Raw genomic sequence first — 57,671 nt, forward strand, 5'->3', positions numbered from 1 at the left:
TAATCGCCGATATTCACTTCGATCACCGTTTAGCCTTGAAAGCGGCAGAGGTCGTGGATTGCGTCCGAATCAATCCAGGAAATATCGGGCCATGGTGGAAAACGGAAGAAGTCATCAAGGCGGTGAATGACAATGGTATTCCACTCCGTATCGGTGTAAATGGAGGGTCGCTTGAAAAGCCGCTACTGGAGAAGTACGGCTATCCTACGGCCGAAGCCTTAGCTGAATCGGCTCTGAATGCTGTCCATGCACTGGAAGATGTGGGCTTCACGAACATGAAAGTTTCACTAAAAGCTTCAGACGTCCACATGGCGATTGATGCCTACTGGCTGTTCGCACAACAATCCAACTATCCTCTGCATATCGGCATCACCGAAGCGGGCACGGCCATGACGGGAGCCGTCAAGTCGGCCTTGGGTTTAGGGTGGCTGTTGTCACAAGGCATCGGCGATACCTTGCGTGTTTCGCTGGCCGCCGATCCTGTCGAAGAAGTCAAAGTTGGGTTTGAAATCTTAAAGTCTCTTGAGCTAAGGCATCGTGGGGTGAATGTGATTGCCTGTCCCACCTGTGGTCGGGTAGAAATCGATGTCGTCAAAATGGCGAATGAACTTGAGAGGCGATTAGCTCACATTAAAACTCCCATGACGGTTTCGGTCTTGGGGTGCGTGGTGAATGGGATAGGTGAAGGGAAAGAAGCCGATATTGGCATTGCCGGAGGTCAAGGGGCAGGGATCCTGTTTAAACAAGGTAAGCTGATGCATAAGGTGCCATCGGAAGAGTTGGTGGATACATTGGTCGAAGAAGTCGAATTGATGGCGAAAGAAAAAGAAGCTGAATTGGGTCGTGAGTCTATGAATGCTGTGTCATCTCATCAGACTCTTTCCTCTTTCGATCACTCGCAGTCACACTCGTTACGAACCGAGCCTCGAGAGAATTCACGAGAACTTCCAGTCCTTCCAGTCCGTTCCTGAGTCTTCTATTACGGGATCCTCTCAAATCGTCTTGTCTTCGTTGATTGCGTGCCTCTATAATGAACTCCTTGGCGCCGTACCCAAGTGGCTAAGGGAGCAGTCTGCAAAACTGCGATTCAGCGGTTCGAACCCGCTCGGCGCCTCCACTTCTCGATACCCATTTCTTCATTCGTGAAGCCTGGTTCATAACGAATTTAATAGCGAAGGCTTTCTGTGAGAGGACTACACCTAAATAGACTTTCATTCCCGCAGCTAAGATAGAAGGAGAGCACGATGGCCGTACCTGTCTCTCAGATGTTCACTGTCGCGAAGTATGTCATTACTCAAAAGCTCAAAAAAACCAAGCGATATCCGCTCGTTCTCATGCTTGAGCCCCTCTTTCGCTGTAACCTTGAATGTGCGGGGTGCGGAAAAATTCAATATCCCGAGCATGTTCTTGATCGTCGGCTGACTCCCGAGCAATGCTGGGCGGCGGCTGACGACTGTGGTGCGCCGATTGTCAGTATCCCTGGTGGAGAGCCGCTGATTCATCCGGAAATGCCGAAGATCATCCAAGGATTGGTCGCCAGAAAGAAGTATGTGTATCTGTGCACGAATGCGATCTTATTAGAGCGGAAGTTGGCCGATTATACCCCGTCTAAATATTTAACCTTTAGTATTCATATGGACGGGTTGAGGGATGAACATGATTTGGCCGTGTGTCGTGATGGGGTCTACGATGTGGCGGTCAAGGCCATCCGGGCGGCGTTGAAGCGCGGGTTTCGCGTCACGACCAATACCACATTGTTTGATGATGCGAATCCGTCTCGCGTCCGAAAATTTTTCGACGAAATGATGGGGCTGGGTGTCGAAGGCATGATGATCTCACCGGGCTATAGTTATGACAAGGCTCCTGACCAAAACAGTTTTCTTAAGCGCGATCGCACGCGTGCGCTCTTTACTCAGCTGCTCAGTGAGCGAAAGAGGGCCTGGCAGTTCAATCAATCTCCGCTCTTCTTGGAATTTTTGATGGGGAAGCGAGACTATCAATGTACCCCCTGGGGGAATCCTACGTATAATGTTTTTGGCTGGCAGAAGCCGTGCTATTTAATTCAGGATGGCTACGTGTCTTCATTTCGTGAGCTCCTCGAAGAGACCGACTGGGATCAGTACGGAACTGGGCGCAATGACAAGTGTCGCGATTGCATGGTGCATTGTGGGTATGAAGCCTCAGCGGTTGAAGATACCTTTAGCACGTGGTCCGGGTTTTTGGGGACAGTCCGGGCGACACTCTTTCCAAAGGCGACTTAGAGCTCCCTCGATTATTTTGATTTCTGAGTGTGATGGCTTGCCGTGATGACGAATGACCAAGATCATCCCCCTTCTACAGGACAGAGTCTCGAAGGGCATGTCTTTACGTTGACGGATCCTCAAGAGCGATTACGTGTGATTGAGCTTGCATTTGATTATCGCGGCGATGTCACGATCGAGTTAGGTTCAGGAGAGATGATAGAAGGGTATCTCTTCGATAGAGATGGGGCGTCTTCCAGTCCGACGATTAAAATGTTTCTTAAGGGACAGTCTGAAGCGCGAACGCTCGACATTCAACAGATCATTTCCCTGACCTTTTCAGGGGAAGACACGGCGTTCGGGAAATCTTGGGATGATTGGGTCAATAAGAAGGAAAAGGTTTCTCAAAAGGTTCATGCCTCTGGCGAGTGATCCCTCCTGCCTCTCCATGATTCGGTAGCCTGTTTTTTCTGCAGGGTTTCTACCTGCTTTGTATTTCCTCTCTCCGGCCTTTCTTTTGAATATATTTCGGGAAAACAAAAACCTGCACATACCGTAAGCCCTAGGTGCTGAAATGCATGATGATAGTTCACTGTAATTCTGCAAATCTAGCGGACTGAAGGCATTCGAAGCGGAGTTGTTCAATGAGTAAAAGAAAACGTATTGTTGAGTTTCATGGCACTGAGAAAGGAAGATTTTCGATATGTGAAAAATTTTCGTACGTAGATGCTTGCTTCGATCGAGTTCAACGTGCTGAATATCAAGAAACGTAATAAGCCGTTGATCGTGGGAATATGCAGGAAGAATGATTGACGGTAGCCCGTTGTCTGTGATAGAAACCACGGACATTTTGCGGAAGGGTTTTCGTGATTGGATGAGTTGAGCCTTAAGCGGAAGAAGCTGGATCCCGTGGATCAAAGCGTGAGAGATCATAGAGCGTGATCCACAATTTATAGAGGCTGAATATCATACATCGCATTTGTCGATATCATAAACCAGGCATAATAAAAGACAGCATTGCTTGAATTGTGTGAGGGCTTAATTTGAATGGCGCTTTTGTTCCTGGCTGGCGAGCGGGGAAAAGCGCTTTTTTGTGAGAGAGACGGTAGAGGATCCACACAAACTTCGAGTAAGCGATTTCGAGGAGCTGAATACATCACAATGTTTAATCAGGGGGTTGGGTATATGAAGCAACGCTACAGTGTTAAGGCCGTATTCTTGATCGGGCTATCCGTTATAAGTTTAACCATCACGGCATGTGGTGGAGGAGGTTCTGAGGGTCCGCCAAAACCGCCGCCACCGGCTCCACCAGAGTATGCGGATAAGCATATGCCTGCTGATTACTGGAATAATCCAGCGATTATCGAGCAAGGGCAAGCCATCTACACAGGGCAACAGAATATTGACGTGAATTGCGCAAGTTGCCATGGGAAAAATGGGAAACCTGTAAAGGCTGGGGCAAGAGATTTTCGAAATACCGAACACATGAAGCTCTTTTCTGACTCACAGTGGTTTTGGCGTGTGTCGGAGGGTGTGAAGGGGACAAAGATGAAAGCTTGGAAGAGCAAGCTATCGGAAGATGAAATTTGGAAAGTCATTGCCTTTGAAGCTACGTTTGGGTTGAAGGGGCAAAAATATGATGTAGAGAAGAAGGCATGGGTGCCAAACTGAGAATCCGAGAGTGTCTCGTTCAATTCGGTGAGGTATGTGAAGCCATGAATATGAAGGAGGGCGAAAACCCTTGAAAACACTGAGTCGAAGCTTATTGATGCTAACTGGCCTTGTGGCCGTGGGGGCAGCTTCTGCGTATGGGCAAATCCCAGACGCGCCAGTTGTTGATTTTCCGTATGCGGGGAATCGCACCGGTGTTTGGGTTGTCGCGCAGTTGCATATCTTGTTCGCTGCCTTCATTCTCGGCGCACCGATTTTTGCGGTTGTTTCTGAGTGGCTAGGGTATAAGAATAATGACCCCAAGTATGATCGACTCGCAAAGGAGGTCACCAAGGTCACGGTCATCCTGTATAGCATGACCGCGTTGACAGGTGGTCTCTTTATCTTTGTGTTGTTGGGGACTTACCCGGATTTTACGACCTGGTTGATCAAGAACTTTTTCCTGGTCTTTGCCATTATCTATCCCCTGCTCTTCATCGCAGAAACGATCATTCTCTATACTTATTTCTATTCATGGGATTCGATGAAAGGAAGTAAGAAGGCTCGCCATATCGCGTTAGGCGTGTTGTTGAACCTTGTTGGGACGATTACGCTGTTCGTGATCGATGGGCCTACGGCATTTATGAATACCCCGGCCAAGGCGGCTGAGGGAATGTCGCTCGTGGAGTTTGTGCAGACCGCGGGCCTGTGGGATAAGGTGGCCAACTATAGTTGGATGCCGCTGAACCTTCACCGTCTGGTCGGAAATGTGACGTTTGGAGGGTTCATTGCTGGATTAATCGCAGCTTATATGTACATGCGTTCCCGGTCTGATGAGGAGCGAGCTTACTACGATTGGATGGGATTTATCGGAAATCTTATCGGGGTAGGAGCGCTGCTATTGCTCCCGTTCATGGGCTATTTGTTGGCGTATGAGCTTTGTGACTACGATGCTTCAATTTGCCCGTATATGATGGCGGATCAGTTGTCGATGTTCTTTGAGATGCAGGGGGCCATGATTGGCCTGATTTTTCTCGCCAGTAATTATTATATCTGGCTTAGTATGAAGCGGATTCAGGGTGTCGAGCAGGTAAGGATATCAGGACTGGTGATGATCGCGGTTATCATTATGCCAGCCGTGATGGGACTGGCCTGGAAGATGTTTCCGCCTCCGGAATGGCAGTCATTGATATTCCTGGCTGCCCTTGTTGTTCTGCCTCCTGTTCTTAGTAAGCTTCCCGGGTTGAGGTTTACCGTGTCAGCCTTCACGATGATCAAGGTTGGGTTCTTGATGATCGTCGTCGCTGATGCGATTTGGATGACCCCGCATGGTTTTGTGGCGACTCAGGGATTGGCCACGCATGACCTAGAACTTCCAGAGTGGGCGCAAGAACTGGCTTTGATGCCAGCGAAAAATGCCGCTGCGTTTACCTTGGTGTTCCTGACCGTCGTGAATTATATTCTGTACAATCGAGCGATTCGAATGGGGAGCATCTCTTGGGGGAAAATCGATTTTGCCTCGCAATTTGTTCTCATTTTCCTGGCCTTCAGTGCGATATGGACTATGGGCTTGATGGGGACGGTTCGCTCGTTGACCCGCAAGTATTTCCATGTTTACAACCTGGTTCCGGACTTCACTTCTGAGGCCTTTACCCCCACGTTGGCGTATTCCGCCTGGTGGATCACCGGTTGTACGATTGTCTTCTTTGTTGTGGTCAGTTTTGCCATTATGGTCACACTTCGAATTACGAAAGATAAAGCTCCTGAAGCACAGGGAGTTCCACTTCCTGAAGGGGCGAAATAATCCTCAGGGAGTAAAAGGGGGAAGCGAATGGCTCAGCAAAGTTTGATGGGTAACATCATGAAAAAGGGCATCATTGGCGTGATCGTCGGGGGCATTCTCGTCGTCATTGCCAAGCTGACCCATTTTCCGTTTGTGTTTCAAGTGATGTTCTTTATGTATGCGATGTTGGGTGCATTGGTCTTTATTCTTCTTGATGCGCCTTCGATGAAACGGTTGGAGGGCGGAAAAGCCGCGGTCGGGCTTGTTGTGTTTTATGTCATCTTATCTTTGGTGTACATCGGAGGAGCCAGCGGGCTACCTCAGTACGATCCAGAAGATGAAAAGGGAAAGATTGATAAAATCCTCAAAGCAAGGAAAGCTCGAACGGAACAAGGAAAGGCGGAGGAACTCCTTGCTCGGACTAAGGCTCTCGATGAACGAGCGATAGCTATCGACAAAAAGTTAAATACCCTCGGAGCAGGGAAGATAGAAGTTGTTGAAGAGGTAGTGTCTGTGACCTCTGCTGCCGGTGGAGATATTATTGCACTGGGAAAAGAGCAATGGGAGCTGCAGGAATGCTATAACTGCCACAAACTCTTTGGAGAGGGTGGGAAAAAGCGGGGCCCTGTTCTGGATAACATCGGAAGTCTCATGACGCCAGCGCAGCTTAAAGAGAAAATTATCGACCCAAAGAGTTGGATGGCTGAAGGCTTTGATAAACAATACAAAAAAGGCAAGATGCCGGACAAGTATAAAGATCTCATGTTTGATAATGAAATCGACGCGCTTGTGGCCTTTCTGGCCTCACTGAAGGATACGTCTGTCGAAACGCCGAAACCCATTAAGATGAACTAATTTATTTAACGACTCTGTTGTCTTATGCAACCTAAATTATCCGCAAAAGCAAGCTGTAGTGATGGGGAGGTTGGAAGGGTCTCAAAGGTCATTGTGGACCCCATTTCTCATGAGGTGAGCCATATTGTTGTGCAGGAAACCTCAGGTCAGCGACAGGAGCGTAAGGTTCCTATTGGGGAAGTCCAGGAAATCGTGAATGAGGAGGAAATCACTCTTCGGTGTTCTAGGGGTGAGTTTGCGCAATTTCCAGTCCTGGATCGGGATCACTATGTGACGACCCATGAGGTCGAGATTGCGCATCTTGAAGACAACCTGCATGTTGAGCCTGGAGAGGTATTAGTCCCTTTTCCATGCTTGGAACGCGATGTTCCGCGCCGAACGTTTTTCACGAATATGACTCATGCGATCGGAGCCCTCATCGCTCTGCCTTTGGCGTTTCCTGTCTTGAAATACCTTATGAAGCCGATGTACAAGCCATTCGATAATGAATGGTTTAACGTCGGTAATATTAAAAAAATCACGAAAGAAAATATCGGGTATCAGTTCAAGTTTGATCGCGGGTTTAAAGAAGCTTTCATGCCAGAGCAACAAATTGAAAAAAATATCTGGGTCGTCAAGGCCACACCTGAGGTCAAGAAAGCCGTCTACGACGGGAAAGACCGAAAGTATTACGATAACAATGGTAACGTCATCTGGGTGAATAAAGCCAACTCTCCCTACATCGGCTATTCGGGCAAATGTCCTCATCTTGGCTGCGGGTATAAATGGAGAAAGACAAAGAATTTTCCCGATGGTGTATTTTTGTGTCCTTGTCATTTGAGCATCTATGATGAAGCGGGTAAGGTGCTTGATGGCCCTGCGCCGAGGGCCCTAGATGTACTTCCGCTTGATGTGAATGCTGGTGGAGAAATAAAAATCATTGACGTGGAATACAAGGCTGGCGTGAAGAATCAAATTCGACTTTTATAATTGCCTCATTTTTACCATGAATGAACAACCGCGTACCGTAAATGAGCCGAATGCGTTTGAAAAAGTTGTCGACTTCGTAGATGAGCGAGTCGGGCTAAAAACGATACAAGCGAAGATGCTCAATGAGCCAGTTCCTGGTGGCTCGCGCTGGGCATACGCGTTCGGTTCGGTTCTCCTCTTCATTTTCATCCTCCAAGTGGTTACTGGGATCCTGCTGATGTTCTACTACGTCCCCAGTACCGATCATGCCTACGCCAGTACTCAATATATTATCCATGAAGTCGAGTATGGCTGGTTTTTGTTGAGCTACCATTTCTGGGGATCCTCAGCCATGGTCGTCATGGTTTTTGCGCATATGTCTCAGGTATTTCTCTGGGGGGCGTATAAAAAGCCACGAGAATTGATATGGCTAGTTGGATTGGCGTTGTTCGGGATTGTCATGGCATTCGGGTTTACTGGATATTTGCTTCCTTGGGATCAGCGAGCCTATTGGGCAACAGTCGTTGGAGTTGAGATCATGGACAAGACGCCGCTTGTCGGTGATTTTATGGCTCGTTTCTTAAAGGGAGGGCCAACCCCTGGGCAGATGACTCTCAGCCGATTCTTCGTGATTCACGTGATGGTTCTGCCAGCAGGATTAATGGGACTGGCAGGCTTGCATCTATTCCTTTTCCGTAAGGCTGGCCCTGCCGGACCATTCCGAGGTACTCCAGAAGAGCTGAAAGCCAAAACTGATTACTTTTTCCCTCGTCAAATTTGGAAAGATATCGTGGCGATGGCCACAGTGTTCTTGATCGTCTGCAGCCTGGCATTTATCGAACCAGTTGTGTTGTTAGAGAAAGCAACCCCAGACCCAGGGGATTATCATCCTGAGCCAGAGTGGTACTTCTTATTCTTATTCCAGCTCTTGCGTTTGAAAATGTTTGGCGGGGAATTTGGGCAATTTCTTGGGGCCATTGCCATTCCTGGTGCATTTATGGCTCTCTTGGCAGCTTTGCCATTTCTTGATACCAATCCTGAGCGTAATATTTTTAAGAGACCGGTTGCTCTGGTAAGTTGGATTGTCATTATGGTCGGTATTCTCATTTTTACCGTTTCGGCCATTTTAAATCGAGAATTTCTTCACTAAAACTAATATGTCAAATACGAAACTCGGTCTTCTCGTTTTCTGGCCGACCTTTTGGACGGGCTTTCCGATCAAAATGGTCGTTTGTCTATTACTGTTGGCCGGAGGGCTTCATCCCTGGAAAGGTCTAGGGCTTGAGTTTTTACTCGCCCTGTCCATCCCTATCGATATTTGGGCTTTAGGCGTTTGCGCGCGAACGGTGTTTTTGGAACGTTTGGATGTCGATCCTCAACCTGGCCTGGGACTAAGACTGTGGTGGAAGTGGGCGTTGTTTAGTGCTATCTACCTGCCAATAACGACCATCATCGTAAAAGCTGTGACATCCGGCTCAAAGGCGATGAGTCACAGCATTGTTGAAACCATTAAGGAATATATTTGGGCAGTGCCAGTCGCGGAGCAAATATCGATTGATTTGGTCTTATGGGGGACAGTCGCCTCTGTAGTCCTTATTCTCTTAGTCATGGGATGGTTGTGGGGGCTTGGAGCTTTTGCGCAACGTGAAGTCTCAGCGGGAGTAAAGAAAGACGGAACGTTCCAGGATATTGTGCGTTTCTGGGATCTACTACGGGTTCCACGGGATCAGGCATTACTCCTTACTGCCTTTACAGGAACAGGGGTTGTTCTTGTCTTTCTTTTTTGGGGACTACTGCCGGAAACCACGCCTCATCCTCATGATGAATATGAGTACACGAATGTGGTAAAGGTAGAGCCGCCAGTTAAGCCGCTTGAGGTTCTTAAGTTTACAGAAAAAGTATTGAAAAAAGCAGAGCTGGCGATTCAGGGATTAGAAAACGAAAAAGATGTAGAAGACGACGCAAGCAAGGAAAATGGATCGCAGCAAGAAAAGGTCAAGGCTGAATCCCAGAAAGCAACGTCTCCTCCAAAGTAAAGATGGGATGTAACATTATCTGAGTCCCCGTGACGGTCAAAACAGGCCAGCGGGTCAGGAGAAGGGTCACATGAACAGGAAACCTCTTCAAATCCTCAGGAATTCTAGTTTTCCGATTTCGGGGAGCGCTCTTCTTAAATGGGGTGGTCTGTTCATTCTTGTATTGTTCCCGGTTTTGGCATGGGCTCAAGATGCGGCTACCCAGGCCATGTCGGTGGAGTATCGTGATATTCCAGGAATTGGGAGCCGGAATATTATTTGGATCGTAGCTCAACAGCATCTTTTGCTGGCAGGCTTCGTTCTGGGAGTTCCTATTTTTGCCTGGGTTTGTGAAATAGTCGGTTGGAAGACCAAAGAGCCTCGCTATGACAAGCTGGCTAAGGAATTTACCAAGCTTCTCACTTCAGCCTATGCGACGACGGCTCTGTTTGGAGGGATTCTACTTTTCCTTCTTATTGGTCTGTACCCGAAATTAATGGCTTACCTGACCGACATCTTCTTTCCATCGTTTATCGCCTACTGTCTCCTTTTTATCGCAGAAACTGCCACGCTTTATATGTATTGGTATGGATGGGATGCGATGCAGGGTAACAAAAAGGCTTTGCATATCTTCCTTGGCTTCCTGCTCAATTTATTCGCGATTGGCATTATGATCGTTCCTAATGCGTGGGCGACTTTCCAGGCCAGCCCTGTTGTGGTGGCAGACGGAACCGCGATTGAAAAAGCCTGGGCCGCCATGCAGAACCCGACGTGGTGGCCGGTGAATATTCACAGGCTGATCGCAAACGTCGTACTGGGTGGGTTCATCTGCGGCGCGTACGCCGGAGTGCGTTATCTGCTCGCCGTCACCCGTGAAGAGAAAGAGCATTATGACTGGATGGGATATGTTGGAAATTTTATCGGTGTCTTTGGGATGTTGCCCTTGCCCTTCGCCGGATATTGGTTGATGCGAGAAATCTATCAGTATAATCAGCAGATGGGGATCACCCTGATGGGTGGATTTTTAGCGTGGTTGTTTATCCTTCAGGCGATGCTGATTGGCGTGTTATTCCTTGGAGCCAATTATTACTTCTGGCTAGGTATTGCTCACAGGATACCTGGGTCTGAGGGTCAGTATAAAAAACCCATTATGGCGATGCTGATCGTCTTGCTCGTTTGTCTGGGGGTGTGGATGACACCACATTCTCTCGTTGCCAGTTTGGAAGAAGCCAGAAAAATGGGAGGAACCCATCACCCACTTCTCGGGGTGTTTGGGGTGATGTCCGCCAAGATGACCGTATCGAATTTGATGATTCTCGTGACATTTATGAGTTTTATTATGTATTGGCGGGCGGGAAAGGTTGAAACAGCTGGTTGGGCGAAAGCCGCAAAAGCGCTCATGGGAGCTTTGCTGGTGATCGCTGGAATCGCCGTGATCGTACTTGGAGTCTGGGGATATTTCGTGCCGGCCATCATCAGGATTAACTATTTTTCAGTGGCGCAGGTGTTGATCGTGCTCTTTATCATGATAACCTTCACACCATTAACGGCGCTTTTGATGAAAAGCGCTAAAACCACGACCGAGATGGTGTGGGGAAAAATGCCTATTCGTGCTGGATATAGTCTGGTGTTGAATGCCGTGATGGTCATCCTGTTGATGTCACTCATGGGCTATGCGCGATCATCCTCTCGCGTGCATTGGCATATTTATGGTGTGATGCGAGATACGTCAGAATACGCCTACTCACCGGCGCTCGGCTATGCCGCTGCATTTATGTCATTGAATACCTTTGTGTTTTGTTTGTTGGCGGCATTCATATTCTGGGTCGCAACTTTAGGAGATAAAGCGAAAAAACAGCCACCAGAAGGAGGGGAGGCTGAGAAGGTTCCCCCAATGGGAAGCGTGGCTCCAGCGATGGCTGGAGGAGCTCCTAGGCAGGGCGAAAAGCTAAGCTGAGTTCTGGGCTATCCTTGGGGATTTGCTGATAACCAGGAAATAAGAGGCATCATGAGTGAAGTTGCATTATTGCAATTGATAGGGCTGATCGTTGTCGGACTTGGCGTAGCTATTCTTCTGTTCATCAAATCCAAGTTCCTTAGGGTTATCGGGTTTGTCATAATTGTTCTAGGATCATTCAGCCTGATTGCCTTGGGTGTTCCACAAATGGCATCTCTCCCTCCAGCTATCGAGACTTTTGATATTGCCAGCGTCAAGACGCCAGACGATCTGGCGTCTATCGGCCAGAAAATATTTTTTAGTAAAGGTCAATGTGCTTTGTGTCATTCCATTGGTCCGAGTGAATCAGCGAGGTGTCCTGATCTTGCTGGTATCGGGGCAAAACTAACTCCTGAGTTTATCTATGAGAGTTTAACGGATCCACAAGCTTACATCTATTTGGACTTCCGCCACGATCAGCTTCCCGAGGAGTATCCGGCGCGTATGCCGTATATCAACAAAAATCCCATTGCGCTGAGTAAACCCGAGATCTATTCGGTCATCGCATTTTTGCAAAAGATGAGCGGTGAACCTATCAGTATTCAGATAGAAGATGTGATGGTCGTTGAGGTAGCCGAAGAACGAATACCAGTCCCCATTCATGCCGCTCCAAATGTGAGTGAAGAAGAAGTGGTCGTCGTTGGGACCACCAGTATTGAAAGTGATTAAACGCTAGGAGTGAGTGTTATGAAAGGTCCTCTCGTATCAGCAGCGATTTTGCTTAGTGGCGTCTTTGTCTTTTTAAAGTTTATTCTCCCTTTGTTTACGGCGCCTTTGCCGGCAAGCCTCATATATCTCTACTTGGCAATTACGCTGAGTGGAATCATGATTTTTGACACCATGAGTGAGAGAGGACTTGAGACATTCATGGGACCCATAAATCGGTTTTTGTCGGGAGAAGTTCAGGGCACGGCCAAAACGGCCAGGCTCTTGGTCTTTATTGTCTTCCCTCTACTGGTAGGCTGGCAAACGTATACTAAACTAGCTCCGAGTGATTTACCTCCAGCAGAGAACCGAACGATCCACCCGGCGCCTCCTGGTGAATTCGTTGGATTAGCGAATCCTTACCCCACGAATAATTCTAATATTCAGCAGGGGAAGGGAATCTATGCAGCGAACTGCTCACCCTGTCATGGTCCAAACTTTGATGGAAAGGGCGTGGCTGCGCCAGGATTCAATCCTCCTCCTGCCAATTTTGCGGATCCTGGAACCATTGCTCAGCTTCAGGAATCGTACTTATTTTGGCGTATAAAAAAAGGTGGGGTCGGCTTACCGATTGAAGGGATGCCATGGAAGTCCGCCATGCCTCGCTGGGAGGAGGAATTAACGGATGAGCAGATTTGGAAAGTGATTATCGGTGAATACGATGGGGCCGGACAATCACCAAGAACCTGGGAAGAAGAAGAATAGAGAGTGATTTTATTCTTTGTAACCAGATGGTTTATGGATATGAGGTCATGAGGGGTATGATCGGAAAAAAAGGAATTGGTCTGGCGTCTGCCATGATCTTTGGAGTGATGGGCCTATGGGCTATCCCGGTGTTTGCAAGTGACCCTCCACCTGATGATGCGCCGGCAAGCGTTTCAGTTCGAGTATACTTGACGGAAGGAACCGTGCCAGTGAGCGATCCAAACGCTGCTGAGTGGGATTCTGTCGCGTCATCGGAGTTTAACTTGGCCCCCCAAGTGCATTGGCCTGACCGTATTCAGGATGCCACGGTTAAGTCCGTTAAGGTACGCGGTCTTCATGACGAACAAACCATCGCCATCCTGGTTGAATACCAAGACCCCACTCAAGATCCAGCAGACGCCGCTGCATTGGAGTTTATGGTTGGTGATCAAATGGCCCATTTTGCTCATGGTCAAGAAATGCTTCAAGTCGAGGGTGGCCCTGTCAACATCTGGTATTGGAAGAATGAAGAGGGAAAAGCCACAGACATGAGTGCGAAAGGATTCAAGACACTACGACTGCAAGAGCAACAGGATGTCTCGGCGACAGGGATCTGGCAAGACGGTGTCTGGAAGGTCGTGTTTTCAAGACCGCTTCAAACCGGAGATGAAAACGACATCCAGATAGATCCAGGAAAATGGACGAGTGTGGCCTTTGCGTTCTGGGATGGAAAAATCATTGAGGGTGCCGTGAAAGAAAAGGGAAGTCAAAAGGCTGTTTCCTCGTGGTGGTATATTCGCGCAGAGCCAGCGCCAGACAATTCTATCTTTGGCTATGTCGCCTTAGGTCTCCTAATAGCGGCGGCATTTGAATATTTTCTCGTAAGAAAGCTTCGAAAAGGACAGCCGGCATGAGGGGCGTACCGACAATTCGGCAAGCGTGGGTTTGGTCAGTTTTGCTCGTTATCGGCATGTTTTTCTTCGTGAATGGGTGCGCGATATTTGAAGATGAGCACACAGCGAAGGGAAAAAAGTTATACCGCCATTATTGTATGCATTGTCATGGGGAGTCCGGGAGACAAGGTGAAGGGTTTAATTGGGACAGTCTTTCGAATATGGAATTTCCACCCCCGAAAGATTTGTCCGATTCATCGATGGGAAGTTCAATATCCGATAAGGACATTTTTAACGCCATTTCAAGAGATATGAAAGATACATCGGATCCAAAAGTAATCGAGGATGTTGAGTACTTCGGCGTCGCGACCATGCCGACTTTCAAATATACACTATCCGAGATGGAAATTTGGTCTTTAGTTCGTTACGTTCGATCTCTTCATGGGGGTGATTTTACGTTTGATGTCGAAGGCAGGCGTCAACTATTGGAGTCTGAGCTAGAGACGACTAAGCAGGAAATGGAGGTCGCAACACAAGCACTAGAAGCTGCGGAAGCCAAACGGGACGCGGAACTGGAGGCTGCTGAAGCGGCGGCTGAGGCTGCAGGTGATGAAGATTTTGAAGCGGAAGAAATAGAACTTCCCGAGGAAGAAGTAGCTGCCAAAGCATCCATGAGGTATACGGAAGCCAAGAATGCCTTTGAACGTTTCGCAAAACGCCCGAAGGTGACGGTGGCTCGTCCAGATTTGAAGACCACAGATGAAGAGCGTGCGGTTCTTGAGAAAGAAGGTAAGCATCTGTATATCAATAAATACGGATGCAATAGTTGCCATCGTATCCAAGGACAAGGGGGGTTGGTTGGTCCGGAACTCGATCGTGCAGGATTTCGATTAAATGACACATGGATTTACGAATGGATTCTGTACCCGCAAGGTATTAAAAAGCACACCAGAATGCCAAACCTTGGGTTGAACGACCATGATGCTCGAGCAGTGACCGCCTACTTGGAAACGCTTCGCGCTCCGAAGCCTGATGAACCTGTTCTTTCCCAAGAGTAGCTGACTTAAATTTTTCCTGCCCAGAGTAGCACTAACATCGCTATACCCACCCAAACATGTTGCTTAAACATCGTGAAGTAAGTGTGTCGTTGTTGTGGTTGAGTGAGTCGCCAGACCTGCCAGCTTAAAAACAGGCTGATTCCTAGAAGCCCAACGAAAAAAAAATTGTTTAACGAAGCAAGCCATCCCGCCATTCCGATAAAGATCAGCGTGAGGCTTGATGCGCCAGCCACACCGGCCCACACATATTCTCCGAAGAAAATGGCGGAAGACTTCACGCCAATTTTCACATCGTCTTCGCGATCCTGAAGAGCATAAATCGTATCATACGCTACGGCCCAGAAGACTGTTCCTAAAAACAACAGCCAGGTCTCTAATTCCAAGCGATTTTGAACGGCTGCCCAAGCCATCACGGTTCCCCACCCAAAGGCAATACCGAGAATGAGTTGCGGAATATGAATATACCGTTTTGCAAAGGGATATAACGCGGCCAGGGCCAATGCAATAGGGCTTAGAGCGATACTCAGTGGGTTGAGTGATAAAACAAGCCCGAACGATAGGACGACGAATATTAAAGCGAGACTCAGTGCCTGAAGCGGGGAAAGTGCTCCTCGCGCGAGCGGGCGATGTTGTGTACGCTGAACTTGCTTGTCGATTGACCGGTCGGCAAGATCATTAAAAATGACCCCAGCGCTTCGCATGAGAAAGGCCCCAATCGTAAAAATAAGAACCAGGGCCGGGTCAAGCTGGTTCTTCTCTGAAGCCAATACGAGTGCCCATAAAGAAGGAAGCAGGAGCAGCCATGTTCCGCTTTGACTCGGGAGTCGGATAAGCTGCAGTGCCGTTATCCAAAAGTGTTCACGTTGTTGAGGAACGTTGGGTGAGGATTCAGTAGTTGAAGAGGGGGGAGTCGTCATGACATGAACTTACAACAATCTTCGGTTTGAAAAGTCTTTGCTATGAGAAGAAGGAAAAGAGGTTGATCCAATGCCTAGCTCACAAAACCGTTGGGATAGCGATTATTTCACGCTGAATCGTGTGATGCAAAGTATTTGGTCTGGATCAGCCGAGGAGGCGACAACGATCATCCAATCGCCGATAGGGTCTCCACGTCGGAAATCTTTTGAACTCCACATGCGGTACCCGGAAGACGGTCGGATCGAAAGATTGACTTGCGAGATCTGAACCCACGTGTTGTCGACATGTTGAAGCCAGGTATGTCGGATAGTGCCGGCTGAGGATGATGCAATACGCATCCAGAAAAAAATTTTAGGATGAACTGCAGTGTCAATCACGGGAAGTTCGCCTTTGCCGTTTTTGTCTTTTTCACAGAATGCGGGTGGTGAAACTGGGTCTATCGGTTGTCGGTCTTGAATCACTCCTGCTAAGGAAATGTCGAGGACCTCGAAGTCAGCCCAGCACTCGATGGTTGGTATCAGGAGACAACTGATGATCAATAATGCCAGCCGGACACGCACTGAAAAAATCTCCTTTATCTCAAGGAAGTATGTGAGGTCTCCAGACGCAGATATGTGACCAACTTAGGGCATAACATGCCCCTTGTCAACGGGTTTGACGATAGAACGTCTATCTTTGTGCACAGTTGACGCCTCTCCTCGAAGAAGGGTATAAACGAGCTGATTGTTCAAGAAACAGTCTGTGATTCCGATAAAACTCAATGGCGGTGTTGTCCCGCCAACCCACCAGGGCCGGCGTAGCTCAGTGGTAGAGCAACGGTTTCGTAAACCGTAGGTCGGTGGTTCAATCCCACTCGCCGGCTCCATTAATCCCTTCCTGATCACGAGATGTTACGGCCAAATAGACCTGTGTGATCCCCTGTCTCATACGTGCGGAAATGAATTGAATTAGTAAGACAGTTCAGATTGGGTACCACTGTCTTCGAGCAAATCGAGAGGCCATCGGCAACTTCGGAGGACATGTGCTGATGAACGGATATTCGGTCTTTCCCGTATTTACGGAACCGAAGTGTCCGAGATGGATGGGGCGTTCCATGACGCGATCGGGATGTGTATGGGAACGAGGGTGTTTTACATAATTCTCAAAAAGGAGTAAGCTAAAGTTAGCTGAAAAGTTAGCAAACTGGAAGGTGTTTTATTTTGTGATGCGTGCCCAAGCCGGTTGATACGCTGTTATCGAAATGGCAGTACTCAGTAGCGAAACGAACGATCCTATTATAGGCCTACAAGTAAAGCGGTCCGAACATATGACTTCTTCTCCCATTGAATGCGGAATCGGTTATCTTCACGTATTGCTCATTGATGACCATATCATCTTTCGGCGAGGGCTTCGCCAGGTGCTGTTGGCAAAGTTCCCCGACTTAGCGATTGTCGAGGTGGGGACCGCACAAGAAGGGCTGGACGCACTCGGTCAACAAAAATTCGATCTTGTCTTTTTAGACCTGAATCTGCCCGATAAACCTGGCATTCAATTCCTGAAAGAGGTCAATGGCCTCGGTTATACAGTGCCTATCATCGTTCTGAGCGTTTTTTCAGAGAAAGAGTTCGGCATACGAGTCTTGCAAGCGCATGGTGCGTCCTACTTACGAAAAGATTGCTCGAATGAAGAACTCTATCGGTGCGTCCAAGTCGTTTGCGGCGGCCAGAAACACGTTTCAGATACGTTAGGCGAACAACTGGCTGAATCGGTCGCCGGTGGATTGGATGCATTAGGTCCCTATCATTCTTTAAGCAATCGAGAAATTGAAATCTTGCATCTGTTTGCCATGGGGAATAAGCCGATGGAAATTGCGAATCTCTTGTCCCTGAGCGTGAAGACCGTAAGTTCCCATCGGACTAGACTGTTAGAGAAATTAAACTTACGAACCACTGCTGAATTAATTCGTTACGCGATCAAGAGTGAGTTATACGATAATTCTCAATAGTTTCGTCTAGCTCTCACTCTCACGGGACCAATCACCAACCGACGCCAACCCAACCGTCTCGTTCATCCCTTCTTAAAAGCTTGTCTGTGGTGTCTATCGGATAGCCCGGATCTATCGACCTACGTTATTCTGTGCTCGGCCGTTCGGGTCGTAGACTTAATGAGCTGACTCCATGATCGTTTGGTGAAGCATTGCGATCCCATTTGTTTTGGAAATTAGGTCAAAAGCACCTGCTTCTTGAAATTTTTCCCTGGTTTCCTGTGTCATTGTCTCAATCAGTCCGATAATCAGTATCTCAGGATAGCATGTCTTAATAAGACGAGTGATCTGGATTTCGTTCTGTTCTGGAGCGGTGACGTCAAGGATGACGACATCGGGATTAAACTCTGAAATAGCATCCAGGAGGCTGTCCTCGTCGTCAAACTGGCCGACGACTTGGATGTCTCCAAATGTTTCGAGTATATTGCATATCCCTTGGCGCACCATAATGTGAGGACTGACTGCCAGCACACGTTTTCTCGATAGAACGGAGAATCTTTCTTTCCACCTTTCTTCGAGTTCCTGAGGGGTGTGGCGTAGTGGAGCCGATATGATCTCCTCCTTGGCCGTATGAGTCGTTTCGAATTCCTGGTTCTTGTGGTCCTTAATAGGAAGATTTAGGATAACCGCTGTACCTTTCCCGGGTTCGCTAAAGATTTTCACCCATCCTCCGACTTTTTTGATTCGCTCCACAACACCCAGTAGCCCCAGTTTCGTGGCAAATTTTTGCGAAGATGAATCCGACCCCGCTTCCCTCGTGTCAAACCCAATCCCCCTGTCCGTCACACTGATTTGTAAATGGTTCCTGACAATCTCAACCCTCGCGACTGCGTCTGAAACTTGAGCATGTTGTATGATGTTTATGTACAGTTCTCTCACGGCATGAAAGATCGTGAGCCCCTCAGTATCGCTAATGGCTGGAATATCCTTTTCATAGAAGAGTTTCACGGCCAGCCCATATTTCTTCATGTTCTCTCCCAACCATTCCAAGGCGGGTATCAACCCGTTTTGTTGCAAGATCGCGGGGCTTAGTTCGAGAATCATAGTCATCGTGGCTTCCAGTCCTTCAGCAAACAAGGTCTCGATCTCATCGAAGAAATCATGCAATCGCAATTCTGCCCTCGGCAGAGTACGCCACTTGGCGACCCGCCATTTTCCTAAAATCATAATGTGTTGAACCGTGTCATGTAAGTACTGGGCCACCCGTATTCGCTCACGATACTCTGTCAAATTCAAGCCATACGTCAGTACCTGCAGATGGTGGGGCGATGTTCCAAGGGCTTGCGTGCATTCAGAGATGCTTTTTTCGAGTCGGAGTGCGAGTTCGTGAAATTTCTCTCCGCCTTCATGTTGCGCTGATTCAAATAATCTCAAGTCTGTGATGTCGACGATGGCAGCCACAACTCCAGAAACGTCTTCAGTAATCTCAAGAGGCATGTAGGAAGCGATAAAATGTGATTTGAGCTCGCGTGTGAGAGAAGGCCAAGAGACGACATCAAACGCGACACGTTCACCTTGTAATGCTTGATCCAGCTTAGGTTGAATCTGCAGCCAGCCGCTGCCAAGGACGTCAGATACAGAACGTCCGATCACCGACTCATCCGGAGGTTTCTTGAGAACGTCCTGGAGATAGGCCCGGTTGGCATAGCGATAGATATATTGTTCGTCGACGACGAACAGTCCGACCGGCGCATCATTGGCCGCGAGGTTCGCGAATATCATATCGTCACGCGGCTTTGAAGATCCGACGTGCGGGACTAATCGCAGCCCCCCCATGACTCGGAGTCGATCTTCCGGGGTGTGATACGCACGCCCGACGATCAGCACTTGTTGGGGGGGATCCCCCTCCGTGGTCGTTTGTACGGTCGTCGAAAATTGTCGCATGCTTCCTTTTTTAGCTTGTAGCGCTTGATCGATTACCCGTTGGAATCGCTCGTGATCCTTCGAATGAATGAACGACAAAAGGTCCTTCCACTCGGTGAATGCCGATCGTGAGGTTCCCAATATTTCAGCAAACTTTCGATCGACAACCAAATGTCCGTTAGCATGATCATATAAATACAGCCCGGGAATATCATACAGGTCTTTGGTGATCCGACTCTTCTTTAAAGAGTCTTTCGTTGGATATTCAGGTACTTTTTTCATAATGAGTACTCGCTGTAGATGATGGCAGATCATTCTTCATGGATGAATGGCTCAAGAGTCGTGTATGAATTATAAAAAGGTCATCTCGTGACCATAGATCTTGAACTTAGCTTCAAAACAACGTATAGCCGCTCTGCCAAAATCAAAAGAGAATGACATGGTTGAGTAACCCGACCGAAACCTTCTCCCTGTGTCGAGGTTTGGAGAAACCACAAGGGACGGCCATGGTCCGTACACGATCGTTTCATGCGGGAAACATGCTGTTTTAGAGCCAAGAATAATTGACCGTTCCATTGGATGAAAGCCAGTCGCAAGGCTCTTAACGGATAAGTCGTATACACGTGCCCACCCCCTTTCTCTTCCTTTGCATGAATTGATGAAGCGAATCCAGGTTTAGAGACAAGGATGCACGATTGGGCCTGAAGCGCAGGGGATATTCCTACTTCTCCTCTTTCCAGCAGGCGCCGAAATGGTTGCGTAACGCGTTATGACCGTCTTTGTCCTCGCATGTCATTTCTTGTTCGTACTCCTTTGAAACATTTCCGGTCCGAAGCTCAGCCGCAGGGTCATTTCATCCGTAGACACAGCACGGGCGAAAAGTGAAGTGGGCATGCCGAATGGCCTTAGGATCTGTAGGTCTTGTGCGTATAGGGAAACGGCATTTGAAATTTCGTAAATCCCAGTGTGCCCTCTCTGCGAAGATGAATGAACGTCCCTAGAAGAAGTCCGAATTCTTCGAGCATTGCGCGGTTATCATAAAAGGGAAAAACAGATTTAAAACATAAAAGTTCAAGCACGCCGACAAGTTGTCCTGTCAAGGTCGTTAATGGAAGCCTCACTCGGAGACAATGAGGTGGGCGCTTGAGAGTTGAACCATGAGCGCGGTTCCCTTTTTTTTGATCGTTGGGATTGTCGACTGGAGATTGTATCGCCTCGATTTGAAGGTTGCAGAGGCTGTGTCCATTCTTGAATGAACTCGTTTTCTGGAGTGTCGTAGCGAGTTTGGGGACATAATGACTCAAGGATGAGTCGGGGTCACACCAATGCGTAAGGCACGTGACGACATCGTGTTTCGGGTCGTTGGTCCAGAGTAGTGCTGCATCGGCAAAAAAGTGCCCAGTCAAAACTTTAAGAAGAGTCTGAAACGAATCTCGATCCGCGAGATTCGTTAAACAATTCGAAGCCAGGGAAAACAAGTGGAATTCCGTATTCAGGTGGTTTCGAATCGTGAGATGTTCCTGGATGAGTAAGCAGCCATATCGAAATTCTCGAAAAACCGAGGTAGGATGAAACAACAGATCAAAGAACGGGGTCAAAAATTGATGGTCTTTCCGAGACATAGGGACTTCAAGATGGCAGGCTTGATGTTTGGTGATCGAGCCGAGGAGGCCACGTTTGAATTGGGAATGAAGAAAATTATCCCCGACATCTACACACGCAGAATTTTCAGAGGTCTTGCCATGGCGGTTGTCCGGAGAATCAGGAAGTCCCGTCATTCGCCGAAAAATTCCATTGCATGTAACGATCGAAATTTTCGTCGGGTCCGACTGCGATCCGACAAGGACACTGGTTCCGGGTTGACTGCTGATGAGCGTGGATGCCATGTCCGATTTCCTGTGGACTTGCTGATTGGCTTTGAACATGGGAGCCTCCTTCCCCGTGCATAAGTGATGTAGGTAGCGTAAGGATGACAAAATTCTGTTACTTGGCAAAGAGGGTAAACAGCCAATTTTTTATGGAAAAAGTATTAGCCATCTGGTGAAGATCCTGTACGGGATGGCATGCCGATCTTATCGTTGCCGAAGGAAATTGGGCAGAAACAGTCATCGACATAGAAGCAGGTGGTCGTTGTGAGCCTCACTGATACGATTCATCAATGAGCCGATCCATAGGTAAATGGGCCAGAAAAGCGCCTGGAACGAGGGAGTTTAGAAGAAAGTGCGTTCCTATCCTGAATGTTGTGGTCTAGGCGTGTGTCTATGGAGCCTTACCCGAATGGGTAAGCCGAATGGGTATGATTATTCGTCCTGGCGACTCTATGTTAAATTGTGATGATTTTCGTACAATGGTGCTGTAATACGGAACATGTAGACAGAAGGCGCCACTCATTTCTGTAGTTGGAGGTATTTATGGAAGCCAGTACTCCGGGAATTCTAAAACCTCCAATAAAGATTCTGATCGTTGACGATCATGAAGTGGTTCGCCTAGGGATACGTAATGTGCTCGAACGCGTACCGGGTTATCAGGTCGTCGGACAGGCGTCGTGTAGTGAAGAAGCATTAGCGTACGTGAAACAAAACGACCCGCCTGATCTCATCCTCTTAGACATTCGATTGCCGGATCAGGACGGGTTCCTGACGTGTCAAAAAATTTTAACTTACCACCCGAGTTGCCGCGTCTTGTTCTTGTCTTCTTTCGTCAACCCCGCATTCATCCAGCAGGCGGTGATTGCTGGAGCGTATGGGTATGTACTCAAAGCCGTCGGCTCGAAAAGCCTGCTGGAATCTATTGCACAGGTGGTGCGGGGTGAGAGTACGCTGGATCCACTCGCGCTTCAAGAGATATTCGCATGGCTCAGGCAGGGGCAGGGCCAGGGACGTCAAGATTTGATAGAAAAATTATCTGAACAAGAACGGGCGATCCTGACGCTTGTGTCGGAAGGAAAAACCAACAAGGAAATTGCCTCCCACATTCACGTCAGCGAGAGCACCGTCAAAAATTATCTTGGAAAAATTTTCGAAAAGCTTGGGGTCACGCGACGAGCCGAAGCAGCGGCCATGGTGACGAAAGCCATGATTGACCAGGATCATCTGGTGTAAAGATTGCGAGCCCTTGATGACGGATTAACATCCTACAGTGCTCGCGCAAGCGAACCTACTATGCTGGCTTCAGAATGTTTGAGCACCACGAGGCCTCCCTCTCATTGGTTTGCATCGCCAGTACGTCCTGTTATCTCGTAGGCGTATCGCATACTCTCTGTCTGTTGCACTCGACCGCAGGGAGGCATGCTAACGGTTACGGGCCATATGTCTCGTATTCCGGAAAACGTTCGTAGGTGATTATGTCGATAATGTTTTCCGATAATCCGCCATCTCGCATTCCTTCTTTTCTGCACACGATTGTTCCTGCCGTAGGTTCAACCACCTCCCGGTATATTTTTGCCAGTCTTTGTCTGGGGCAAGTCATTCTTGGGCTGGTCTTGATGCCTGACTCTGTCGGAGAGGTGTCGGTATTCGCCATTATTCAGATATTCATGTGGGCCATCAGTCCGATGCTCCTCAATGAATGGCCTGTTCCACGCTGGCCTCTCGATCTCTTCATCGCTGTGGCTGGCGTCTCTCTCACAAGTCTCTTTTTGTACGAGAAGTCCAGTATTTTATTGTTGCTTCCCTCAGCGTGGAACCTGGTCCTGCTGAGCTACATGGGAAGAGGGATTCTCACGGCGAGTATCATCGGTGGAGTGGTGACCACGATGGTCGGCTCGTATATCATGATTGAACGTGGTGTGCCTCTCATTGGATCGTCCTACCCCATTGATCGTTTACTCTGGGCATTGAGCATGCAATTATGGACGACCCTTCAACTGCTCATCATTTTTTCATACAAGAAACCCCAAGATCTGACACGCCCATCAACCCTGTTCCGCTCATTCATCCTTCCCCAAAATCCTCTGTTCCAGAGGGTGCTCAGCATAGGGAGCACCTGGTTGACTGCCCCAGTTTTCCCTGATGAATCGGAAACCCAAATTGCACATCGAGCATATCCCATTATTCTTCTGCTCATCGGCACTCCACTGTTGGCGCTGTTCATTCATTGGTCTCTTTATAGGCTTATCCTGGCCGATGTCGTCTTTAACCTCTTCATAGTCTGTCTAGGGGGCTTGTTGTTGTTCTTGCTCAGGTCAGGACGGGTTCGGTTGGTGACCGGGATACTATTAGCTCAGCTGTTTACTGGAACGGCTTTTGGATGCTGGGTGTATGGATGGCTGCATCCGACGGCCCTAGGCTTTCTCTTGGGTGATATTCTGATCGCTCTTCACTTAGCGCCAAGGCTCGCTCTCGGAGCGATGTTGGGAATTTCCCTGCTTCTGTTGTTTGCCACGGGGAGTTGGGCGCAGCACTATGGGCTTTTACCACAGCCGAATCTAAATCCAGCCCAATCTCTTGGAGGGTCCGTCATCGCGATGTTTAATACCTTAGTGATCTTGCATGCGTACCACCGCAGGTTCCAAACAACGGTTCAGCAATCTCATACATCGGCCGTCAATTATCAACAAGTGCTGGCGGACGCTCCGATCGGGATAGTCGTTTTGGATCATCATCTACGCGTCATGTATGTCAACCAGGCGATTCTGCGCTGTTTTGAGATCAGTCCGCAATTGGTTGACCGTTCATGGAGACGCTTTGAACAGCGACTTTTGACGCTCGAAGGCGTTTCGAAGGCCGTGACGAAGTGTTTGAACACAGGTTCCCCCTTTACGCTGGACATTCTTACCCGTCGCGCAGTGGCGTCTGACCCCCTTCGTCTTCAAGTGTACGGAGTGGGGTTGGAGGATGGGAGGGGGCGAAATGTTGGCTGTCAATTAATGGTGGTAGATTTATCGGAGCTTGTGCAGGCAGAAGAGCAGTTACAGATCAACATGGACAATCAAGAGAAAATCAGACGGGACCTGCATGATGGTATTCTGCAAGCGCTCTTTGCACATGGTCTTCAATTGGAAGATCTCATCCAGACGGTCCACGATCTAGAACAGCGGGATTTCGGTGCGCGAATTCAGGGGGGGCTCCTGAGGCTGGATCAAGTGATTGAAACGCTGAAAAGTATGATTGGAGAAGGCGATTCATCGTTCGAAGCTCGCCATACGTTCATGAGGAACTTGCAGTCATTTTGTGAAATCATCGAGAAGGTGGGAGACGTGAAGATTGACGTTCATTGTCCGGAGACGTTGTTAGCGACATTAACGAGTCAAGAGTTAGAGCATGTATCCATGATCGCACAAGAAGCCTTGAGCAACGTGATACAGCACGCTCACGCTTCACGGGTGTGGGTAAAGTTGATGGTCATGGACCAAGGGGTCGTGTTTGAAGTGCGGGATGATGGATCTGGGTTTCCCGATGATACGCTGAGGCTTCTCTCGCGCGATAAACATCGAGGACACGGGTTACCAAACATGGAAGCACGAGCCAAGGCTATTAATGCCAGGGTAGATTTGGATTCGACGCCGGAGATGGGTACATCATTACGGATATGTTTCTCAGCGTCGGACCAATTGAGAAAAGTCGCTTCCCATTGAGCCTAGAGTTCCTCATGTCAGGAAGAAATGTCGAGAGGGGGGCCGTTATTGATGGAGATCCTCACCATATGCGGTTTTATAAGGTAGAGGCGAAGCTGAAAACGCATCCTGCGTCAACGAACCGTAGAGCAGTCCTCATCACGGACTGCTTGGCCAGGAGAACATGCTGGCTGCATCAGATTAACCGGGCCCTGTCAGCTGAATCCTTGACTTTTACAGTTGACCGGGAGGCAACAATCTACCAAAAATGAATATTCTATTTTCTCAGTTGTTCAATGCCTCTCCTCTGTCTCGTCAGCAGATTCGACGCATTCAAACGATTATTGTCATCTACCTTCTGCCGGCGACTTGTCAGTGGCTTGTTGGACTCATGGCTGGCACAGAACCCGGGGGGTTGTCCAGCTGGCTCAAGTGGGCGTATGTGGTGTTTGATCTGTCAGTTTTCGTCTTGATTTATTTCGAGTGGGTCCGGGTCGGGTTATTTTTGACGTTGGGTTCCTTTTGTCTTCTCACGATCCAGATGCTTTCGATTTCCTCGTCATCAGTCCTCTTTCTCGTGCCGGGCGCCACGAATGTCTTGTTAATCGCTTTCTTAAGCTATGGCGTCCATCTGGCCAGTCTGATGGCTTTTTTGTTTGTGGTTCTGATGGCAGGAGACGTTGCAGGGAATTTCTCTTTGCTCGTCTACCATCATCTTCATATGCCTTACTATTGGGGGATCGTGGGCTTAGGGGTGGCCACGAATGTGTTGTTCCTTTACTGCATGCGCCTCTGGTCTCCCAATATTCCGATCCTGAAAGTGTCTTTCCCCGTCAGATATTTCGAACGCTTCAATCGGATCTGGAAAATTCTCAGCGTTCTCCGTAAAAAGAAGGATTCAAACAACCTGTTGGGAGTGCTTCCAGGTCCCTTAAGGTCGAGCGTTGACCGGCAAGCGAGTCAGCTCTTACCCATACTCTTCGTCTCTCTTTTCAATCATCTTGTGATGTTGTGGGTCGGTCACTACGGGCAAATGTTCCTGCCGGGAGAAGTCGTTGTACATGGAATAGCCATTGTCTTTCTCTTGCTGATTTTCCTGATTGTACAAAAGGGCCGCTGGGTTCTTATCGGGACATGGGGATTCGTTATCTATGCCAGCAGCATCACGCTCCTTCTGGGGTGGGCATTTGGAGTCCTCAACCCTGTCACCATGCCCTATTTGATGGGATCGATCGTGGCCATTGGGCTACTCACGACATGGGAAAAGGGCTTTATCATCGGGGGAACCTTGTTAGGCTTGGTGATCATGGTCATGACGGTCACGGGACAATCGGGAGCGCTTCATATCAGTGAATTCGAGTCAGTGAGAGGGTGGGCGTTCACGCTCTGCCTTTTAGATCTCCTTCTCGTGGTTCTCCATACCCATTATCGTTCTATACAACAAGCGCTCAAGGAACGAGAGTTTTTTGAGGTTAATTATAAGCAACTCTTGGCGAGTGCCCCGCTGGGAATCGTCGTAACGATGCAGGATGGATCTGTGGTCGAAGCCAATGAGGCTGCCCGACAACTGCTGGCTGTTTCATCCGATCCTTCCTTTGGTTCAAAATTTCACCTGAATGCAAGGCTTCAGTTAGGGGTCGACTATGCGTTAACCCAACGGGCCTCCCATGTGTTTGAAGCCGTGATTCCTGCCCATGACTTTATGAGTCACCGCCATTTACAAGTCCATTGTTCTCCTCTCTTTACGGGTTCTAAGGGTGTGGATCGTTGTCAATTGATGTTAGTGGACTGTACAGAGCTGCGGGACAAGGAGCGAGCCTTGCAGCAGCAATTAAGTGATCGTGAGCGTATCAATCAATATTTGGATGATGGAATTTTACTACGCCTCATACAGCATGCCCAGTCCTTGAGAAATCTTCCGATTTTTTTCTCATGGCAAGCTCGTGAGGTAACGATTCTAGGTCTTGAGAAGGGCTTACAAGAGGTGGAAACCATCATGAAAGATATTCGAAAGGTCCTGTCAGGTCTCAGCATTCCAACGTATCAAGGTGAGCGAGTGGGCGACGAATTCCAAGAAGCCATCAGTCATCTTAGTAAACGGTACAACATGTCAGTGCACTTCGAGCGTAAGTCCTCCTTTTTGAATTGTCTTGAGGGAACCCTTGGCGGTCAAATCGTGGAGCTGCTTCGGGAAATGCTCGAATGGTTCCGGAAGGAAGGCCTGACACATCACATGCGGGTTCATCTGTGGGATCATGAAGAATTTATCGCGATCGAAATTGAGGGCTATCCTACCGAACCCGTTCTCGTTCCGGTGCCAGTCTCACCTGATCACGCCTGTTCAAACGGTCAGGCCCTCGGGGCGATCAAGCAGAAAACCTACCGGCTCCATGGAGTCGTGATTCGAGATGATTTGCCTGATGGAGGAAATATTCTGAAAGTACGGTTTCCACTTCCACGATTCCATGAGATGACATGATGTAGGCGGCGAGTCGGAACAATAGCCTTCCATCACAGCCGATTATTCAGACCTCATGTGAGTCGTGGAAGGATCAATGTCTGGGCACCGGTGAATGTGGTCGCGCTCTTCAGACGCATTCCTAGAGCAAGGAATGGAATGACACCCCCGCTATCTCAGGATTGTATTGTCTATGTTTCGCGCGTCGTTTCTTCGACATTCAGGGAGGAAAGATGGCGTCTCAAGCATTTTCATCAACGTACTCTGGGCTTTTCTTGAGCGGGTTTCTATTTGTATCCGTGCCTCTTTGGTTTGTTGTCCCTGTGAGTCATGCTGAAGAGGTTTCTTCGAAGGAAGAGGTTCAAGAATTGCCGGTCACCTACGTGAGCGGCAATAGAATTGAAGAAGACGTTGAGGATGTGCCGATTCCCATCAGCGTGTTGAAAGAACAGGACCTGGTGGACCGAAAGGTGTATCGGTTAGAGGACCTCACGCTTCAGCTTCCTAATTTGTTCAATGCTCCGGAGTCCCAACGAAGCGTGGAGTTCACGTTCCGTGGGCTGGGCCCTTCGTTTTTTATCGGTCAATCTCCGGTCGTGCTGATGGTTGATGGTATGCCAATCAGTCAAAATCAGTCCTTGAGCCTGAATCTCGCCAATGTGGAACAAGTTGAATTTCTTCGGGGTGCACAAAACACTCTGTTTGGACAGAGTGCGATCGGAGGTGTCATTAACGTCACGACGTCTAAGCCTACAAATGAAGTGAAAGCTCACGTGGAGGGGTATGCGGGGGCGCGGAATTCCTACCGGGGGGAAGCCGCGCTCTCGGCGCCACTGGTGGAGGATAAATTGTTCCTGGGACTGGCGTATACGCATTGGCGTACGGATGGGTTTATTCAAAACACGTATCCGGGGACCAGGAAAGAATTAAACTTTGAACGACAGGATCAATTCAATCTGAACCTCAATTGGTACCCCACGGCTCGATACTCTGGCCGGGTGTTCTTGATCAGAGATGTGATCGATTCCGGGCAGGAGCGGGCCGCGGCCGTCGGTGCGATTGATCATCGCGTCGAGACGGTCTCACACGATATCGAAGGCCGTTCAGACTTTGAAAATAATCGTATCGGTGTGATGCAGAAATATGCGATGGACAAGGTTGAGTTTTCTTCCATGACGAGCGCATCCACGCTCAATCGAAGACGATTATGGGACAATGATTTCGGGTCCGGCAATTCTACGGACGGACGTCCGTTGAATTTGAAGTATGATACGCTGACGGTGACCCAGGAGCTGCTGGCGCAATCCTCCAAGGAGCAAACCGTCAAATGGTCTGTGGGCGGATTTTTTGAGTATGATAACCGCGACATCGACCAGGCCTTTCCCCGTTCTGGCGCGACGCCGCCGCCAGGAACTCCCATCAATTTGGATACACATCTGCAATCCAGGACCCAAACGTTCCTGGGTGCCTTGTTCGGGCAAGCGCGAATTCCCGTGACGGATCAAGGCGGTTTAACGCTGGGCGCACGCGGCCAGATGACGCACCGGGATTTTAAGAACCTGGTATTCCTCGGAACGTTTTTCCCCGCGAACCCCACTACCCATGCGCCGAGTATTAGTCGAATCAATACGAATAATACCTGGTGGGCGTTCATGCCGCGAGCCATGATCGACTATCATCTGACTGATCAAGTTCTGCTGTGGGCCAGCTATGCGAGGGGCCACTTGCCGGGAGGGTATAACTTTCTCGATCTCAGCGCGGGGTTTTTTCAGACGGCAGACCGGAAATTCAAGTCTCAAAAGTCCAACGATTTCGAGGTGGGGCTTAAATCTCATTGGTGGGATCGTCGGTGGATCTTCAACGTCAATTTTTTCTATATCGACAGCATGGACTACCAAACGTTGGAGTTCCGACCCAATGGAGGGATTTTTTCCGGTAATGCCGGCAAGGTCGTTTCCAAGGGAGTGGAGATTGAAAGCATCTTGAAAGTGACGTCCTGGCTCACCCTCGATACCGCGATCGGGATCACCAATGCGGAATTTAAGAAATATCATGTTTCGTTCGCCGATAATACTGGAAATTATGTCCAGCGCACGCCCTCTCATACGATTCATGTGGGACTCCAGTATCGTCAGAGCCCGTTTATGGCTCGTGTCGATTGGAATCAAGTGGGGACGGTCTTCTTCGACAATGAAAACACGTTTAAGCAATCACCCTATAATGTAGTGAATATTCGCGTCGGGTATGAGCGGGAGCATTGGGCTGCATATGTGACGGTCGATAACCTGATGGATACCGAGTACGCCATTCGAGCGGCGTTCATTGATGATCCTCAGGGGGATGTCTCCTGGGGCAATCCCCGGACCATTGGCGGGGTGTTACGACTATTTTTTGGGTAACCGGGATGATGAGAACGAAGTGGGCCGCGTGAGGAAAACGGTGTCTTCAACACCGATGCAAGGGAAATTAATCATATTTGTGGTATAATTTCTCTGTCTGTAGTATTTTCATATAAAAAGGAACATGAATGAATCATCCCATGATCGGTGACACCAAAAGGACGAACGCCGGATCAAACTTGAACTGTCTCAATACAGCGATGTCGGCCGCCGAGCTGTATGGGGCTGGTCCTTCATCTGAGACAAGAAATGGAATGACATGACGTCCCAACTTGACTCCATTGATCACATGCAGGGTAAAGCGTTAATCGTCGATGACCATTTAATTTTCAGGCAAGGTTTGAAGGAGGTCATCTCGCTGAGGTTTCCGAATTTGGCGTTTGGGGATGCTGGCACGGCGAAGGAAGCGTGGCAGATCATGCAACAGGAACCTTTCAAGCTGTTATTCTTGGATATCAGTTTGCCGGATAAATCAGGGTTGGATTTTTTGCATGAAGTAAGGGCATACGGTATTAAAACACCCGCGATTGTCCTCAGTTGTCATCCAGAAGAACACTTTGGTCTGCGAGTCTTAAAAATCAATTCTTCCTCGTATCTGAGGAAAGATTGCAACCCCGAGGAGTTGTATGAATGTCTGAGACGAATGATTACCGGGAAAAAGTACGTGACGAACAATATCAAAATGCACTTGGCCGAGATCATCACCCATCCAAATCAATCGAAACGACACCATTTATTGAGTAATCGGGAATTTGAAGTGTTACGTCTTCTGGCAATGGGGAATACCCCCAAAATGATCGCTGATAAGCTTTATTTGAGCGTGAAAACCGTAAGTACCCACCGTACAAAAATTCTGCAGAAGTTACAGTTGCGGACCACAGCTGAGATTTTTCGGTATACTCAGCACAATAATCTTTTCGCCGATATCAACGTTTAGGCTGAAGACGCGTCGTGTGTCTGGCTATTGTTGAGTTCGAGGGAGGGTCCTCGGTCGCGTAAGTGACGGGGATTATCCATTTCCTTTGCTCGATAGTGCGCTTGAGCTCTGAGGATATACTGCCCCTGTTCCTTCCTAGACCTCCTCGTGTTTCCTTTCAAATGTGATGTCTCACCCATCATCCGTATGCGTTCGGCATGTGGTTGGCACAATCGGGGGTTCTTTTTATTTCCGTTTTTAAACGAGTTCCTGGAGTGGAACTATGGGTTTTTCCTACATAATTTTCAGAACTTTTCCTATATCGCACGACGTGCAAGTACCCGAAGAAAGAATACACAAAATGATCCAATCCCATGCACCCTTGTCGATTCCACACGTTCTGGAAAAATTATGAGGAGGACATTCATGCGTCACCAAGAAATGTCGCGTGCTCATTCTGAAGAGATTCGGGACAAGACCTGCACGAATTTAATGCATGTGCTGAATGATTTAACGACGTCACTTCAAGACTTTTTAAAGGCGGTGCGTTTACAAGCGAATGATCTCCAGCGACTTCAGACGCTGTTGGATGAAGAAAATATAAAAGATGATGATATTGAGCAAATTATCAAGGACCTTCTCACCGATAGCCTCATGAAGGCCAAAGCCGGCCTTCCGGAATCGAAGACCGGCTAGACGCAGCATGTTTGGCAGCCGAGGCCGGACGGTCCTCATGCACTGACCAAGTCGCGTGACATGGATATTATTGGGATTTCAACAAGGTCGATAAAGAGCCTGAAGATTCGAGCTTTGGGAAGGGGGACATGACAACGTACACGGCATGTGTCTGAACGGTATTCAGAAAACGTCAGAGGGGCATTCATTATCCGGAAGGAAATAATAACGTTAAGCTTTTATTCGGGGAGAGATAGGCTATGAAGAACGTCTTCGCTACAGGTTTGAGTTGGGGCATTACATCGAAATTAGTCGCCATGTTTGTCGTGTTCGGGGTATTGCCAATGGGTGCGGTAGGCGTTATTGCCTTCGATGCAGCGGATGATATGAAGGATGCGATCGGGATGCGAGTGTTGTCGGCAACATTAGAGTTGTCCGATAAAATCGATCGAAATCTCTTTGAACGCTATGGGGATGTCCAGGCTTTCGGGTACAACGAAGTTCTCCATCAGCATTCGCACTGGTATGACCCGACTCCCCAGAATCCTATCAGTCAAGCTATGAATAAATATGCCGCCACCTATGGGATTTACGATTTGATGATTGTGGTGGACACGAAGGGGAAGGTCATTGCGGCGAATTATACGGATTCGATGGGAAAGCCGATTCATAGCCGATTTCTATTCGAGAAGAACTATAGTGAGGCGCCATGGTTCAAGGCCTTGGCACAGAGAGAATTCACGACCAAGCATCCCTTTACGGCCCCGGGGAACGATACGGCCACAGGGACATATGTCGAAGATGCGCATCTCGATCCTGATGTGGCCAAAGCCTTGGGAACGGATGGGTATGTGTTAGGCTTTTCGGCGCCGGTGTATGATGACGCGGGAGAAGTGATCGCGTATTGGTCGAATCGCATGGGCTTTGGTGCGGTCGAACGAATGGTTCAGGATTCTTATGAAAATTTGAAGTCATTAGGGTTTGCGGGGGCTGAATTGAGTCTGCTGGATGGCAGTGGCCGACTCCTCGTGGACTATGATCCCGTGACATCGGGGGCCCTCACGATCACGAGGGACTTCACGGTGTTAACAAAGTTCAACTTGGCAGAAAATGGCGTGGAGGCCGCAAAAGCCGCGGTCAATGGAGAATCGGGATTTCGTACAGCGCACCATGTTCGGAAGAAGATCGATCAAGTGAGCGGATATACGCATTCGAAGGGTGCTCTCGGCTTCCCTGGCATGAATTGGTCATTACTGATTCGAATCCCGTCCGTCGAAGCGGCGGCCGAATCCAATGCGCTTCAGATGAAAGTGGTGATAACCGGTATCGTGTGTTTAAGCATACTCCTCCCGTTGGGCTGGTGGGTGGGCCGGAAGGGAGCTCAACAAGTGGTGGCTCTGCAAAAGGTCGCTCAACGCATGACAGAAGGGGATTATGCCGTACGCGTGAAATTGAAATCGCAAGATGAAATTGGACGATTGGGCTTATCTTTTAACGAAATGGCTGGGCAGATCGAGGACAATATCGTCAAAGGGCGAGAGTTTGAAGGCAAGATGGCCGCTATCAGCAAAGCGGAGATGATCATCGAGTTTCAGTTGGATGGGACGATCATCACGGCCAACGAGAATTTTTGCCAAACCATGGGGTACTCTCTCGAGGAGATTAAGGGGCAGCACCATTCTATGTTCGCAGATCCCGAGGAGGCAAAAAGCCCTGCGTATCACGCGTTCTGGGCAAAACTCAATCGTGGAGAATTCGATGCGGGCGTATACCGACGCCTAGGCCGAGGGGGAAAAGAAGTGTGGCTTCAAGCGTCGTATAATCCCATCCTGGACGCCAATAACAAGCCGTATAAGGTTGTCAAGTTCGCATCTGATATTACAGGGCAGAAAAAAGCCCAAGTTGAAGTTGAACGGTTGATAGAGGCCGCTGCGAAAGGGGAATTGGAAGAGCGCATCGCCACGGAGGAGTTTGAAGGATCCTCGCGAGAGCTGGCTGAAAATTTTAACGAATTGCTTGCCGCGGTGGATTCTCCGTTGAGAGAGGCCCGTACGGTGCTCTCGGCCGTTGCGAACGGAGACCTCAGTACGCTTATGATCGGGCAATACCAAGGCCAATTTGATGAGATCAAGAATAGTGTGAACGAGGCTATTCAGAATCTTCGAGGCATTGTCCAGGCAGTACGAGACGGCGCGAAAAATGTTTCCAAGGCCTCCAATGAACTGTTAGACGGCAATAAAAACCTATCAGAACGTACGTCTACCCAGGCCAGCGCATTAGAGGAAACCAGTGCTTCCATGGAGGAGATGACCTCCACGATCAAACAAAACGCGGATAACGCCAAACAGGCCAACCAACTGGCGGCAGCTGCCCGGGAAGTCGCTGAGAAAGGCGGCACCGTGACGAGTAACGCCGTGAATGCGATGGATGCCATCAACAAGAGCAGTAAGAAAATTGCCGACATTACGAACGTCATTGATGAACTCGCGTTTCAGACGAACCTCCTGGCATTGAATGCTGCAGTGGAAGCGGCCAGGGCGGGAGAGCAGGGCCGAGGGTTTGCTGTGGTGGCCTCGGAGGTCAGAAATCTCGCGCAACGTTCGGCGACTGCGGCGAAAGAGATCAAAACACTCATCAACGAATCGGTACAAAATGTCGACGATGGTAGCGAGTTAGTGAATCAATCAGGCCGCCAACTGGAAGAAATCGTCGGTTCAGTCAAACGTGTGACGGATATTATCTCAGAGATTAGCGCTGCATCACAGGAGCAAGCGACTGGGATCGAGCAAATCAACCAGTCAGTGGTGCAGATGGATCAAAGCGTTCAGCAAAATGCCGCGCTCGTAGAGCATGCTTCCTCGGCGTCGCAATCTCTCAAGCAGCATGCGTACGAACTTATGGAGAGAGTGGCATCTTTTAAGATTACTGAAGAACGAACCACATCGGAGCATCGTCATGAAGGCAACATGAAGTCGGAACCCGAGCACTTGGACATGAATGTTGAACGTGCCGGTATTACTTTCGCTAAGCCGTCTGAGTCGACCAAGAGCGCGGCCAAACCCACTCCGCCCTTAGCGAGTGTTGGTAAGAATGGGAACGATTCGGCGATGTTAGAAGATAACTTCTTTCAAGAATTCTAGTGGATGAGTCTTGTTTGGCATGAATCGTCTGCGTTTGCATTCTGGATTTGCCGCAGACGTACGGGATAAAATTCCATATCCCTTCGTGACTCATACTTCACGATCTTTCATAGTACAAACCTTCAAAGCAGAGAAAGTCTGTCTCAGATTTTTTTCAGGGGCAAAGATCGCATTATATATTTTCTTCTTGCTCATGGGCCAATCCGAAAGTTTTCTGCTGGCCCATGAAAATCTTGAGAACTCAGTTCTGGCCGAAAGTCGAGCCGAGGAGAAGTATTCTGATCTCACTCACCTCACCCTGGAAGACCTGATGGCAGTTGAGATCGTTTCGCTTGGCCAAAAACAACCAACACTCTTTGAAAACACTTCGGTCGTGTATGTGATTACTCAGGAGGACATTCGTCGCTCCGAAGTGACAAGCATCCCTGAAGCGCTTCGAATGGTTCCAGGTGTACAGGTAGATCGTCTTAGCGATCAGCAGTGGGCCATCAAAATACAAGGGCTTCTTGATCGCTTAGTGAATACGCTACTCGTGATGATTGATGGGTGTCTTGTGTCCAAGTCCTTGTTGACTGGGACGACGTGGGACATGCGGGACACCATGCTGGAAGATATCGAGCGAATTGAAGTCTCCCGAGAGTCGGCTGAGACTTCCAGGGGAGTCAACGCGATCAATGGAGTAATTCATATCTTTACGACACACGGCCGCAACAATCAAGAATTCTAATGCTGTAGCTCGAAGAGGGCAGCGTATTGTATGATGCGCCCTCGTCTTTATACTGAAAGCGAAACATTCAAATGCTTATTCAGACAGGCGAGCAATTCCTGAATTTTGAACGGTTTGCTCAAGAAATCGTCTGCCCCATTCATCGTTTGTTTATGAAACTGATGATGTAAGACATCAGCGGTACAGAAAATGATGGGTGTCGTGTTTCCCCCCTCCAGGGCTCTGATTTGTCGCGTGGCTTCCATGCCATCCATGTCTGGCATCCGATTATCCATGATGACTAAGTCCGGTTTCCATCGTACGAAGGCGTTGCTCCCTTCCCTCCCATTTGTGGCTTCCATTACTTCGAATCCGACGCTTGTTAAGATATTTTTCAACAGCATGCGATTCGAATAATTGTCTTCAACGATAAGAATACGTAGTGGTTTTTGAGAGGTTTCAACCCCCATCATCTCTCTCAAGCCTGGAGAAGTCACTACGGGATTCTGATCCACGGTTACGGGAATTTGAACCTTGAAAAGAGAACCCTGCTCTAGTCGGCTTTCGACATTGATTGTTCCTCCCATTAATTCGACTAAACGATGGACAATGGATAGTCCTAACCCCACGCCCTCTTTCAGCGCGCCGTGGCGAAGCTGCTTAAAGGGTTTGAACAGTTCCGGCTGTTCATGTTCAGCGAAACCGGTACCGGTATCCTCGACTTCAAAGAGTAAGCGTGGTTGTGGCGATTCCGCGACAAAAAATCCCCGTACCGTTAATTCAACTTTTCCTGTGTCTGTAAACTTGACGGCATTGTTGAGGAGGTTAAGCAAGATTTGACGGACTTTAACGCAGTCTAGGAGAACGTGTGGGGAGAACTCGATATTGCTGGTTACTGAAAAATCCAGCCCCTTTTTGCTGGCCAATGGGTGTATGATGGCCTGAACGTCCCGCAAAAGTTCTCTGAGATCGCAAGGAGCCAAGTGCAGTTCAAGGCTGCCGGACTCGATCTTTTCCATGTCAAGAAGATTGTCGATGATCCCTCTCAACTGTTCTCCTGCACTCATAATAATCTGGAAGTATTGTCGATATTCTTCGGGAATATCCTTTTTATACTGCAGAAACTCAGAGAATCCAATGATGGCGTTCAATGGTGTCCGAAGTTCGTGGCTCGTGTTGGCCAGAAAGAGACTTTTGGCGTGGTTCGCAGATTCGGCCTCAACCTTGGCTTCTTCTGACCGGCTAAATTTGTTCCGGGTGAGGTCGCATGCATAGGAGATCAGCAAGCTGCCAATCCAGAACATTCCTAACGCTAACCCATCTCCGCTATCTTGTAGGAACGTTGTGTTATCGATAGGCCAGGAGAGCATGATCGCCGTGGCGAACCCTGCCATGAGTAGCCCGCTCGCGAAACCTCGCTTGCCTATAAACAAGGCTGAGAGGACAACGCATGTCAAAAAGATGATAAACGAAATACTCTTTTCTTCTAGTTCGGCAATTAGCCACACGAAAAGGTTCGTGCTAATTCCGGCTATGCTGAGAAGAAGGAATGCTTGAATCGACCACTGCGGGAAAGTTTTGATTGGCTCTCTCTTGAAAAAATGCTTGACAAAGTTGAAATTCGGGCTTGGTGTAGGGATGTTGATTGATATATGAGGCATGAGCTCTTTGAGCGCAATGTGTTTGTGTGCCATGGCTTCTCCTTTGCCGGAGTTGTCTTATCCGGACGGAAGAAAATATGAATGGATATGAAGCTAGCCATGAAAAGAGCTGGGCGCCATCTAGAAGTGGCGGTTTTCCACAAATTAAGACTTTTGATAAATCGGGAAATGCAATCGAAATTGTGTACTTTTTCCAAGAATGCTTTGCATGGTGAGGACTCCTCCATGGCTTCTTATTATTTCTTGAGCCATTCCGGGTCTTCGCTGGCTTCGGTCTTGCTTTATTTGAGCTAAAGCCAAGTCTTCAATAACTTGATCGAGCTGTTCTTGAGATGTCTCACGTCTGTTGTCCTCAATGGTTAAACGCAATGCTCTTCTCTTGTTGAACGGTTTTGATTCAACAGTATCGGGGACTTCCCAAAGAGATATTCGAATGTGAGCGTTATCTTGTTCTCGGACGGCCTCAAGACTATTTCCCAGTAAATTGGCCAAGAGGGGATCGATGTCAGCAGGAATCGCTAGAATGCGACAAGAAGAGCAAAAGTTTTCCACGGTGATATCGACGCTGGAAGGCAAGAAAGAGGGAAGCGTTTGTGCAATGGCGTTGGAAACGGCATCGGCAAGATCGATGACAACATAGGTAGGAAATTTTTCAGGTTGGGAGAGCACTAGCTGGGATAGTAGAGATGAGGAATCTACTAGTATTCCTAATGCTTCGTTAACATGTCTTTTCAGTTCGGACGTGGAGAGGTCTTCGAGAAGCCCGAGTTCTAAATGCCCCTGCATTCCCGTTAGCAGATTTCGGAAATCATGTAATATACAGTAAACTTTTCGTCCCAATTCTATGAGCTCAGGTTCAAGTAGGGTTTGTCCCACCTTTTCATGATTTTCACGAGCATAGTTCTGGAGTATGATGTTGTCACAAACAGGAAATGACTTCTCTGACACGAGCATTTGAACCTCGTCTAAATTTGACGCCTCGTAGCTGCCATTAATCCTATTCATTCGATCCCTCCTTGGATTTAAGAATTATTAGTAATTATTGAATACTGTAGAGAGATTCCCGAAGGTTTCCTATTGCTTTTATGATGGTTTTGGGGGGGCTTATCGTCTGATTGCCTATTCGGTAATTGTCTGAGTTTATTGTTGCATGAAGTGTGTTCTCTCTTGCATGCTCTGGTGCCTTTGTGAGCAGGCACATGAGTGATGCAACCGTCAATATGAGTAACGAGGAATGGGGAGATAATGCAGCCCGTGACGGCCATCCTAGTCCGCCGGTAAGCTGGTGTTGGATGAGGTTAGCTTGTGGGGGGATCAGAGTCACAGGTGAAGGGGGGATTCCCCCTTCACCTCGTGTTAAACGCCAAGTTCAATCAATCATTCGACCGGAACAACATAGGGGAATGCGGCTTGATACCGGTCGGACGTGTTCGCATAGTCCGTGACATTTGTTCCACTAAACAACGTGAGCATCACATCCATGACATCATTGCTCAACTTCCTTCCGTTGATTTTCTCATCGCTGAATTGAGCTGGTGTGCCAATGGTATAGGGTAAGACGTCCGGCATGAGCTTGTTCGCCACGGCATCGGCGTAAGCAACCGGGTCGGGTTGTGTACCGGCGAGGGATACTGCTCTCAAAACAGTGTTGGAAATAGCGTATTTCCGTTCGTAGTCGGTGTGCGGTCGATGATGAATGTGTTCATAAATTTCCGGTGTATTGTTCCCAAAGAATAAATGGGTTAGGAGCGGATTGGCCATTCGGTTGATTTGTTGCCAGCCATCGTCGATCTTCATGGCCGTTGTCGTAAAATAATACACCTGTTCACTTAACAGTTTGTTTGGAATTTCTAGCACGATCGCTCCGATCATGCGATTGGCGAAAAAGTCTTGCTTATTGTCAAACGCATGCACATCAAACTTCCCCTCGTTCAAATCCTTTTTAAACGCACGCAGGCCCACAGCATTTCCCATGAATGGGTCTCTAGCCACCCCTACCCACATTTTGATTCCATTGTTCATCGTGACTGTATGACCGATGGTGCCAGTCCCAATAGTTTCTCCCTGCTGGCCAATAGCGGCATTGGGCCCATCGACGTGGCCTAGTTCAAAGTCCTTCCCTTTGAAACGAACTGTATAGGTGAGGCCTTTGGCAAATGTCAGATCGGAGGCGATATGAAAGCTATACAGTCCATCACTGCCGAATATTTCTTTGTTATCTTTACTGGCTGTCGGATTCACATCCATGATAAACGTCGTGTATCCCGGTCTCTCGGATTCAAAGACAAACGAATCGGTCAAATCGAATGTCGGGTATCTCTTCGATAATTCGGTTTCAAAATGATGACTGCCAGTCAGTATAAACAGGCAGAACACGCCGAATAGCATGTAGACAATTTTGCTTCTCAGGTTCGTGGTTGTACGATTCATGTTCATCACAACTCCTAGTCTTGAAGGTTGAGCATATTGAGATGTTCGAGTTATCCCAACATGTTTATAATAAAAATGGGAAAACATTATACCTGAAAACACCGAATGGGTCTAATGATTCGACAAGTTCCACGAACGTGATCTATTCAGATTGATATTAAAGCTGACTCCAAGAATTGCCGATAGATTTACACTATGAGCAGGAAGCGACAAGAAATGCTTACGTACGAGGACGAGATCCAGCAGATAGCGTGGAAACTCATAAACTTTTAGGAGGAACGTGTATGGCAACTGTGAGTGAATTAGAAGCACCGACACAATCAAGTACGAGCTACAAACCGTTAGAATCACAAAAGACGTTCCAAGTCCCGACTCAACCCGTGGATGGCAAAGGAGAAGTTGTCGCATTTATCGGGCCAGGCGTTGAATTTAAGGGTGAAATTTTCTATGAGGGCAGTGTGCAGATTGATGGAACGCTCGATGGCCAAATCCACACGAATGGCACATTATTAATCGGAGAACAGGCGGTTATCAGTGCGAAAGTGAACGCGGGGTCGGTCATCAGTAAGGGAAAGGTGAATGGAGACATTGTCGCGAATAAGCAGGTCCAATTGCTGTCAACGGCCATTATGGACGGATCCTTGACAACCCCAGAGTTGTCGATGGAAATCGGAGTGGTGTTCAACGGCGATATCTCGATGCGAACTGGAGCTAATGCTGCAAATGACAACTCCTCATTCAAGTATAAAGACCACAGTCCCTATCAAAAGTCCAACGGAAATACCTCGAATATGAAGAAAGACAAGGGGCCTGAAACGTCGGGCCTGTCTTCGAAATCATCAGAAACTACGTCGAATGGTGACAAACACACAGCCAACGGCTCATCGGTGAAATCCGACTCGAATCAATCCAGCAAGTAACCGGCTACACATTGTCGATCATCGCTAGAGGGGGAGTCCTTCTTGAGTCAAGAGCCAGTCTCTTTTCTTCAGCAAGGACTCTTCCTTCTTAGAACCTTTCTCCCGTCCTTCCAAGCTCCTCCGTCAACCGTTTGACGCACGTCTGATGGACAAGATCATGACTCCATAGCGTTCTATCGCCGTTTCCAACAACTTGTGTATGGTTCAACGTTGTTCTGCGAGGAGTTTGTTGTATTTACCGATTGGAACTCGTGTGGATTCGCTATAGCGTCACGTTCGAGAAATGCTACTGTCCGTTAGGTCGTATGAAGTTGGTGAGTTCTTTAAAGGCCATCCTGAGTCTCGTAAGAAAGGCTGACAGTCGCGCGAATCTTCTAACTTCCTGAATTGACGAGTGTTTCCTCGTTGAGCCTTTGTTATTCCCTCCACAATCGTCAGGCTGATTAACACGCTTTTCGTATTTTCCCTTCTTTGCGTGAGATCTCCCAGGCGAGGTGTCGTTCCCCTTATTCCTAGGTGCTCACTCTTGGTGGGAATTGTGTCAATTCTATAAAACTCACGTCGAAAGGCATGCCCTTTGCTCTAACAAACATTCGAACCAACAATTTACCAATGAGTGAGGGCAGGAACATGAAAACTTGTGAAAAATGCCAAGGTTCGATGGTCATTGAACGAGCCGTAGATCTAGAGGTTGGGCTCAAAATTTTATATTACGCATGTTTAAATTGTGGTCGACGGGTACAAGCAGAAAAAGAACCCCGGCCCCTGGTTCATTAATAAAAGGGAGGGAAATCATGTCAACAAGCACCAATCAAACTGTACGACCACTCAGTCACGACGAGAAGAAAGCGGCAGAAGCCGCCTTTCGAGGGGGGCCATTCAATCCCAAGTGGTCTGAGGCGGCTAGAAAAGTCTATCAAGGAATTTCTGGTGCCATAGCCAATCGCCCCAGCGAGATTCTTAGTCAGCTAGCGGTACAAACTCAAAATTTGCATCTGGCACCTGCTGTCACGGAAAAGAAGCCCCGTTCACGCTCAAAGACGAAAATTCAATAATACGATTCGTGGGGGCAGCCCCATCAGGGGTATGCTCCCTCAATCGATTCCTCTCGGATCATTCTCATTATCTCGCCAGGCTGTGTTCTTCCGGTCTTTCCCCTGATTGAAACCTTCTTCTATTTAAAAAACGTCGCCTTCATCTCTGAACAACAGGGATGGGTTCCATCCATGGGAACGCATTTGGGTTCGCGATCGTGATGAAGATTTCAGGATGGGCACGAACCTGGTACACTTTTGTGAGATAATCAGCATGCCGGCATTTGCATGTTTCTTGGAGAGATATGGACATCGCCAGTCTATCGAAAGTCGTCATGGTGCGGAGTTGCGAAGAGGAGGACCCTAAGGGGCATTTTCTTTCACTGTATGATCGGCAACGAGCCATTCAGCAAGCAAATGAAAAACTGACATTAGATGAACAGAGTAGAGGGACAAACGCCTTCGATGAGTCCCTTATCGTGGAACGGGCCTATCGGCTCATGGAAACATTGGAGAGTCGCTATCCGGTTTTTTCGACTGCTCGCGGATTAACGCTCCTACGGATTCCACTTTTCCTGATCCTGACCCTCGCTCTTGTCGGCGGGTTTTGGACCGACCCAATCGCCCCGAAAGGGCAAATCAATCTCCTACAGTTCCCATTGCTCGTGTTAGTGATTTGGAATGTTGTCATGTATGCGTGGTCAATCCTCAAGTACGCCGGCCAGACTCTATGGAGCAAGCCGTTAGTGGAGGCGACTGCAGATCGGTTGGCGTCCGTAGGTCTTTGGGTGTCACGCCTTAAATTGAGTTTCCTGCAGCGGACCAGTCATGAAGAAAAGCAGTGGATTGGCGCATCAGTGGCCAGGTTCTATCGATCGTGGAGCGCCTTCGTAGGCGAGGGGATGCGTCTGAATGGAACGTCTATGCTGCATTGGGGCGCCGCGGGACTTGCCGTTGGAGTCATTATCGGGTTGTATATTCGAGGGTTTGCATTCGAATATCGTGCGAGCTGGTCAAGTACGTTTCTCGAAGCCGGACAGGTTCATCATCTATTGGCTTTTATCCTGTTTCCCGCATCGAAGCTTCTGGGGGTCGATATTCCATCCGTTCAGGCGTTGGCTGCACTCAAAGCGCCAGGAAATGAGAATGCCGCGATATGGATTCATTTGTGGGCCGTGACATGCTTGATTTTTATCGTGCTTCCGAGAGTCACGCTGGCCCTGATCACGAAGCAACGTGCCTTGGAACGATTAAATGGGCTTACGCTTCCGTTGGATCAGCCATACTTTCATCGCATGCTCGCTCAATACAGGGCCGAGAGTATGCGGGTCGAGATATTGCCGTACCAGTGTCAGCCTGATCAAGCCGCTGTCCAATATCTAGAAGAATTGAGTTTAGGGATGTTTGGAGATCACGCGTATGTTCAGACGAGAGCGCCTCTTGCATACGGAGAGACTGATATTGCAATGCAAGCCCCAGGTCGCGAGGCACTTCGTGTGTTCATCATCTTTGATGTGGCTACGACACCGGAAAAGGAAGTCCATGGTGAATTTCTTCAACATCTTCAAGGTCAAGTCGAACGTTGGACAGCTGGCGCATCGCTGTTGGTCTTTCTTCAAGAAGAGTCTTACCGGTCCAGAGTCGATCCCATACGATTACATGGACGCTCCCAAACTTGGCGACGATTCCTGAATGGGTATGGCCTAGAGCCGATTTTTTTGGGTCAAACCGGTGAGAGAGACGATGACTTGCCTCAGCAAGCGGCGGCGAAGCTATGGTCCGGGCGTTCCCAAGAGGTCCTGTGAGCCAAGATATCTCCAGACGAATCACCGTTTCCATCACCTCCCATACGAATATTGGCAAGACCACGCTGATCCGGACTCTGCTTCGCCGTGATGTGGGAAAAGTGTTGGATCAAGCTCATGTCACAGATCAGAACGAGCAGTTTACGTGGTTGGAATCGGATGAGGGAGATCGGCTGGATATCTGGGATACTCCAGGGTTTGGGAATTCCGTCCAACTCCTGAAATTATTACAGAAGCAGGATCATCCCATCGGATGGATGATTGCCCATGTTTGGGACCGTTTTAAAGATCGACCCTTATGGTGTAGTCAGCAGGCGCTCAAGAATGTTCGTGATGAGGCTGATGTCGTGCTGTATCTCGTCAATGCCTCAGAACCGCCTATGCTGGCAGGTGGGTATATTCATCCAGAAATGCAACTTCTTGATTGGTTGCGGAAGCCGGTGTTGGTGACGTTAAATCAAATCGGTCGAGAAGATGGAGATTCTGAACGAAAAGAACGCGAGCGTCAGTGGTTTGATTTATTCAAGCAGTATTCCGTGGTTCAGGGAGTCATCAGCTTGGACAGTTTTTCAAGGTGTTGGGTTCTTGAAGGGGTGTTGTTGGAAGATATTCAACGGCTGCTCCCCGCACACGTGCACGCAACCATGACACGATTAACGGATAGCTGGAGAGCTAGCAATATCAAAGTGTTCAAGAAGACGATGAACCGAATCGCACATGTCGTTGCCAGAGCGGTTTGTGATGGAGAAGATGTGACCGGAACAGGAGCGGGCCGCAAGGCAGGCGTCACGCGTGCGGTCCAAGAACTGAATCGTCGACTCGACCACGATACTCGTCTTGCGATGCAGGATTTGATCGAGTGGCATGGATTGGAAGGCGACGCGGCCCTGAAAATTCACACGCAATTACACGATTTGACCGTTCCCATTGAGTCTTCCGTCATGGAAGAAACGTTAGGTCGCGCAGCCATAGGAGGGTTTGGTGGAGCGGCGGCCGGAACAGCCGCGGGGGCGGCGATTGACGCGACGACGGGCGGGATGTCGCTCGGGCTTTTTGCGTTGACGGGCGCATTTCTTGGAGCGTTGGGATTGGCGGCCTGGGGCAAAGAAGCCGAAGCGGAAGAGACGTTGACGATCAAATGGGTCCCGAAGTTCCTTGATGGTCTTACGCAGGATCTGCTCTTACGTTACTTGGCCGTCGCACATTTTGGGCGGGGCCGTGGTGAATTTCGTGTCGATCATGATGTTTCGGCGCTTTGGAAAAGGGCCATAAGCAACGTCTATATACCCTACGAAGGAGAGTTTCGGGAAATTTGGAAAGCAGGTGATTCGCACGATCCTCGAAATGTTCACGATGTCACGGCAGAGGTTTCAACACGTCTCATCAAGATTGCTCGCCAGGTTCTGATCGGATTGTATCCGATCAGTGAGAAAATAAGCCTGCGAGACCAAGATGACCCGTGATGTCCTGTTCAGCTGTCTCGTTTTAGTTGGTAGCTTGTTCAGACAATATCGGTGAGATGTCTGCCGGTGAGTAGGTCGGGGGTTTTACCCATTTGCCATCTTCCCGTTTGTGTCCTCCGACCTTACTCATATTGGAGCGGTGGACTTCGTTGAAGACCGGTTCCATGTCGATGCCGCATGATACGGCGGTCCCATAGACCACATAGAGTAAGTCCGCGAGCTCCTTGGCGATATTCGGAAGGTTTTGAGTCTGCATCGCCTCTTGAAGTTCGTCAAATTCTTCCTGGATAAGCCGGACTCGAAGTTGCTGAATTGATGCATCTGGAGGTGTCGGTTGGGACGCGACTTGAATCTCGAATTGTTCATGAAAAGCCAGCACCATTTGTTGCGCATTATTCAATGGATGAGTGTCCTTCGCAAGTTTCAGAATGTTAATAAAATATAGATGTCATTCACGTTCGTGCCGGTCGGCCCTGTCTTGATATGTGCCCCAACGTCTTGAAAAAATCGATAACTGTCATGTGCGTTCAAGGCTCTTTGTGGATCGATCCCCTTCAATCGCGCACGTCTGACCGTGTCCCCGCTCACGACCGCTCCTGCGGCATCTGTCGGCCCATCCGAGCCATCCGTCCCTAACCCTGCCATAATCACGTTCGGGAGTCCAGCCAGACCGATGGCCGCTGCGAGCACGCATTCTTGAACGCGACCGCCCTGGCCGGATTTTTTGATCCTCACAGTGGGCTCTCCTCCCCAGATAAAACACATAGGCCGGCGAGTTCCTGTGTTCCGAAGAACGATCTTTTTTGCAAGAACCGCCATCGACTGCCCTAATTCTTTGGCTTCGCCTTGAAACATGGTCTCTTGGATAACTGGACGAAATCCCAGGTGTTTCGCCGTTTTCTTGATTTGCTGGATGACTGATTGATTGTTTCCGATGACGATGTTCTGTACTCGTTGCAGTCGAGGGTCTCCGGGTTTGGGCGTTTCAGGAACCGTTCCTCGAATACCCTGTTTGATATGTTGCTGCACGCGTGCGGGAACCACATGCCATATGTTGTACTGTTCCAAGACTCGTCGAGCCTGTTGATGGGTCGTCGGGTCTGGAGCTGTTGGGCCTGATCCTATTGTGGCAATATCATCTCCGGCCACATCAGAGAGGATGAGGCTAATAACGGTCGAGGAGGTGGAGGCCGCGAGTTGTCCGCCTTTGACGGCTGACAGGTGTTTTCTCACAACATTCATTTCTTGGATACTGGCCCCGCTCCGAAGGAGTAATTCCGTGGTGCGTTGTTTGTCGCTGAGGGTGAGTCCTGGCGCTGGCGCGGCTATCAGGCTTGAAGTTCCTCCTGAGATCAGCGCGATGAGTAAATCGTGATGGGTGAGGGTGCCGAGAAGTCGTTGTACAGCCTTGGCTGCTTTTAGGCTTCTGTTATCCGGAGTAGGATGTCCCGCTTGGAACCCCTCGATGTTTAGAGGCATGGACTGAGGAAAATCTTTGACGACGAGAAGTCCGCTCGTCAATCGATTCCCTAAAAGCTGTTCTAAGGCATGAACCATCGGTACTGAGGCTTTGCCCATACCGACACAGACAATTCTGTTGTACGAGCGGAGCTGATAGGTACGTTTGGCGACCCGCAGGGTCTCGCCTCGGCGTTTGCAATACCGGCCAATGGCGATATCTGGCTGAGCTGCGGCCAAGCCTGCATTGAAGAGTCGAGTGACTATGGACTTGTGTGAGCGGTTTGGAAAGTAAATCCTCATGAATCACTCGTGATTTTGTATGGGTATGGACGCTCTCTCTATGATACTATCCGGGCATGCAGGCCCTGAAAGTTGTACAACAAACAGTGTCGGATTGCACCCTGTGTCCGAGGTTGACCCAATATCGTCGAGAGATCGCACGAGTCAAAGTGAAGCGATTTCTCGATTGGGACTATTGGGGAAGGCCGATTCCCGGGTTCGGCGATCCAAAGGCCAGACTGTTCGTCGTGGGGTTGGCTCCTGCCGCTCATGGAGGAAATCGTACGGGTCGGGTCTTCACGGGAGACAGGAGCGGGGATTGGTTGTATGCAGCCTTGCATAGATACCATTTTGCGAATCAACCAGATTCAACGCATGTCAAAGACGGGATGAAACTCACGGACTGTTATATCGCGGCCGCTGTCCGCTGCGCTCCGCCCGCCAATAAACCTCTGAAAGAAGAATTTGATGCCTGCCGTCCTTACCTTGCCGACGAAATGCGTTTACTCAGACGAGTGGAAGTCGTCATTGCGCTCGGTAAAATTGCGTTTGATGAATACCTCAAAACGTGTCAGTCCCTTGGGCATGTCATCCCTTCGCCCAAGCCAAAGTTCGGCCATAGTGTGGTCTGCGCATTGCCAGGGCACGTGACCCTCATTGGATCGTATCACCCGAGTCAACAGAATACGTTCACTGGAAAGTTGACGAAACCCATGTTTCACGCGGTCTTTAAACAGGCAAGATCGATATTGTCCAGGACGGCGTAACACGCAGGATGGTCACGCGAACCGTTCTTCCCGGCGGGTGTATGATCATGTGGTGCTCATTCATGTAGACGACAAAGGCGCGGGACCATCATTTGACGGAACTTTGTCGGAGGGATAAAATTTTGGTGTGGATACGTCAGGCGAATTTTGATGATTGGCGTGTTGCCGACCGGGGACAGCAAGCGCATCAATTTTTGTCATGTTCGCGACAGGATCGAATGGACTTTGGTGGAAGGAGTGGATCGTGGTAAAACGATTGATCGGGGTCATATTCATTGGCACGTTGCTCTCGGCCTGTGGAGGCAATCCTTACCTTGAAGCGTCGTTAAATCCCGCCGAATTTGAAGGAAAAGATAAGGCGTGGTTTGAAGAAAACTGGGGAAAACCCAATGCCAAGACTCAACGGTTTTTCGGAGGAGAGTCGTGGCTCTATTATCGGATTGCTGGAGGAGAAAAGCATTTTCCATTTTTCAACTTTTCTCCCAATACCTGTGAAATTACTCTTGACTTCGACGGGGAAGATAAGTTGGACTCCTATGACTATTCAGACTGTTAAATTTTCTTTTGCTCGGAAACGACCTGCCGTTTTGACCCGGTCTGGTCTTGGTCTTACAAAAAAGAGCCTTTCCATTGTCGAGTGATAACCGATCTGGCATGGAGCCCCGTGTGAGACGATTGGTTCACAAAGTTTCCTCACCCCAGCAACTCTTCCCGATTGCCGCACAGACATTCTCTGATATCACGAAGGAAGCGATTGCTCGATCCGGCCGCATGATTGTCGCCTTGGCTGGAGGATCGACTCCCAGGGCGCTCTATGAACTCATGGCCAACGAGCCCTACCGCTTGATGATCGATTGGAAAAACCTGTTCATCTTTTGGGGTGATGAGCGGCATGTGCCTCCAGATCATCAGGATAGCAATTACCGAATGGCGCATGATTCGTTGTTATCGAAAGTTCCGGTGGTTCCTGATCGAGTGCATCGCATGCATGGTGAGTTGGAGGACGCTGGAGAGGCTGCAGAGCGGTATGAGCAGGTCTTGCGAGAAGTGTGCTCCGGGTCGGAGAAAGAGGTTCCGCGTTTCGACCTTATCCTGTTAGGCATGGGGCCCGATGGGCACACGGCTTCTCTCTTTCCAGGCACGGAGGCTGTCCATGAATCTTCCCGTTGGGTTGTCGCTCCATGGGTGGAAAAATTTCAGACTTCTCGCGTGACGATGACCCCTGTCGTGCTGAATCACGCTCGCCACATTCTGTTCTTAGTAAGTGGAAAGGACAAGGCTCCCGCGCTAGAAGCTGTCCTGGAAGGACCATCGTTACCGGATGAGTATCCGTCTCAAGTCATTGCTCCCAAATCTGGAGGTGTGACGTGGTTAGTCGATGAGAACGCGGCGAGTCTTCTGAAAACGACCGTGTTTCATGCTTATGAACCCGTGGATTATCGTGATGAATAATACGACGAAAGCACCGACGCCATTCATTCAGGCCCTACACCATACGTCGGTGACATGTGTGACGTTAAATTGTCCTGGAGCCGTGACGGTTGTTGATCTCTCTCATCGTGATGATCGTGTGAAGACGTTCAGCTTTCACTGTGATCACTGTAGCTGGAGTGAAGAAATTTCCGGTGATGTGCAGGTTGACCCTCCTTGGGATGAAGCGGCACTGATTGAAATTATCGAAGAACACCTTCTGCATCTCGAACCGGTTTGTCCGCACGATCAGGCTCCTGTCCACTTTCAATCTCTTCCGAATCCCCGCCGACAAGCTCGATATCGAATCTCCTGCCAGTATTGTGGCCGGCAAGCTGAACTTGAATGGCCTCCAGCCGAAGCCAAGTGGTAATTTGGCTATGCCTCGTCAATTCCTCGACAATGAAAAAGATCAAAAAGAAGAAGACAAGCAAGTCCCGAATCTCGCCGGCCTATGTCATCGGATTTACCCATGGAGACCCACCGCCCCCTGGCTATCTTGCCGCCTGGTTTGATCAGCAGTATGGCGGCCCGTTGAAGATCCAGTTTCTTTCGCAAACCGGACATGCAAATTTCGAAGCCATGCATACGCACTGGCGCGCGCGAATCAACATGAATCTTGATGCAAGCGCGAGTCAGATCTGGCGGGAGCAACTTCATTGGCAGCATTCATCCATCGCAGAAGTCTTTTCGGGTGCGAATGGAGGCCAGTCCAAACTCGATAGCGTGTTACATGTGGCGCGTCTTGCTCGAGGTTTGACATTACTGACCGAAGGGACTGCGTACGATGTTGCGGCGAGAATCTACTGCAACCCGTCCGATTGGCAGGATCAGCCGTTGACCGGATTTTCTCTCCTTGATCATGTTCAGATCGGACAGACAGAGAAACTCCAGGAGGGCCAGGTCTGGTTTTATACTCAGGGGTTGAGTAAGTTTGGTCTTGATGAACTGGAATGTCTTCGTCCTGTCGGACTTTCAGAAAATGGCGTAAAAGAGATGTTAGAGGAAAGTGCCGAATATATTGTCCACCAAGGAAATGTCCCAAAGATAGGGGCGGAAATCACACTGCCATTTCAGGGGCAGGTCGTGAAAATCGTCCGTCATCGAACCGATCAGTCATTCGGCAGGCCAATAGCGTTTCGTGAAATACGATGGTCTTCGTGATTTGAGGTCTCTCAGAAACGATCCGGATGTTCTAAGTGGAAACTATGCGGTCGTTGGAGTGCTGCCGGGCTTTTTCTGGATGACATTCATCGCCAGCGCGATCATCGATCCAACGTCTGAGACGCTGGCGGGAAGGACCAACGTGTTGCTGGCCTTGGCCAGCTCTCCGAACTCCTCAATGTATTGTTCCGCGACGCGAAGCTGCACCGCTTCATACCCGCCATTGACCTGAATGGCTTCCGCGACTTTACGTATACCTTCCGCGGTGGCGTTCGCGATGGCCAGAATAGCCTGAGCTTGTCCCTCCGCTTCGTTAATCTGTTGGAGTTTCTTGGCTTCAGAAGCCTTGATGACTTGTTGTTTCTCTCCTTCAGCGTTATTGATCATCGCATCCCGTTCCCCTTCCGATCCCAGAACGACCGCCCGTTTTTCACGCTCGGCCCGCATTTGTTTTTCCATGGCATTGAGCACATCTTGAGGGGGGGTGATGTTTCGAATTTCATAGCGCAGGACTTTAATGCCCCATGGAGCCGAGGCTTTATCCAATTCATTGACGACTTGGATATTGATGTTCGTCCGTTCTTCAAACGTCCGATCGAGATCGATCTTGCCGATTTCACTCCGGAGTGTGGTTTGGGCCAATTGCGAGATCGCAAAACGATAATCAGTTATCCCGTAAGACGCTCGTTCGGCATCCAAGACCTTGGTGTAGAGGACGCCATCCACGCCCACCTGCACATTATCCTTTGTGATACAAATTTGTTCCGGGACATCCATGGCCACTTCTTTGAGCGTATGTTTATAGCGAACGACATCCAGGAATGGGATCAAGATATGAAAACCGGCTCCCATCGTTGCCGAGTACTTCCCGAGTCGTTCGACGACATACGCACTCTGTTGTGGAACGATGATGGCCGTTTTGGCCAAAATGATGAGGACGAGCACCGATAAAAAGATGGCGACAACTAATTCACCCGACATGCTGTTCCTCCTTCATGGGAGATTCTGCTTTGATCCAAAGCGTCAGACCATCGACTCGAACGACTTCGGTTCGTTGTCCTCTGTGCAGCAAAGTTTCGCCCGCGTTGCACGCTGTCCATGTCGAGCCATGGAGTTCGACCTTGCCCGCCCCATCCCTAGGTAGATCTTCAAGGACCGTCGCGATTTCGCCTAAGAGTGAATCGACCGTGGTGTTTTCCTGGCCTTTGGGGATGAATTTTCTTTGAAGCGGACCACGGAGCACGAGGAGGGAAAGAACCCCAAGTGTGGCGAAGAGTACCCATTGAATCCACGAGACTTCCGCCAATCCCATCCACACGATTGCACTGACGACCAACGCGGCAGTCCCAAAAAACAAGAAGTAAAAGTTGCCAAGTCCCCCAAGAGTCAAAATCTCTATTCCCAAAAACGCGAATCCTAAGAGGGCCCAATACCACCAGGTCATGGTTGTTATCTCCTGGAAGCCAATCTCTGTCTTTCTCCTATGATAGAACAATGATACAGTATCGTATAGATGCTTGGGGCAGAATTTCACTAAGAACCAAAATAATGGAAGGGTCGTGAGCTACATTTCCAGGATTTTTAGACAAAACTCCTCTGAAGTCTTCTGATTGTAATCTCGCCAGATGTTCATTGGTTGGCCATAAGCATATGTGTCTCGATTCCTGTTTATGGGCGTTCAATTTCTGGAAAGTCCTCGACTAATCCTTCGTACAAGCCCATCCTATGATGAGATCTCTTGTAGGAGAAAGACGGTGACGATGGTAACGCTTCTTGGATTGGCCGCTGGGACGCTAACGACGCTGGCCTTTCTGCCACAGTTAATCAAAACGTGGAGAACTCGATCAGCGGATGATGTTTCCCTGGGAATGCTTTTGACTCTCTGCAGTGGGATCATTCTTTGGATTATCTATGGGCTTTCGATTCACGATCTTCCTCTGATCCTGGCCAATGGTGTCACGTTTATTCTGGCGTTCATGATTCTCTGCCTCAAAATACGATATAAGGCCTAGTATGGACAGGCCGTATGGGTGCTGCGTGCGCGATACATATCGTCGGTCTTATCTCGTTGTGTCTAGCCACGACTCGGACCCTACCTCATATTGCGTATTGCGCGATACATATCGTCGGTCTTATCTCGTTGTGTCTGGCCTGATAAATATGTGAAAGGTACTGGGATGGCCGATAGAGAACAGCAACGGATCATCATGTCAGGAGTTCGAGCTTGGAATGAATGGAGGGAAAAACAGCCATCTATTCGTGTGGATCTGAGCGGAGCGGATTTTTCTGATCTGTCACTGAATGGTGTTGATTTGAATGGCGCGAATCTTCAAGACGTTAATTTTGATAAATCCAGTCTTGTTGGTGGAATACTGATTGGCGCAAACTTGTCAGAGGCCAGTCTGGTTGGAGCAAATTTGACCGGAGTAAATTTACGCACGGCGAACGTGGGGGATGCCGACCTTCGCAGCATCACTCTAGTGGGAGCGGATCTTTCAAGAGCGAATTTGGCGAAGACAGATTGCAGTGAGGCCGATTTGACGAGTGCCAATGTATCAGAGGCCAACCTGCATTTCGTCAATCTCTCCATGGCCACGTTGCTCAACGCGAACCTCGATGGGAGCAAGATCCGAGAGGCGAATCTCATGAATGCCAACCTTCGAGGCGCCAATCTCAGTCATGTCGATCTTACGCAGTCAAACCTGAAATGCGCCAATTTGGAAGAAGCCAATCTAGACAAGGCTTCACTCATTTACGTCGACCTTGAACATGCAAACCTGCAAAATATTCGCAATGTCACCATAACCCAACTTTCGAAGGTACGATCATTGGTTGATGCCCACCTTGAGTCTTCGATCGCCATGCAAATTCAAGATATCTACCCTCATTTAGTCCTGAAGGCTTGAAACATGACGTACAGTTTGTTGAGGTGCCACGCCAGGCGTCGGCTCTAGTGAGGGACGCTTGACGCATCCTTCCGCCATCATTAGAGGAAGCAATGCCGTGACGAATAATCCGCAGGTCAGCACAAAAGTTTTAAAAGATATGTGAACATCGACGGGGAATAGTTGAATGAAGAGCTTCATAGAATTGGCCCTCCAGTAGAAGAAAGACAGGTTTATTTATACATGTCTATAGCGAATCCACATACGTTCCAATCGATACAGACGACACACCCCGCGCAGTACGACGTTGAACCATATGGAAGGTGATACCCGCTTGGATGTCCTGACACACCTGGATGTTTCTCTCACGTCCTGAAGAGCCAAGGCGTACAAGGGCACGCTGGGTCGTTTCGGTATCTCTGAAACGGCTATAGCCGTTTTCACACCTTCCGCACACTTGAGGAATGAGATCGTGTGAAGCACGTTCATTGGCGTCCGTCGTCACGTATTGGTTTACGTGAATAGTCTACCAATTTCTCACTGTGGAGTGAAGGGAAGGAGGAATTGCTCGTGGACAGGGTGCTCTTCGACTTAGAGACGTAGATATTTTTCAATCACCGATGGGAGGTGGCGAAGTTGATCGCCAAAAGACACATGCTGTAGGTGGCCTTTCCTGTCGAACAGGAGGGATGAAGGAGTGCCTTGTAAGGCAAACCTCTCAAAAGTTTCAGCCTTCATGGTCTTTTGTTTCAAGTAGGTCCTGACTTGTTGAAAAATCTTTTGTTGCTGGTCCATTGAATATTCATGAAAAGAAGGCAGACATTGTTTGGCATAGTCTACGACTCTTTCCTGGGTAACGGGTTGTATATCAGGAACAATACGATCCATGCCGACCGGGAAAGGCAATCGCCAATCGAGCTTGCCGTCGGTCAGGACCCCCTGATGCGTTAAGGCCTTGCGGGTCTCTCCAAAGACTTCCCCCGTGTCGATTAATCGCTGTAGATTGGTGAGGGTGTTTTGGTCATAGTCTTCGAATGCGGTGGCTAACCCGATGATGGCTAATCCTTGGTCTTGATAGTGTTGATGCCATTGAATGGCCGTAGGCAATGCGTAGATAAAACAACCGGGACAGTTTACTTGGAAGACTTCAATAAGCACGACCGAGCCGGTCAGTGACTCAAGCGTATCAATATTTCCTTGCACCCAGGTCTCAACGGTGACATCCGACAGTGTATAGTCATTCATGTGTAAACAAAAAAGGCCGTTGGTGCCTGTGCACGAACGGCCTTGTCTCACGATTTAGACAGGGGTGAATTATCCGCCAGCTTTTTTCACGTAGGCTTTATAAACATGAACGGAATTTTCGTCGGCTTCCTCAAGTCCCACCCACTCATGGCCAGTCGTCTCACACCAAGCGGGCATGTCTTTTTTGATGCCTTCATCGTCGGAAGCCACTTCCAGAACTTGTCCAGGTACGAGCTCTTTAATCTTTTTAGACGTCATGATGATCGGCATGGGACAGAAATATCCGAGTGTATCGAGTTTGACATCGGCTTCAATCATGGTTCATCCCTCTAGTATTAAATAAACAGATTGACAGACCCGTTTTTCGCTTCGGCCAGATACGTGGACACGCCAGCCAGTTGATCGACTCCATCTATCAAGGTGTCTTTCGAAATGCCCATCATTCCCAAGGTCGTGGTGCAGGCAATCATCTTGACCCCAAGATCTTGTGCCGTTTCCAGCAGTTCGGCGATGCCGGGCATGCGATTATTCTTCATGACCTTTTTCATCATGTTCGTGCCGAGTCCCCCGAAGTGAAAACGGGATAGCGGGAGATTGTCGGTACCGCCTTTATTGATCCAGCCAAACGCTTTTCGCATCCAGTCTTTGGCCGAGCTGGTCGTCCCGGGTTTTCGAATGATATTTAATCCCCAGAAGGTGAAAAACATCGTGACTTTCATGCCCATGGCTGCCGCTCCGGTCGCGATGATAAAGGCGGCCATGGCCTTGTCCATGTCTCCACTGAGACAGACGATCGTGACACTCTCCGGTTTTTTTTCTTGAAGCGCTGCCAGCGTCGCAGCGGGTTCGACTTGGGTTGTGCTCATAAATCACCTGCCTCTTGTCATAGGGGGAACTGCTGAGTCTTGCCACATTCGTCAATCCAGTAAAGACTATAGTATGGTGTTTTTTTCAGTGTCAAGAAACAGCAATCTACTCACTGTTTGCTATGAATCAAATCGTTGAATGTGTCCCGAATATTAGCGAAGGCCGAGACCGTCAGGTGATTGAATCCTTCATCGAACTCATACAGGGGGAAAGCGAAGTCCATCTGCTCGATCACCACAGTGATGTCGATCATCATCGCACGGTTTTCACTATCGCGGGGCGACCCGACGCTATGAGAAAAGTGGCGTATGAACTCGTTCGGCGCTCGATAGAGCTGATCGATTTATCCAAACATCGCGGTGTCCATCCGAGGGTCGGCAGTGTAGACGTTGTCCCGTTCGTTCCCATCCGGGGAATATCGATGGAGGACTGTGTCGAACTGGCTCGGCAACTAGGAGCGCGAATCGGATCGGAATTAGCTATGCCGGTATTCTTGTATGGTCAGGCCTCTTTTCGGGGAACGCCTCGCCGGCTCGAGCAGATACGACAGGGTGGATGGTCCAGTCTTTCGGAGCGGATGCGTTTGCGTCCAGAGTGGATACCTGATTTCGGCCCCGCACGATTGCATTCGAAAGCGGGAGCGGTGGCCGTGGGCGCGAGGGATTACCTGATCGCCTACAATGTCCTGCTTCAAACGGCTGACGTCGCTATCGCGCAGGACATCGCTCGGGCAATTCGCACCTCCGGAGGGGGGCTTCCATCAGTGAAGGCCCTGGGGTTGGAACTCAAGAGCCGCGGGCTGACGCAAGTCTCCATGAATCTTACCAATTATCGGGAAACTTCCCTCAACGACGTCTATCGTGCCATTCATGAAAAAACTCAATATTTCGGGGTCGATATCGAAGAAAGCGAACTGGTCGGTCTCGTTCCACAAGCCGCCCTTCCTCCGGAATGGATCATCCCCCTTAAGTTTAAGCACTGGAATCCCGACCAAATTCTAGAAGCTCGGTTGGCCCAGGTTGGACGGATGTAATGCCGTCGGCACAGGGGTGAAACGTTAATCTCTTTGATCGTCTATGGAGGATAGTATGGCGACGGTGGCATTCGATAAAGAAGGTCGCACAGCACTGCGCGAGAGTAAGTTTGGTCACATGACGGTCGGGGTTGTCATGGAAGAAGATGTTCAATCAGAAGGAAAGAACGTCAAGGCAGAGTTTTTAGCTGCGATGATGATGGAAGGGTTTGGGTCAGTGCCGATCGTCGATGAATCTGACCGGTTGATCGGGATTGTGTCAGAATTTGATCTCTTGAACGCGGTACGAAAAGGCCGAAGATTGTCTGAGGTCACCGCCGAAGAAGTCATGACTCCCAACCCGGTTTCCGTCACGAAAGATACTGATCTGCTGACCGTGATCGATGTCCTGCATAATAATCATCTCATTCGGGTTCCCGTCATTGATTCCGCTGGCCGGCTCATCGGGATCTTGGCGCGGCGCGATGTATTGAGAGGGTATTTACAATCCTCATACATGTAGCGAATGGCATGTGCGTACAGAAAGGCCATGCATGAATCATCATGTATGGCCTCGTTTCTCTCCTAACATCTTCTCGCCTGCAAACGCTTTCAGCTTGACTCGTCATCAAATTCTTGGCGTCAACGCCACGAACTTCGTGGCTCGCCAGTTTTTTCCCAGAATTCGCTAGATTTCTCTGCTCGGATTTCAGTATTTTCTGGCTTGCTCTAGTCTATAGATGAAGAAGGATTATCATGATTCAATTGGCCCGTCATATTGTTTCTTCGCTATGGTTTGAACGATTCATTATCGCCTTGATCCTCGTGAACGGGGTGATTCTCGGAATGGAAACTTCACCTGACTTGGTCGTCCGCTATGGTGAACTGTTTCATCTCGGCAATTTCATCATCCTTCTCGTCTTTATCCTGGAGGCGGCTCTGAAGATGACCGCTCTGGCCCCCCACATGGGCCGGTATTTTCAAGACGGATGGAATATTTTTGATTTTTCCGTGATCGTGTTTTCCCTGATTCCCGCGACGGGCGAGTTTGCGATGATCGCACGACTCGCACGACTTCTCCGTGTTGTTCGGCTGATTTCCACGATTCCTGAATTGCGGCTCATCGTTTCAACGTTGGTCCGCTCCATTCCAAGCATGTTGCATGTGATGACGCTCATGGGTGTCATTTTTTATATCTATGCGATCACCGGATACCAATTATTTCATGAGCATGATCCCACCCATTGGCGGTCTCTTGGCATCTCGTTGTTGACCCTCTTTCGTGTGGTCACCCTTGAAGATTGGACGGATGTTATGTATACGGCGATGGAAGTCCATCCGTTCGCGTGGATGTATTTTGTGAGCTTTGTCGTGTTGGGCACATTCGTTGTCGTGAATCTCTTCATCGCAGTCGTTATTAATAATCTTGATGAAGCCAAGGCCGAGCGACTCCAGGAACTTGAAGCCCCGGTGACACAGGAAGAAATTTTGAAGGATCTTCGTGCGACTCAAAAGGCGTTGAAACGTTTGGAGGATCGGCTCGAGAGAACGTCCTAGCTGATGGGAAGTGGGTGGGGAGACGTGAAAGAAAAGGATGGTGAGTGGGATCATGAAGAGCGGGGAGTGAGGGGAAAATGAGAAAGAAGAAGACCCGCCCATGCGTTCTCCTTACTCCTCACTCCCGACTCTTTATGAGTTTTATTCCCGAATGGCCTCCGTCCAAGCAATT

52 protein-coding genes and 2 tRNA genes (2 of these 54 cut by a window edge) are annotated in these 57,671 nt (G+C 49.0%); 39 read left to right on the top strand and 15 right to left on the bottom strand.

What is annotated here, in order from left to right:
• The 15 genes from ispG to MRJ96_08070 all read left to right on the top strand — a co-directional run.
• Positions 1 to 971, top strand: partial view of a flavodoxin-dependent (E)-4-hydroxy-3-methylbut-2-enyl-diphosphate synthase gene (gene ispG, locus MRJ96_08000; GenBank protein ID MDR4501375.1) — the 3' portion only. It extends 235 nt beyond the left edge of the window; 971 of the gene's 1,206 nt are visible here — the last part of the coding sequence; the start codon falls outside the window, past its left edge; the stop codon is at positions 969 to 971.
• A gap of 70 nt (positions 972 to 1,041) precedes the next feature.
• Positions 1,042 to 1,117: transfer RNA gene (locus MRJ96_08005), tRNA-Cys, on the top strand.
• Positions 1,118 to 1,244: 127 nt separating this feature from the next.
• Positions 1,245 to 2,261, top strand: a complete 1,017-nt coding sequence (hpnH, locus tag MRJ96_08010; protein ID MDR4501376.1) for an adenosyl-hopene transferase HpnH — start codon at positions 1,245 to 1,247, stop codon at positions 2,259 to 2,261.
• Between the two features lie 45 nt (positions 2,262 to 2,306).
• Positions 2,307 to 2,672: a hypothetical protein gene (locus MRJ96_08015; protein ID MDR4501377.1), complete on the top strand. Its 366-nt coding sequence runs from the start codon at positions 2,307 to 2,309 to the stop codon at positions 2,670 to 2,672.
• 729 nt (positions 2,673 to 3,401) lie between these two features.
• Positions 3,402 to 3,911: a cytochrome c gene (locus MRJ96_08020; protein MDR4501378.1), complete on the top strand. Its 510-nt coding sequence runs from the start codon at positions 3,402 to 3,404 to the stop codon at positions 3,909 to 3,911.
• A 70-nt stretch (positions 3,912 to 3,981) separates the two neighbouring features.
• Positions 3,982 to 5,694 carry a cytochrome ubiquinol oxidase subunit I gene (locus MRJ96_08025; protein ID MDR4501379.1) on the top strand — a complete coding sequence of 571 codons (1,713 nt, stop codon included), beginning with the start codon at positions 3,982 to 3,984 and terminating at the stop codon, positions 5,692 to 5,694.
• A 27-nt stretch (positions 5,695 to 5,721) separates the two neighbouring features.
• The gene (locus MRJ96_08030) at positions 5,722 to 6,528 is read left to right on the top strand and encodes a cytochrome c (GenBank protein ID MDR4501380.1); all 807 of its coding nucleotides are present in this window, start codon (positions 5,722 to 5,724) and stop codon (positions 6,526 to 6,528) included.
• A gap of 129 nt (positions 6,529 to 6,657) precedes the next feature.
• Positions 6,658 to 7,497, top strand: coding sequence for a ubiquinol-cytochrome c reductase iron-sulfur subunit (locus MRJ96_08035; GenBank protein ID MDR4501381.1), 840 nt, complete (start codon positions 6,658 to 6,660; stop codon positions 7,495 to 7,497).
• A 16-nt stretch (positions 7,498 to 7,513) separates the two neighbouring features.
• The gene (locus MRJ96_08040; GenBank protein ID MDR4501382.1) at positions 7,514 to 8,626 is read left to right on the top strand and encodes a cytochrome bc complex cytochrome b subunit; all 1,113 of its coding nucleotides are present in this window, start codon (positions 7,514 to 7,516) and stop codon (positions 8,624 to 8,626) included.
• Positions 8,627 to 8,633: 7 nt separating this feature from the next.
• Positions 8,634 to 9,512 (top strand): hypothetical protein, encoded by an 879-nt coding sequence (locus tag MRJ96_08045; protein MDR4501383.1) that lies wholly within the window; start codon positions 8,634 to 8,636, stop codon positions 9,510 to 9,512.
• 70 nt (positions 9,513 to 9,582) lie between these two features.
• The gene (locus MRJ96_08050; protein MDR4501384.1) at positions 9,583 to 11,448 is read left to right on the top strand and encodes a cytochrome ubiquinol oxidase subunit I; all 1,866 of its coding nucleotides are present in this window, start codon (positions 9,583 to 9,585) and stop codon (positions 11,446 to 11,448) included.
• A 51-nt stretch (positions 11,449 to 11,499) separates the two neighbouring features.
• Positions 11,500 to 12,156, top strand: coding sequence for a cytochrome c (locus MRJ96_08055; protein ID MDR4501385.1), 657 nt, complete (start codon positions 11,500 to 11,502; stop codon positions 12,154 to 12,156).
• Between the two features lie 18 nt (positions 12,157 to 12,174).
• Positions 12,175 to 12,897 carry a cytochrome c gene (locus tag MRJ96_08060; GenBank protein MDR4501386.1) on the top strand — a complete coding sequence of 241 codons (723 nt, stop codon included), beginning with the start codon at positions 12,175 to 12,177 and terminating at the stop codon, positions 12,895 to 12,897.
• Positions 12,898 to 12,953: 56 nt separating this feature from the next.
• Entirely contained in the window at positions 12,954 to 13,790 is an 837-nt protein-coding gene (locus MRJ96_08065; protein ID MDR4501387.1) for an ethylbenzene dehydrogenase-related protein, read from the top strand.
• A complete protein-coding gene (locus MRJ96_08070; GenBank protein MDR4501388.1) occupies positions 13,787 to 14,827 on the top strand; it encodes a c-type cytochrome in 1,041 nt (346 codons plus the stop codon). The genes MRJ96_08065 and MRJ96_08070 overlap by 4 nt, the downstream gene beginning before the upstream one ends.
• 5 nt (positions 14,828 to 14,832) lie before the next feature.
• Here MRJ96_08070 and ubiA read toward each other — a convergent pair whose 3' ends face one another.
• Both ubiA and MRJ96_08080 read right to left on the bottom strand, forming a co-directional pair.
• Positions 14,833 to 15,744, bottom strand: a complete 912-nt coding sequence (ubiA, locus tag MRJ96_08075; GenBank protein MDR4501389.1) for a 4-hydroxybenzoate octaprenyltransferase — start codon at positions 15,742 to 15,744, stop codon at positions 14,833 to 14,835.
• A 102-nt stretch (positions 15,745 to 15,846) separates the two neighbouring features.
• Positions 15,847 to 16,305 (bottom strand): DUF2914 domain-containing protein, encoded by a 459-nt coding sequence (locus MRJ96_08080; GenBank protein MDR4501390.1) that lies wholly within the window; start codon positions 16,303 to 16,305, stop codon positions 15,847 to 15,849.
• Between the two features lie 230 nt (positions 16,306 to 16,535).
• Here MRJ96_08080 and MRJ96_08085 point away from each other — a divergent pair.
• Together MRJ96_08085 and MRJ96_08090 are read left to right on the top strand one after the other, a co-directional pair.
• Positions 16,536 to 16,610 (top strand) — tRNA-Thr (locus tag MRJ96_08085).
• A 441-nt stretch (positions 16,611 to 17,051) separates the two neighbouring features.
• Entirely contained in the window at positions 17,052 to 17,729 is a 678-nt protein-coding gene (locus tag MRJ96_08090) for a response regulator transcription factor (GenBank protein ID MDR4501391.1), read from the top strand.
• Positions 17,730 to 17,885: 156 nt separating this feature from the next.
• On the opposite strand, the gene MRJ96_08095 is transcribed toward MRJ96_08090, so the two are convergent.
• Both MRJ96_08095 and MRJ96_08100 read right to left on the bottom strand, forming a co-directional pair.
• A complete protein-coding gene (locus MRJ96_08095; protein MDR4501392.1) occupies positions 17,886 to 19,913 on the bottom strand; it encodes a response regulator in 2,028 nt (675 codons plus the stop codon).
• Positions 19,914 to 20,536: 623 nt separating this feature from the next.
• Positions 20,537 to 21,517 carry a hypothetical protein gene (locus MRJ96_08100; protein MDR4501393.1) on the bottom strand — a complete coding sequence of 327 codons (981 nt, stop codon included), beginning with the start codon at positions 21,515 to 21,517 and terminating at the stop codon, positions 20,537 to 20,539.
• Positions 21,518 to 22,042: 525 nt separating this feature from the next.
• Between MRJ96_08100 and MRJ96_08105 the strand changes: the two genes are divergently transcribed.
• From MRJ96_08105 to MRJ96_08140, 8 genes are all read left to right on the top strand, one after another.
• The gene (locus tag MRJ96_08105; GenBank protein MDR4501394.1) at positions 22,043 to 22,732 is read left to right on the top strand and encodes a response regulator transcription factor; all 690 of its coding nucleotides are present in this window, start codon (positions 22,043 to 22,045) and stop codon (positions 22,730 to 22,732) included.
• A gap of 242 nt (positions 22,733 to 22,974) precedes the next feature.
• Positions 22,975 to 25,206, top strand: a complete 2,232-nt coding sequence (locus tag MRJ96_08110) for an ATP-binding protein (protein ID MDR4501395.1) — start codon at positions 22,975 to 22,977, stop codon at positions 25,204 to 25,206.
• Positions 25,207 to 25,453: 247 nt separating this feature from the next.
• Positions 25,454 to 27,664 (top strand): PAS domain-containing protein, encoded by a 2,211-nt coding sequence (locus MRJ96_08115; protein MDR4501396.1) that lies wholly within the window; start codon positions 25,454 to 25,456, stop codon positions 27,662 to 27,664.
• Positions 27,665 to 27,876: 212 nt separating this feature from the next.
• Entirely contained in the window at positions 27,877 to 30,042 is a 2,166-nt protein-coding gene (locus tag MRJ96_08120) for a TonB-dependent receptor (GenBank protein ID MDR4501397.1), read from the top strand.
• A 259-nt stretch (positions 30,043 to 30,301) separates the two neighbouring features.
• Positions 30,302 to 30,979, top strand: coding sequence for a response regulator transcription factor (locus tag MRJ96_08125; GenBank protein ID MDR4501398.1), 678 nt, complete (start codon positions 30,302 to 30,304; stop codon positions 30,977 to 30,979).
• 405 nt (positions 30,980 to 31,384) lie between these two features.
• Complete coding sequence (locus MRJ96_08130) at positions 31,385 to 31,654, top strand: hypothetical protein (protein ID MDR4501399.1); 270 nt, start codon at positions 31,385 to 31,387, stop codon at positions 31,652 to 31,654.
• Positions 31,655 to 31,893: 239 nt separating this feature from the next.
• The gene (locus tag MRJ96_08135) at positions 31,894 to 34,773 is read left to right on the top strand and encodes a methyl-accepting chemotaxis protein (GenBank protein MDR4501400.1); all 2,880 of its coding nucleotides are present in this window, start codon (positions 31,894 to 31,896) and stop codon (positions 34,771 to 34,773) included.
• Between the two features lie 310 nt (positions 34,774 to 35,083).
• Positions 35,084 to 35,500: a TonB-dependent receptor plug domain-containing protein gene (locus MRJ96_08140; protein MDR4501401.1), complete on the top strand. Its 417-nt coding sequence runs from the start codon at positions 35,084 to 35,086 to the stop codon at positions 35,498 to 35,500.
• 47 nt (positions 35,501 to 35,547) lie between these two features.
• Here MRJ96_08140 and MRJ96_08145 read toward each other — a convergent pair whose 3' ends face one another.
• The 3 genes from MRJ96_08145 to MRJ96_08155 form a co-directional block, all read right to left on the bottom strand.
• A complete protein-coding gene (locus MRJ96_08145) occupies positions 35,548 to 37,173 on the bottom strand; it encodes a response regulator (GenBank protein ID MDR4501402.1) in 1,626 nt (541 codons plus the stop codon).
• A gap of 111 nt (positions 37,174 to 37,284) precedes the next feature.
• Complete coding sequence (locus MRJ96_08150) at positions 37,285 to 38,145, bottom strand: ATP-binding protein (GenBank protein MDR4501403.1); 861 nt, start codon at positions 38,143 to 38,145, stop codon at positions 37,285 to 37,287.
• Between the two features lie 372 nt (positions 38,146 to 38,517).
• The gene (locus MRJ96_08155; protein MDR4501404.1) at positions 38,518 to 39,570 is read right to left on the bottom strand and encodes a DUF4331 domain-containing protein; all 1,053 of its coding nucleotides are present in this window, start codon (positions 39,568 to 39,570) and stop codon (positions 38,518 to 38,520) included.
• Between the two features lie 284 nt (positions 39,571 to 39,854).
• Between MRJ96_08155 and MRJ96_08160 the strand changes: the two genes are divergently transcribed.
• The 4 genes from MRJ96_08160 to MRJ96_08175 all read left to right on the top strand — a co-directional run bounded on the left by MRJ96_08160 (position 39,855) and on the right by MRJ96_08175 (position 44,792).
• Positions 39,855 to 40,490: a polymer-forming cytoskeletal protein gene (locus MRJ96_08160; GenBank protein MDR4501405.1), complete on the top strand. Its 636-nt coding sequence runs from the start codon at positions 39,855 to 39,857 to the stop codon at positions 40,488 to 40,490.
• 794 nt (positions 40,491 to 41,284) lie between these two features.
• On the top strand, positions 41,285 to 41,545 hold the full coding sequence (locus MRJ96_08165) for a hypothetical protein (protein MDR4501406.1): 261 nt from the start codon (positions 41,285 to 41,287) through the stop codon (positions 41,543 to 41,545).
• 284 nt (positions 41,546 to 41,829) lie between these two features.
• The gene (locus MRJ96_08170) at positions 41,830 to 43,329 is read left to right on the top strand and encodes a DUF2868 domain-containing protein (GenBank protein MDR4501407.1); all 1,500 of its coding nucleotides are present in this window, start codon (positions 41,830 to 41,832) and stop codon (positions 43,327 to 43,329) included.
• Complete coding sequence (locus MRJ96_08175) at positions 43,326 to 44,792, top strand: GTPase domain-containing protein (GenBank protein ID MDR4501408.1); 1,467 nt, start codon at positions 43,326 to 43,328, stop codon at positions 44,790 to 44,792. The genes MRJ96_08170 and MRJ96_08175 overlap by 4 nt, the downstream gene beginning before the upstream one ends.
• A gap of 22 nt (positions 44,793 to 44,814) precedes the next feature.
• Here the strand turns inward: MRJ96_08175 and MRJ96_08180 are convergent, their stop codons facing one another.
• Positions 44,815 to 45,192: a hypothetical protein gene (locus MRJ96_08180; GenBank protein MDR4501409.1), complete on the bottom strand. Its 378-nt coding sequence runs from the start codon at positions 45,190 to 45,192 to the stop codon at positions 44,815 to 44,817.
• A 23-nt stretch (positions 45,193 to 45,215) separates the two neighbouring features.
• Positions 45,216 to 46,553 (bottom strand): glycerate kinase, encoded by a 1,338-nt coding sequence (locus MRJ96_08185; protein ID MDR4501410.1) that lies wholly within the window; start codon positions 46,551 to 46,553, stop codon positions 45,216 to 45,218.
• A gap of 149 nt (positions 46,554 to 46,702) precedes the next feature.
• Here MRJ96_08185 and MRJ96_08190 point away from each other — a divergent pair, with 149 nt between their 5' ends.
• The 5 genes from MRJ96_08190 (at position 46,703) to MRJ96_08210 (ending at position 49,933) form a co-directional block, all read left to right on the top strand.
• On the top strand, positions 46,703 to 47,299 hold the full coding sequence (locus MRJ96_08190) for a uracil-DNA glycosylase (protein MDR4501411.1): 597 nt from the start codon (positions 46,703 to 46,705) through the stop codon (positions 47,297 to 47,299).
• Positions 47,300 to 47,543: 244 nt separating this feature from the next.
• A complete protein-coding gene (locus tag MRJ96_08195; protein ID MDR4501412.1) occupies positions 47,544 to 47,855 on the top strand; it encodes a hypothetical protein in 312 nt (103 codons plus the stop codon).
• A gap of 110 nt (positions 47,856 to 47,965) precedes the next feature.
• Complete coding sequence (gene pgl / locus MRJ96_08200; GenBank protein ID MDR4501413.1) at positions 47,966 to 48,751, top strand: 6-phosphogluconolactonase; 786 nt, start codon at positions 47,966 to 47,968, stop codon at positions 48,749 to 48,751.
• On the top strand, positions 48,744 to 49,142 hold the full coding sequence (locus tag MRJ96_08205) for a hypothetical protein (protein MDR4501414.1): 399 nt from the start codon (positions 48,744 to 48,746) through the stop codon (positions 49,140 to 49,142). Before pgl ends, MRJ96_08205 begins: the two co-directional genes overlap by 8 nt.
• Positions 49,143 to 49,171: 29 nt before the next feature.
• Positions 49,172 to 49,933, top strand: coding sequence for a DUF4261 domain-containing protein (locus MRJ96_08210; protein MDR4501415.1), 762 nt, complete (start codon positions 49,172 to 49,174; stop codon positions 49,931 to 49,933).
• 42 nt (positions 49,934 to 49,975) lie between these two features.
• Here MRJ96_08210 and MRJ96_08215 read toward each other — a convergent pair whose 3' ends face one another.
• Both MRJ96_08215 and MRJ96_08220 read right to left on the bottom strand, forming a co-directional pair.
• On the bottom strand, positions 49,976 to 50,914 hold the full coding sequence (locus MRJ96_08215; GenBank protein MDR4501416.1) for a paraslipin: 939 nt from the start codon (positions 50,912 to 50,914) through the stop codon (positions 49,976 to 49,978).
• On the bottom strand, positions 50,904 to 51,377 hold the full coding sequence (locus MRJ96_08220; GenBank protein ID MDR4501417.1) for an NfeD family protein: 474 nt from the start codon (positions 51,375 to 51,377) through the stop codon (positions 50,904 to 50,906). Before MRJ96_08220 ends, MRJ96_08215 begins: the two co-directional genes overlap by 11 nt.
• Before the next feature lie 316 nt (positions 51,378 to 51,693).
• Between MRJ96_08220 and MRJ96_08225 the strand changes: the two genes are divergently transcribed.
• Positions 51,694 to 51,945 carry a SemiSWEET transporter gene (locus MRJ96_08225; GenBank protein MDR4501418.1) on the top strand — a complete coding sequence of 84 codons (252 nt, stop codon included), beginning with the start codon at positions 51,694 to 51,696 and terminating at the stop codon, positions 51,943 to 51,945.
• A 165-nt stretch (positions 51,946 to 52,110) separates the two neighbouring features.
• The gene (locus MRJ96_08230) at positions 52,111 to 52,839 is read left to right on the top strand and encodes a pentapeptide repeat-containing protein (protein ID MDR4501419.1); all 729 of its coding nucleotides are present in this window, start codon (positions 52,111 to 52,113) and stop codon (positions 52,837 to 52,839) included.
• 570 nt (positions 52,840 to 53,409) lie between these two features.
• Here the strand turns inward: MRJ96_08230 and MRJ96_08235 are convergent.
• The 3 genes from MRJ96_08235 to MRJ96_08245 form a co-directional block, all read right to left on the bottom strand.
• Positions 53,410 to 54,063 (bottom strand): hypothetical protein, encoded by a 654-nt coding sequence (locus MRJ96_08235; GenBank protein MDR4501420.1) that lies wholly within the window; start codon positions 54,061 to 54,063, stop codon positions 53,410 to 53,412.
• Between the two features lie 69 nt (positions 54,064 to 54,132).
• Complete coding sequence (locus tag MRJ96_08240) at positions 54,133 to 54,381, bottom strand: sulfurtransferase TusA family protein (protein MDR4501421.1); 249 nt, start codon at positions 54,379 to 54,381, stop codon at positions 54,133 to 54,135.
• 17 nt (positions 54,382 to 54,398) lie between these two features.
• Positions 54,399 to 54,929 carry a DsrE/DsrF/DrsH-like family protein gene (locus MRJ96_08245; protein ID MDR4501422.1) on the bottom strand — a complete coding sequence of 177 codons (531 nt, stop codon included), beginning with the start codon at positions 54,927 to 54,929 and terminating at the stop codon, positions 54,399 to 54,401.
• A gap of 122 nt (positions 54,930 to 55,051) precedes the next feature.
• On the opposite strand from MRJ96_08245, the gene ftcD reads away from it, so the two are divergent.
• The 3 genes from ftcD to MRJ96_08260 all read left to right on the top strand — a co-directional run bounded on the left by ftcD (position 55,052) and on the right by MRJ96_08260 (position 57,499).
• Positions 55,052 to 55,963, top strand: coding sequence for a glutamate formimidoyltransferase (gene ftcD / locus MRJ96_08250; protein ID MDR4501423.1), 912 nt, complete (start codon positions 55,052 to 55,054; stop codon positions 55,961 to 55,963).
• Between the two features lie 55 nt (positions 55,964 to 56,018).
• Positions 56,019 to 56,465 carry a CBS domain-containing protein gene (locus tag MRJ96_08255; GenBank protein ID MDR4501424.1) on the top strand — a complete coding sequence of 149 codons (447 nt, stop codon included), beginning with the start codon at positions 56,019 to 56,021 and terminating at the stop codon, positions 56,463 to 56,465.
• Between the two features lie 233 nt (positions 56,466 to 56,698).
• Complete coding sequence (locus tag MRJ96_08260) at positions 56,699 to 57,499, top strand: ion transporter (protein MDR4501425.1); 801 nt, start codon at positions 56,699 to 56,701, stop codon at positions 57,497 to 57,499.
• Positions 57,500 to 57,640: 141 nt separating this feature from the next.
• Here MRJ96_08260 and MRJ96_08265 read toward each other — a convergent pair whose 3' ends face one another.
• Positions 57,641 to 57,671, bottom strand: partial view of a FecR family protein gene (locus MRJ96_08265; protein MDR4501426.1) — the 3' portion only. 632 nt of this gene lie beyond the right edge of the window; 31 of the gene's 663 nt are visible here — the last part of the coding sequence; its start codon lies beyond the right edge, outside the window; the stop codon is at positions 57,641 to 57,643.

It is taken from the genome of Nitrospirales bacterium (assembly GCA_031315865.1).
GTDB lineage: Bacteria > Nitrospirota > Nitrospiria > Nitrospirales > UBA8639 > JAGQKC01.

Bases quoted from the DNA above. Each gene is read 5' to 3' on its own strand.
- MRJ96_08065 (MDR4501387.1), top strand. From the start codon at position 12,954: ATGATCGGAAAAAAAGGAATTGGTCTGGCGTCTGCCATGATCTTTGGA.
- ftcD (MDR4501423.1), top strand. From the start codon at position 55,052: ATGAATCAAATCGTTGAATGTGTCCCGAATATTAGCGAAGGCCGAGAC.
- MRJ96_08240 (MDR4501421.1), bottom strand. From the start codon at position 54,381: ATGATTGAAGCCGATGTCAAACTCGATACACTCGGATATTTCTGTCCC.
- MRJ96_08020 (MDR4501378.1), top strand. From the start codon at position 3,402: ATGTTTAATCAGGGGGTTGGGTATATGAAGCAACGCTACAGTGTTAAG.
- MRJ96_08245 (MDR4501422.1), bottom strand. From the start codon at position 54,929: ATGAGCACAACCCAAGTCGAACCCGCTGCGACGCTGGCAGCGCTTCAA.
- MRJ96_08225 (MDR4501418.1), top strand. From the start codon at position 51,694: ATGGTAACGCTTCTTGGATTGGCCGCTGGGACGCTAACGACGCTGGCC.
- MRJ96_08150 (MDR4501403.1), bottom strand. From the start codon at position 38,145: ATGAATAGGATTAATGGCAGCTACGAGGCGTCAAATTTAGACGAGGTT.
- MRJ96_08205 (MDR4501414.1), top strand. From the start codon at position 48,744: ATGAATAATACGACGAAAGCACCGACGCCATTCATTCAGGCCCTACAC.
- MRJ96_08030 (MDR4501380.1), top strand. From the start codon at position 5,722: ATGGCTCAGCAAAGTTTGATGGGTAACATCATGAAAAAGGGCATCATT.
- MRJ96_08110 (MDR4501395.1), top strand. From the start codon at position 22,975: ATGTCGATAATGTTTTCCGATAATCCGCCATCTCGCATTCCTTCTTTT.
- MRJ96_08255 (MDR4501424.1), top strand. From the start codon at position 56,019: ATGGCGACGGTGGCATTCGATAAAGAAGGTCGCACAGCACTGCGCGAG.
- MRJ96_08230 (MDR4501419.1), top strand. From the start codon at position 52,111: ATGGCCGATAGAGAACAGCAACGGATCATCATGTCAGGAGTTCGAGCT.
- MRJ96_08260 (MDR4501425.1), top strand. From the start codon at position 56,699: ATGATTCAATTGGCCCGTCATATTGTTTCTTCGCTATGGTTTGAACGA.
- MRJ96_08140 (MDR4501401.1), top strand. From the start codon at position 35,084: ATGGCAGTTGAGATCGTTTCGCTTGGCCAAAAACAACCAACACTCTTT.
- MRJ96_08170 (MDR4501407.1), top strand. From the start codon at position 41,830: ATGGACATCGCCAGTCTATCGAAAGTCGTCATGGTGCGGAGTTGCGAA.
- MRJ96_08095 (MDR4501392.1), bottom strand. From the start codon at position 19,913: ATGAAAAAAGTACCTGAATATCCAACGAAAGACTCTTTAAAGAAGAGT.
- MRJ96_08040 (MDR4501382.1), top strand. From the start codon at position 7,514: ATGAATGAACAACCGCGTACCGTAAATGAGCCGAATGCGTTTGAAAAA.
- MRJ96_08120 (MDR4501397.1), top strand. From the start codon at position 27,877: ATGGCGTCTCAAGCATTTTCATCAACGTACTCTGGGCTTTTCTTGAGC.
- MRJ96_08155 (MDR4501404.1), bottom strand. From the start codon at position 39,570: ATGAATCGTACAACCACGAACCTGAGAAGCAAAATTGTCTACATGCTA.
- MRJ96_08235 (MDR4501420.1), bottom strand. From the start codon at position 54,063: ATGAATGACTATACACTGTCGGATGTCACCGTTGAGACCTGGGTGCAA.
- MRJ96_08060 (MDR4501386.1), top strand. From the start codon at position 12,175: ATGAAAGGTCCTCTCGTATCAGCAGCGATTTTGCTTAGTGGCGTCTTT.
- MRJ96_08185 (MDR4501410.1), bottom strand. From the start codon at position 46,553: ATGAGGATTTACTTTCCAAACCGCTCACACAAGTCCATAGTCACTCGA.
- MRJ96_08215 (MDR4501416.1), bottom strand. From the start codon at position 50,914: ATGTCGGGTGAATTAGTTGTCGCCATCTTTTTATCGGTGCTCGTCCTC.
- ubiA (MDR4501389.1), bottom strand. From the start codon at position 15,744: ATGACGACTCCCCCCTCTTCAACTACTGAATCCTCACCCAACGTTCCT.
- MRJ96_08070 (MDR4501388.1), top strand. From the start codon at position 13,787: ATGAGGGGCGTACCGACAATTCGGCAAGCGTGGGTTTGGTCAGTTTTG.
- MRJ96_08210 (MDR4501415.1), top strand. From the start codon at position 49,172: ATGAAAAAGATCAAAAAGAAGAAGACAAGCAAGTCCCGAATCTCGCCG.
- MRJ96_08135 (MDR4501400.1), top strand. From the start codon at position 31,894: ATGAAGAACGTCTTCGCTACAGGTTTGAGTTGGGGCATTACATCGAAA.
- MRJ96_08090 (MDR4501391.1), top strand. From the start codon at position 17,052: ATGACTTCTTCTCCCATTGAATGCGGAATCGGTTATCTTCACGTATTG.
- MRJ96_08015 (MDR4501377.1), top strand. From the start codon at position 2,307: ATGACGAATGACCAAGATCATCCCCCTTCTACAGGACAGAGTCTCGAA.
- MRJ96_08050 (MDR4501384.1), top strand. From the start codon at position 9,583: ATGAACAGGAAACCTCTTCAAATCCTCAGGAATTCTAGTTTTCCGATT.
- MRJ96_08130 (MDR4501399.1), top strand. From the start codon at position 31,385: ATGCGTCACCAAGAAATGTCGCGTGCTCATTCTGAAGAGATTCGGGAC.
- MRJ96_08105 (MDR4501394.1), top strand. From the start codon at position 22,043: ATGGAAGCCAGTACTCCGGGAATTCTAAAACCTCCAATAAAGATTCTG.
- MRJ96_08220 (MDR4501417.1), bottom strand. From the start codon at position 51,377: ATGACCTGGTGGTATTGGGCCCTCTTAGGATTCGCGTTTTTGGGAATA.
- MRJ96_08160 (MDR4501405.1), top strand. From the start codon at position 39,855: ATGGCAACTGTGAGTGAATTAGAAGCACCGACACAATCAAGTACGAGC.
- MRJ96_08125 (MDR4501398.1), top strand. From the start codon at position 30,302: ATGACGTCCCAACTTGACTCCATTGATCACATGCAGGGTAAAGCGTTA.
- MRJ96_08115 (MDR4501396.1), top strand. From the start codon at position 25,454: ATGAATATTCTATTTTCTCAGTTGTTCAATGCCTCTCCTCTGTCTCGT.
- hpnH (MDR4501376.1), top strand. From the start codon at position 1,245: ATGGCCGTACCTGTCTCTCAGATGTTCACTGTCGCGAAGTATGTCATT.
- MRJ96_08045 (MDR4501383.1), top strand. From the start codon at position 8,634: ATGTCAAATACGAAACTCGGTCTTCTCGTTTTCTGGCCGACCTTTTGG.
- MRJ96_08145 (MDR4501402.1), bottom strand. From the start codon at position 37,173: ATGGCACACAAACACATTGCGCTCAAAGAGCTCATGCCTCATATATCA.
- MRJ96_08165 (MDR4501406.1), top strand. From the start codon at position 41,285: ATGTCAACAAGCACCAATCAAACTGTACGACCACTCAGTCACGACGAG.
- MRJ96_08100 (MDR4501393.1), bottom strand. From the start codon at position 21,517: ATGGCATCCACGCTCATCAGCAGTCAACCCGGAACCAGTGTCCTTGTC.
- MRJ96_08055 (MDR4501385.1), top strand. From the start codon at position 11,500: ATGAGTGAAGTTGCATTATTGCAATTGATAGGGCTGATCGTTGTCGGA.